Raw genomic sequence first — 57,671 nt, 5'->3', positions numbered from 1 at the left:
GGCGAGGGGGCCGCGGGCGGTCGTCCGCCCCGCCGGGAAGCGGGGGTCCTGAGGGGAGGATTCGGTGTTCGTCGTCTTCACGGGGTCCATTCTCCCAGTTCGCACGGGCGCCCGTGACCGCGCCGGTGCGGTGCTCGTGGACGCCATCCGCTAGGATGGTCGATGGTCTGACTGCGGTCCGTGGTGGTCGGGCCCCGGGGCCAGCCCCGGACCCCGGGCGGGAATCTCGCGCACCGGGCGGTCACGGTACTGACTCGAGGAGTTACCCATGGCACTGGATGCCGCGATCAAGAACCAGATCATCACCGAGTACGCGACGCACGAGGGCGACACCGGTTCGCCCGAGGTGCAGATCGCCGTTCTGTCTCGTCGGATCTCCGATCTGACCGAGCACCTGAAGATGCACAAGCACGACCACCACACCCGCCGCGGCCTGATGGCCCTGGTGGGACGCCGTCGTCGCATGCTTGACTACCTGCGTCGCACCGACATCGCCCGCTACCGCGCGCTCATCGAGCGTCTCGGCCTGCGCAAGTGATGTGAGTCCCGGAGGTTCCCCGCGCCCCGCGCGGATCGCGGGGAACCACCACACCCGGCGCTGCTCGTGACGAGCACCGCCCGGGCCCGCTCCACCGCGGGCCCACGGGGGGACGGCAGATCCGCCGCCCCGCCCGCACAGCCAGAGACAACACGCAGCTGTGCAGCCCCGCCGCATGTCGCGGTCCTCGACAGTGGCCTTCGCAACGCCCGAGCGGTGCGAGCGCCTCGATCGAAGACCGGTGTGTCGCGCGGGTTGCGCACCACCGAGAAACGGAGGTGACCCGTGGAGGGTCCCGAGATCCAGAGTGCAGAAGCCGTCATCGACAACGGCTCCTACGGAAAGCGCGTCGTGCGCTTCGAAACCGGGCGGCTCGCCCGTCAGGCCGCGGGCGCGGCCATGGTCTACATCGACGAGGAGACCTCGATGCTCTCGGCCACGGCCGTGGGCAAGCACCCCCGCGAGGGCTTCGACTTCTTCCCCCTGACGGTGGACGTCGAGGAGCGCATGTACGCCGCGGGCCGCATCCCGGGCTCGTTCTTCCGCCGCGAGGGCCGCCCCTCCACGGACGCGATCCTCACGTGCCGCCTGATCGACCGCCCGCTGCGCCCCGCGTTCGGCAAGGGCCTGCGCAACGAGGTGCAGGTGGTCGTCACCGTCATGTCCATCGCGCCGGACGAGATCTACAACACCGTGGCCATCAACGCCGCGTCCATGTCCACCACCCTGTCCGGGATGCCCTTCCAGGGCCCCGTGGGCGGCGTGCGCATGGCGCTCATGGCGCAGGAGGACGGCGGCCACCAGTGGATCGCCTTCCCCAAGCACTCCCAGCTCGAGAACGCCGTGTTCGACATGGCCGTGGCCGGGCGCGTGGTGAGCACCAAGGACGGCGGCCAGGACGTCGCCATCATGATGGTCGAGGCCGAGGCCACCGACAACGCGTGGGAGCTCATCAAGGGCCAGGGCGCCGTCGCCCCCTCCGAGGAGCTCGTGGCCGAGGGCCTCGAGGCCTCCAAGCCGTTCATCAAGGCCCTGTGCGACGCCCAGGCGGATCTCGCGGCGCGCAACCGCAAGCCCGAGCTGGAGCTGCCCCGCTTCGGCGGGTTCGGTGACGACGCCGCCCAGGCCGTCGAGGAGTTCGCGGGCGAGCGCATGGCCCAGGTCTACTCGATCGCCGGCAAGCAGGAGCGCGAGGCCGCCACGGACGAGCTGCACCAGTCCACGCTGGCCGAGCTCACCGGTGAGGGCAAGCCCTTCGAGGGCCGTGCGGACGAGGTCAACGGCGCCTACCAGGCCCTGACCAAGCAGACCGTGCGCCAGCGCATCCTCAAGGACAAGGTGCGCATCGACGGCCGCGGGCTCACGGACATCCGTCAGCTCAGCGCCGAGGTGGACGTGCTCCCGCGCGTGCACGGCTCCGCGCTGTTCGAGCGCGGCGAGACCCAGATCATGGGCGTCACCACGCTGAACATGCTCAAGCTGGAGCAGCAGATCGACTCGCTGTCCCCGGTGAAGCACAAGCGCTACATCCACCACTACAACTTCCCGCCGTACTCCACGGGTGAGACCGGCCGGGTGGGTTCGCCCAAGCGCCGCGAGATCGGCCACGGCGCCCTCGCCGAGCGTGCGATCACCCCCGTGCTGCCCTCGCGCGAGGAGTTCCCCTACGCCATCCGCCAGGTCTCCGAGGCGCTGGGCTCCAACGGCTCCACGTCCATGGGCTCCGTGTGCGCGTCCACGCTGTCGCTGTACAACGCCGGTGTGCCGCTGCGCGCGCCGGTCGCGGGCATCGCCATGGGCCTGGTCTCGGACACCGTGGACGGCGAGGTCCAGTACGCGGCCCTGACCGACATCCTCGGCGCCGAGGACGCCCTCGGCGACATGGACTTCAAGGTGGCCGGCACCTCCGAGTTCGTGACCGCCATCCAGCTGGACACCAAGCTGGACGGTATCCCCGCCTCGGTGCTCGCGTCCGCGCTGACCCAGGCCCGTGAGGCCCGGCTCTACATCCTGGACGTGCTGACCTCCGCGATCGACGCCCCGGACGAGATGAGCGAGTTCGCCCCGCGCGTGATCTCGGTGAACGTCCCCGTCTCCAAGATCGGCGAGGTCATCGGCCCCAAGGGCAAGATGATCAACCAGATCCAGGAGGACACCGGCACGGACATCTCCATCGAGGACGACGGCACCGTGTACATCGGCGCCACCGACGGCCCCTCCGCCGAGGCCGCGCGCTCCGCGATCAACGCGATCGCGAACCCGCAGGTCCCCGAGGTGGGCGAGCGCTACCTGGGCACCGTGGTGAAGACCACCACGTTCGGTGCGTTCGTGTCCCTGACCCCGGGCAAGGACGGGCTGCTCCACATCTCCGAGATGCGCAAGCTGAACGACGACAAGCGCGTCAACGAGGTGGACGACGTCCTGTCCGTGGGCCAGACGGTCCAGGTGGAGATCACCAAGGTGGACGACCGCGGCAAGCTGTCGCTCGCGCCCGTCGTGGCCGAGTCCGCCACACCGTCCCAGTCCGACGACGAGAACTGAGCAGAGGTCTTCGGTCTTCGATGACAGGTGTTCACCTTCCCCTGGAGGCGGGCGGTCCCGCGGAGCACGGCTCCGGCGCGGACGCCCGCCTTCGGGCGTATCCGGCCGCGGACACCGCCGCGGGCTTCACCCACGTGGTCCACGACGACGCCGACGGCGCCGTGGTGATGCGCACCGTCCTGCCGTGCGGCACACGGGTGCTCACGGAGAAGATGCCCGGCCAGCGCTCGGTCTCCGTGGGCTTCTGGGTCAGCCTGGGCTCGCGTGACGAGGCGCCGGGCATGCTCGGCTCCACCCACTTCCTGGAACACCTGCTGTTCAAGGGCACCGCGCGCCGCTCCTCCCTGGAGATCGCGGAGGCCTTCGACCGCGTGGGCGGGGAGTCCAATGCGTTCACCTCCCACGAGCACACGTGCTACCACGCGCGCGTGCTCTCGGAGGCGCTGCCCATGGCCGTGGACGTCCTCGCGGACATGTTCACGGGCGCCGTGCTGGACCCCGAGGAGTTCGACCGCGAGCGCGGCGTGATCCTCGAGGAGATCGCCATGGACCGGGACGACCCCACCGACTTCGCGTTCGAGCAGTTCAACGCGCAGGTGTTCCACGGGCTGGCACTCGCACGCCCGATCGCCGGGACGCCGGAGGAGATCCGCGGTGTGGAGCGTGACGCGGTGTGGCGGCACTACCGCAGCGCGTACCGTCCCGAGAACCTCGTGGTCACGGTGGCCGGCGGGCTCGACCACGAGAACGTGGTGACGCTCGTCCGCGAGTCCCTGGCCCGCGCCGGATGGGATCCGGACGCGGCGGGGGACGCCGGGGCACGGCGTCCGGCGGATCCCGCACCTCTCACGCCGCTGACCGGGACCCGCTCCTTCGACCGACCGGTCGAGCAGGCGAACGTGGTCGTGGGCGGTGCCGGGCTGCAGTCCGGTGACGACCGCCGGTTCGCCATGACGGTGCTCAACGCCGCGCTCGGCGGGGGCATGTCCTCCCGGCTCTTCCACACCATCCGGGAGCAGAAGGGTCTCGCGTACTCCACGTTCTCCTTCTCCGGCTCCTACTCGGACGCCGGCTTCTTCGGGATGTACGCCGGGTGCACCGCGGATCGCGTGGACCAGGTGAGCGGACTCATGCGGGAAGAGCTGGACCGGTTGGCGCAGGACGGCATGGCGGCCGCGGAGCTCGCCAAGGTGGAGGGCCAGCTCAGCGGCGCCACGGTGCTCGCCCTCGAGGACACGGGATCACGCATGTCCCGGCTGGGCTCCGCGGAGCTGAAGACCGGGATCTTCATGGACGTGGACGAGTCCCTGCGGCGCATCCGGGCGGTCACGTCCCGGGACGTCCAGGACCTCGCCGCGCAGCTGTCCGCGGACGCCGTGGTGCGCACGGTGGTGGGGCCGCGGGCCACGGACCTTCAGGAGTGAGGCAGGAGACGATGAGCGAGACGATCAGGGTGGCCGTGCTCGGCCGCGACGGCCGCATGGGCTCCGAGGCGGTGCGCGCCGTCACGGACGCCGCGGACATGGAACTGGTGGCCGCGCTGGGCCGGGGGGACGACCTCCGGGAGCTGGTGATGTCGGGTGCGCAGGTGGTCGTGGACCTCACCGTGCCTGCCGCCACGCGGGAGAACGTCCGCTTCGCGGTCTCGCACGGCATCCACGCCGTCGTGGGCACCACGGGCTGGGACGACGCCGCCCTGGCGCAGCTGCGGTCGCAGCTCGCCGATTCGCCGGGCACCGGGGTGCTGATCGCCCCGAACTTCGCGGTGGGCGCGGTGCTCGCCATGAAGTTCTCCGAGCTGGCGGCGGCGTTCTTCGACTCCGTCGAGATCGTGGAGCTGCACCACCCCCGGAAGCTGGACGCGCCGTCGGGAACCGCCGCCCGCACCGCCGCGCTCGTGGCCGCCGCCCGTGAGAAAGCCGGTGTGGGTGCCTCCCCGGACGCCACCGAGTCCGATCCGCTCGGGGCACGCGGTGCGGACGTGGCCGGGGTGCACGTGCACTCCGTCCGGCTGCAGGGCCTCGTGGCCCACCAGGAGACCCTGCTGGGCGGCACGGGGGAGCAGCTGAGCATCCGCCACGACTCGTTCGACCGCGCCTCGTTCATGACCGGAGTGCTGCTGGGCGTGCGCTCGGTGGCCGGGCACCCGGGGCTCACGCACGGGCTGGACGGCTACATGGACCTCGGCCTGTGAGCCGCCGGGGGACCCGCAGCACGCTGCGGTGGTGGGTTGCGGCGGCCATCGCGCTGCTCGTGCTCACCGTGGTGCTGCTGCCCATCTCGGTGGGCTCCAAGACCTGGATCATCGCGGTGCTCGTCTTCGCCGCGGTGTTCACCGTCCTGGAGGCCGGTTCCACGGGCCGGATCCTGGCGGCGCTCATGATCGCCCTGCTGACCCTGTACCTGGGGCTGTCCCTGCAGCGCGCCGTGCTGCTGCTGGGCAGCCCGGGCTGGATCGCCAAGCTGCTCGGGGCGGCCATGCTCGTGATCCCCGCGGTGGGGGCCTGGGCCATGGTGCGGGAGATCGTCTTCGGTGCGCGCACCCAGCAGCTCGGTCGCGAGCTGCTCCGGCGCGGGGAGCTGCCCGCGGACGAGCTGCCCCGGACCCCGTCCGGACGGTACGTGCGCTCCGCCGCGGACGAGCACTTCGACGTCGTCCGGCGGGAGGTGGAGGCGCGTCCGGAGGACTGGGGCGGCTGGTACCGCCTGAGTCTGGCGTACTCGGCCAGCGGCGACGGGCGCCGCGCCCGGGGTGCCATGCGCACCGCGATCGCCCTGCACCGCGGGACGGACCCCGAAACGGCCCTGACGGCCTCCGGGCGGTAACCTGTGGACATGACACACGAGAGCGCACCAGTGCAGACGGACCGGCCCGAGCCCCTGTTCGGGACCCTGCTCACCGCCATGGTCACGGCTTTCCACGACGACGGCTCCGTGGACCTGGAGGGGACCGCGCGGCTGGCCGAGGAGCTCGTGGCCGACGGCTGCGACGGCCTGGTGGTGTGCGGCACCACCGGCGAATACTCCACGATGACCGACGACGAGAACCTCTCGGTCTTCCGCGCCGTGAAGGAGGCCGTGGGCTCCCGCGTGCCGCTGCTCGCCGGGACGGGCTCCAACGACACCGAGCACTCCCGGTACCTGTGCCTGGAGGCGCAGAAGATCGGCATGGACGGGCTGCTCGTGGTGACCCCGTACTACAACAAGCCCACCCAGGCGGGTGTGGAGGCCCACTTCCGCTCCCTCGCGGACTCCGTGGACACGCCCATCATGGTCTACGACATCCCCGGCCGCTCGGGCATCCCGATCGATCCCGAGACCATGATCTCGCTGGCATCGCACCCCAACATCGTGGCCGTCAAGGACGCCAAGGCGGACTTCGTGGCGGCGTCCCGGGTGATGGCCGAGACGGACCTGCTGTTCTACTCCGGCGACGACGCCCTCACCCTCCCGTGGATGGCGCTCGGGGCCGCGGGTCTCGTGGGGGTGACCACCCACGTGGACACGCCCCGCTACCGTCGGCTCGTGGACGCGGTGCTCGCCGGGGACCTCGCGACCGCCCGGCGGGTCAACGCGGAGCTGCTCCCGCTGGTGCGTGCCACCATGATGCGCGTGCCCGGTGCCGTGGCCGCGAAAACCATTCTTCAGTGGCAGGGTCGCCTGCCGAACAACACGGTGCGCTTGCCGCACGTGACACCCACGCAGGCCGAGCTGGAGCAGATCCGTGCGGATCTGAGCACATCGGTCGTTGCGGACACACTCACACACTGACGACGAAAGGGGTCTCATGACCCAGTGGAACACCACCGACCTCGCCGAACCGCCCACGCTCGCGAAGGACACCCTGCGGATCGTCCCCCTGGGCGGACTGGGTGAGGTCGGACGGAACATGACCGTGTTCGAGATCAACGGGCAGCTGCTCGTGGTGGACTGCGGTGTGCTGTTCCCGGAGGAGACGCAGCCCGGCGTGGACCTGATCCTGCCGGACATCAACAACATCCGGGACCGGCTGGACGACATCGTGGCGATCGTGCTCACCCACGGCCACGAGGACCACATCGGAGCGGTGCCGTACCTGCTCAAGCGCCGCCCGGACATCCCCGTGATCGGCTCCCAGCTGACGCTGGCCCTGATCGAGGCCAAGCTGCAGGAGCACCGGATCAAGCCCTTCACCATGGCCGTGCGCGAGGGCCAGGTGGAGAAGCTCGGTGAGTTCGAGTGCGAGTTCGTGGCCGTGAACCACTCCATCCCGGACGCCCTGGCCGTGTTCCTGCGCACCAGGGCTGGCACCGTGCTGCACACCGGCGACTTCAAGATGGACCAGCTCCCTCTGGACGGTCGCATCACGGACCTGCGCCACTTCGCCCGTCTGGGCGAGGAGGGCGTGGACCTGTTCCTCACGGACTCCACCAACGCCGAGGTCCCCGGCTTCATCGCCTCGGAAAAGGCCATCGGCCCCGTCCTCACGGACGTGGTGGCCCGCGCCAAGCAGCGCGTGATCGTGGCGTCCTTCTCCTCGCACGTGCACCGTGTGCAGCAGGTGCTCGACGCCGCCGTGGCCAACGGCCGCAAGGTGGTGCTCATGGGCCGCTCCATGATCCGCAACATGACCATCGCGGAGAAGCTCGGCTACCTGGACGTGCCGCCGAACGTGCTCGTGGACCAGAAGAAGGTCGGGGACTACCCGGACGACAAGCTGGTCATCATGTGCACCGGCTCCCAGGGCGAGCCCATGGCCGCGCTGTCCCGCATGGCCAACGGCGACCACAAGGTCCAGGTGAACGCGGGGGACACCGTGATCCTGGCGTCGTCGCTGATCCCGGGCAACGAGAACTCCGTGTTCCGCGTGATCAACGGTCTGATGCGCCTGGGCGCCCACGTGGTGCACAAGGGCAACGCCAAGGTGCACGTCTCGGGCCACGCCGGCGCCGGTGAGCTGCTGTACTGCTACAACATCGTGGAGCCGGAGTACGTGATGCCGGTCCACGGAGAGGTCCGCCACCTGATCGCCAACGGGGAGCTGGCCCGGGAGACCGGCGTCCCGGACGACCACGTGATCCTCGCGGAGAACGGCACCGTGGTGGACATGCACGCGGGCGCCTCCAGGATCACCGGCCAGGTGGAGTGCGGGTTCATCTACGTGGACGGCTCCTCCGTGGGTGAGATCACGGAGGCCGATCTCAAGGACCGCATGACCCTCGGGGAGGAGGGCTTCATCTCCGTGGTCACCGTGGTCAACCGGGACACCGGAAAGATCGTGTCCGGCCCGGACATCCACGCCCGTGGTGTGGCCGAGGAGGACAAGGTCTTCAACGAGATCCGCCCGAAGATCGCGGCGGCGCTCGAGGACGCACTGGGTGAGAGCGGCAAGAACCACACCGCGCAGCAGCTGCAGCAGATCGTGCGGCGCACGGTGGGTTCGTGGGTCTCCCGCAGGCTGCGCCGCAAGCCCATGATCGTGCCGGTGGTCGTGGAGGCCTGAGCCACCCACCGCCCCAGCACCCAGCGGCCCGTCCGGAGTCCCCTCCGGGCGGGCCGCTGTGCGTCCGGGTACCCTGGGGGGCATGGCGTCACGAACTTCCCCCGCGCGGTCCACGAAGGCCACATCCCGGTCCTCGAGCTCCACGCGTTCCCCCAGAAGCGGCAAGAAGACCCCCGCCCGCCCGGCGTCCCAGGGTCCCTCGGCCGGCACCACCGCGCTGCACGCGGTGGTCCACGCGTGGTCCGGCGCCGGTCACGTGGTGGGGGCCGCCGTGCGCCGGGTGGGGACCGTCCGCACGGACATCGCCCCCGAGCAGCGGCGCGACGGCGGGGCCCTGGTGTGGTTCGTGCTGGCCGTCCTGATCGCCGCCGTGGAGTGGTGGAACCTGCGGGGGGTGGGCTTCGCGCCCGTGGCCGTTCCCGCGTCCTGGATGCACGCCGTGGTGGGTGGGACCTTCGGTTTCATGGCCCTCGTGCTCCCCATCTTCTGCTTCTGCTTCGCCGTCCGCGTCTTCCGGCACCCCGAGCCCACCCAGGCGAACAACCGCGTGGCCATCGCCCTGCTCGCCCTCACCGTCGCCGGTGCCGGCACCGCCCACGTCGTGGGAGGGGCACCGGATCTGGGGGACGGCTTCGAGGCCGTGTGGCGCGCCGGTGGTTTCGTGGGGTTCCTCGCCGCGGACCCGCTGTCCGCGCTGATCACCCAGTGGGGCGCCCTCGTGGTGTTCGCCGTCCTGGCGGTGCTCGCGCTGCTCGTCATGACGGCCACGCCCGTGGGCGAGATCGGGCCGCGGCTGCGCGGGCTCTACCGCCGTCTCACCGGCCAGACGGAGCCGCGCGGCACCGACCTCTCGGCCACCGAGCACGACCGCTCCTACCTCGACCCCGTCCCCGCCGGGAAGGATAAGCGGGGCACGCGGTCGGCGCGCAGGAAGCAGCGCCAGGAGCTCGACCGCTACGACGGCGACGAGGCCTTCGAACGCGCCGTCGTGGACGAGGCCAACCGGCGCGAAGCCAAGGGTGCGGGTGCCACCGCCGTCTTCGACGTGGGCTCCCGGAGCGCTCGCCCGTCCCGCGCCACCGGCTCGACGACCGCGGCCGCTTCCTCGGCCGCGGCCGGTGCCACCGCGGCCGAGGTGCAGGACACCGAGGACATCCCGCGCCCGGATCCCGGCGTGCGACCCGGCCAGAAGCGCCCCACCAGGTCCCAGCGCGAGGCCCAGAAGCTGCGGGAGGAGCAGGGAATCGCACCCGCGGCGGACACCGCGGCGGCGTCGGACTCCCCGGCCCTGGACGTCGTGGCGGAAGCCGAGCAGCCGCGCACGCACACGCCGGCCACGCCCATCCCGGCCCGTTCGGAGCAGCTGAAGCTGCAGGGCGACGTCGCGTACAGCCTTCCCCCCGTGGCGGACCTCGTGCAGGGCCCACCCGCGAAGGAGCGCTCCGAGGCCAACGACCAGGTGGTCGACGCCCTCACCAGCGTGCTGCAGCAGTTCAAGGTGGATGCCGAGGTCACGGGCTTCTCCCGCGGCCCCACGGTCACCCGCTACGAGATCGAACTGGGCTCGGGCACCAAGGTGGAGCGGGTCACCGCGCTGTCCAAGAACATCGCGTACGCCGTGGCCTCCGCGGACGTCCGGATCCTCTCGCCCATCCCCGGCAAGTCCGCGATCGGCATCGAGATCCCCAACTCGGACCGCGAGACCGTTGCCCTGGGTGACGTCCTGCGCTCGCAGAAGGCGCGTGCCTCCGAGCACCCCATGATCATGGGCGTGGGCAAGGACGTGGAGGGCGGCTTCGTGCTGGCCAACCTCGCCAAGATGCCGCACATGCTCGTGGCGGGAGCCACCGGTGCCGGCAAGTCCTCGTTCGTGAACTCCATGATCGTCTCGATCCTGATGCGCTCCACCCCGGACGAGGTGCGCCTGGTGATGGTGGACCCCAAGCGCGTGGAGCTCACCGCGTACGAGGGCGTGCCGCACCTGATCACGCCCATCATCACGAACCCCAAGAAGGCCGCCGAGGCGCTGCAGTGGGTCGTGCGGGAGATGGACGCCCGCTATGACGACCTCTCCCACTTCGGGTACAAGCACATCGACGACTTCAACAAGGCCGTGCGCAACGGCAAGGTCCAGCCCGAGCCCGGCTCCAAGCGGACCATCCGCCCGTACCCGTACCTGCTGGTGATCGTGGACGAGCTCGCGGACCTCATGATGGTGGCGCCGCGGGACGTGGAGGACGCAATCGTGCGCATCACCCAGCTCGCGCGCGCCGCGGGCATCCACCTGGTGCTCGCCACCCAGCGGCCCTCTGTGGACGTGGTGACCGGCCTGATCAAGGCGAACGTGCCGTCCCGGATGGCCTTCGCCACGTCCTCGGTCACGGACTCCCGCGTGGTCCTGGACCAGCCCGGTGCCGAGAAGCTCATCGGCCAGGGTGATGCGCTCTTCCTGCCCATGGGCGCCTCCAAGCCCATGCGCGTGCAGGGTGCCTGGGTCTCCGAGTCCGAGATCCACAAGGTCGTGGAGCACGTGAAGTCCCAGATGACGGTGCGCTACCGGGACGACGTGGTCCAGGAGGCGCCCAAGAAGGCCATCGACGAGGACATCGGTGACGACCTCGACGTCCTGCTGCAGGCCGCGGAGCTGATCATCACCACGCAGTTCGGCTCCACGTCCATGCTGCAGCGCAAGCTGCGGGTGGGCTTCGCCAAGGCCGGGCGGCTCATGGACCTGCTCGAGTCGCGCGGGGTGGTGAGCGCGTCCGAGGGGTCGAAGGCTCGCGACGTGCTGGTCAAGCCCGACGACCTCGCGGCCACACTGGCACTGATCCGCGGCGAGGAACCGCCCGCGGCGAGCTCCGGTGCCCAGCCCGCCGGGGGCTCGGTGGACTACGGCGCGGACCCGGTGGAGGCGTCCCTCGCGGACGTGGCCCACGACTACCACGACGGTTCCGAGACATCCGACGACGCATGGGAGTTGACTGGACGATGACGGCACAGCAGGCGGCGGGAGCCCCCGCGCCCAACAGCTCCAACTGGAACCTGCCGAACGCCCTGACGGCGCTGCGCATCGTGATGGTGCCGTTCTTCATCTGGTTCCTCTGGGCCGGTGGGACCCACGGTGAACAGTCCACGGGGATGCGCTGGGCCGCGGTGATCACGTTCGGCCTGGCCATGTACACGGACAAGCTGGACGGTGACCTCGCCCGGTCCCGCAACCTCATCACCAGCTTCGGCAAGATCGCGGACCCCATTGCGGACAAGCTGCTCACCGGGGCGGCTTTCGTGGTGCTGTCCCTGCTGGGGGAGCTCTGGTGGTGGGTCACCATCGTGATCCTGGTGCGCGAGTGGGGCATCACGGTCATGCGCTTCGTGGTCATCCGCTACGGCGTGATGGCCGCGTCCAAGGGCGGCAAGACCAAGACGGTGCTGCAGACCGCCGCGCTGATCGCCCTGCTGCTGCCGCTCGCGCCGCTGGTGGGGCAGTGGTGGCTGTGGTTCGCGTGGTTCCTCACCGCCCTGGCGCTGGTCGCCACGGTGGTCACCGGCATCGACTACGTGGTCAAGGCCGTGCAGCTGCGCAACAGGGCAGTGCGCGGGGAGGCCTCGTGAGCGGGTCGGCCGCGTCCCACGACGCCGCGGCGTCCGTGAGCCGCGCGGCGGACCTCGTGCGCCGTGCCACGGAACGCGGGCTCACGGTGGGCACCGCGGAGTCCCTGACGGGGGGTGCGCTCGCGGCCGAGATCGTCTCGGTGGCCGGGGCCTCGGCGTGCTTCGCGGGCGCGGTGGTGAGCTACACGCACGAGGTCAAGGAACGCATCCTGGGGGTCCCGCACGCCCTGCTGGAGGAGCGGGGTGCGGTGGACCCGGACGTCGCCACGGCCATGGCGCGTGGTGCCCGGCAGCGTCTCGGGGTGGACTGGGCGGTGTCCACCACGGGGGTGGCCGGACCCGAGCCGCACGACGGGCACGCCGTGGGAACCGTGTTCGTGGGGATCAGCGGACCCGGCGGAGAGCGCTCCGAGCGATTGGACCTCCACGGGGACCGGGCGCAGATCCGCCGTGCCACGGTGGAGCGGGCCATCGACATGTTGGCGACTCAAATCTCATTCCCAGCCAACGCCTAGTGCTTTTCGTCCCCGATCAGGGAACAATTGAAATGGCAAGCACGTTATGACTCACAGAGATTGAGCCCGTGGGGCTCATGATCCAGAGTTCGTCCCGCTGCCAGCAGTGGGCCAGAGCCCCGTTCGTTGATACGAGGAGTAGGCAATTCACATGACGAAGCAACCCGTGTCCGTCAATGGTGTCGTCCGTTGGAAGGACGTGGGTATGGCCGATGAAGTTCACACGGAAACCCGCGAGTCCAAGGTGGGCGTCCTGCGTCAGGAGATCGGGGAGGTGCTGCGCAGCGTGCGCCAGCGCCAGGGCCGTACGCTGCGCGAGGTCTCGCACAGCGCACGTGTCTCCCTGGGCTACCTCAGCGAGGTGGAGCGCGGCCAGAAGGAAGCCTCTTCCGAGCTGCTCGCCTCCATCTGCACCGCACTCGAGATCCCCATGTCGCAGATGCTCCGCGAGGTCGCGGACCGCCTCGCCTACGCCGAGGGAAACTATATCCCGGACACCGTGCCCTCGGAGCTGACGGAGGAGTTCACCCGGGAGGTCCGCCAGCTGCGCGGAGGCACCGCCGCCGGCGCCCACTGATCCCGTCACCGGCGCGCGCCCTGCGGTCCATCGCGCTGCTGCGCCGGGTACACACACAGCAGAACGGACCCGCCCTCGGGCGGGTCCGTTCTCGTGCCACCGCTACGTCGAGGAGTTCGCAGCCATGCGCGTCAGTGCGTTCTGGGACCTGATGGCCCACGAGTTCGGGTCCGGCTACTGCCGGGTCCTGGCCGGGGATCTCGTCCTCTCCGAAGTGGGTAACCGCACCGCCGTCGAGGCCCTGGACGCGGGAGTGGATCCCAGGACGGTCTGGTTCGCGGTGTGCCGTGCCCAGGAGGTCCCCGAGTCGCGGTGGTGGGGTCCGGACCAGCCACCGCGGCCGTGACGCGCGGAGGCGGACGACGACGGGCGCCTTGAATCGGGCGCCGGGCAATGTCCTCGGCGGTGCGCGTGCACCGTCCTGGATTCGAAGGTATATTCGAATCAGCTCACGCGTGCTCCACAGCGGGGTCCGCCTCTTATGGGTGTCGGACCCCCTGGATACCGTGGACCGCGAAGACATCATCAGGGCCACCCACGGCCCCCGAGATCCGAGGTGAAACATGGCAGCCAAGTCCAAGGGCGCATCCGCACCCGCTCCCTCTCAGGTGGCCGGCTCCGATCGGCAGAAGGCACTGGACACGGTGCTCTCCCAGATCGACAAGAACTACGGCAAGGGATCGGTCATGCGGCTGGGGGATCGCCCCGCCACCAAGATCGAGACCATCCCCACCGGATCCATCGCGCTGGACGTCGCGCTGGGCATCGGCGGCTTCCCGCGCGGCCGTGTCGTGGAGATCTACGGTCCCGAGTCCTCCGGCAAGACCACCGTGGCGCTGCATGCCGTGGCCAGCGTCCAGAAGGCCGGCGGGATCGCTGCCTTCATCGATGCCGAGCACGCACTGGACCCCTCCTACGCGGAGAAGCTCGGCGTGGACACCGACAACCTGCTGGTCTCCCAGCCGGACACCGGTGAACAGGCGCTCGAGATCATGGACATGCTCGTGGGCTCGGGATCCATCGACATCATCGTGATCGACTCCGTCGCGGCACTCGTGCCCAAGGCGGAGATCGAGGGCGAGATGGGAGACAGCCACGTCGGTCTGCAGGCGCGTCTCATGTCGCAGGCGCTGCGCAAGATCACCGGGCGGCTGTCCCACACCAACACCACCGCCATCTTCATCAACCAGCTGCGCGAGAAGATCGGCGTGTTCTTCGGCTCCCCGGAGACCACCACGGGTGGCAAGGCCCTGAAGTTCTACGCCTCCGTGCGTGTGGACGTGCGCCGCATCGAGACCCTCAAGGACGGCGCGAACCCCGTGGGCAACCGCACCCGGGCCAAGATCGTCAAGAACAAGATGGCCCCGCCCTTCAAGCAGGCCGAGTTCGACATCCTCTACGGGCAGGGCATCTCCATCGAGGGTGGTCTGATCGACATGGGCGTGGAGCACGGCATCGTCAAGAAGTCCGGTGCCTGGTTCACGTACGAGGGCGACCAGCTCGGACAGGGCAAGGAGAACTCCCGGCGCTTCCTGAAGGACAATCCGGAGCTCGCGCAGGAGATCGAGCGCAAGATCCTGGTGAAGCTGGGCATCTCCGAGGACCCGGACGAGGCCTCCCAGGATTCGGAGGGGCTCGACACCGGGACCGGTGAGCTGGACCCGGACGCGCCCTTCGCACCCCAGTCGGACGACACCGAGCTGCCCGCCTTCTAGGTGGTGTGACCCGGAATGAGTCAGTCCTCGCGTGACGGTTCTCGGCGCCGCCGGGCCGCGGTCTCGTACCGCGACTCGACGGTGCCGTCCGAGGACCACGGGCCCTCCCATACCGGTGACGCCGATCCGCAGGAAGTAGCCCGCGCCATCGTGCTGCGCCAGCTGACGGCCTCGGCGAAGTCCCGGGGCCAACTGGCGGACAAGCTCGCGGAGCGTCATGTCCCGGAGGACGTCGCCCGGGAGGTGCTCGACCGCTTCGAGGAGGTCGGGCTGGTGGACGACCGCGAGTTCGCGGCCATGTTCGTGCGCTCCCGCGCCGAGACCCGGAAGCTGTCCCGCTCCGCACTGCGGCGTGAGCTGTCCCGGCGCGGCATCACGGGTGAGTTCGCCGAGGCGGCCCTGGAGCAGCGCAGTGCCGAGGACGAGGCCCGGGACGCCCACGAGCTCGTCCGCAGGAAGCTTCCCGCCACGTTCGACCCGTCCGACCGCAAGGAGCACGAGAAGCTGACCCGCCGGCTCGTGAGCATGCTCGGACGCAAGGGATATCCACCGGGCGTCGCGTTCGGCGTCGTCAAGGAGGAGCTCGCGGGCCTGGGCTCCGTCCAGGACCCGGACGACTCCACGACGCAGGGCCAGGACGTCTGGGACACCCCGTGACCGCGGCGCGGCGATCCCCGTGCCACCACGGCGGATGATTTGACCCCGTCCCTAAGATGATCAGGTGACTCAGATGCCCCACGCCCTGCAGGAACCAGCACCGTCCGCGGCCACCACGGCCCCGCCCGCATACGAAGTGCGCACGCTGGGGTGTCAGATGAACGCGCACGACTCCGAGCGCATCACGGGTCTGCTGGAGAACGCCGGGTACGTCCCAGCGCTCGACCGTGACCCCGACCTCGTGGTGTTCAACACGTGCGCGGTGCGCGAGAACGCGGACAACAAGCTCTACGGCCAGCTGGGGCAGCTGGCCCCTGTCAAGTGCCGCAACGAGAACATGCAGATCGCGGTGGGTGGCTGCCTCGCCCAGAAGGACCGCGCCACCATCGTGGACAGGGCGCCGTGGGTGGACGTGGTCTTCGGCACCCACAACATCGGCTCCCTGCCCGTTCTGCTGGAACGGGCCCGCCACAACGAGGCGGCCCAGGTGGAGATCCTGGAGGCGCTCGAGACGTTCCCGTCGGCCCTGCCCACCAAGCGGGAGCAGGCGTACGCCGGCTGGGTGTCCATCTCGGTGGGCTGCAACAACACGTGCACGTTCTGCATCGTGCCGCAGCTGCGGGGCAAGGAGAAGGACCGCCGCCCCGGGGACATCCTGGCGGAGGTGCAGGCGCTCGTGGACTCGGGCGCCGTGGAGGTGACCCTGCTCGGGCAGAACGTCAACTCCTACGGCGTGGAGTTCGGCGACCGGGGGGCCTTCGCCAAGCTGCTGCGCGCGTGCGGCGAGATCGAGGGGCTCGAACGGGTCCGGTTCACGAGCCCCCACCCCGCGGCCTTCACGGACGACGTCATCGATGCGATGGCCGAGACCCCCAACGTGATGCCGCAGCTGCACATGCCGCTGCAGTCGGGTTCGGACCGCATCCTCCGGCAGATGCGGCGCTCGTACCGGTCCAAGAAGTTCCTGGGCATCCTGGAACGGGTGCGGGAACGGATCCCCCACGCCGCCATCACCACGGACATCATCGTGGGGTTCCCGGGGGAGACCGAGCAGGACTTCCAGGACACCCTGGACGTGGTTGCGGCCTCGGAGTTCTCGTCCGCGTTCACCTTCCAGTACTCGGTGCGCCCCGGCACCCCCGCGGGTGAGATGACCGACCAGGTGCCCGCGGCCGTGGTGAAGGAGCGTTTCGAGCGTCTCACCGCGCTGCAGGACCACATCAGCGCACGCCTGAACCGCGAACTCGTGGGTACGACCGCCGAGGTGCTGGTCAGTGCCCAGTCGGGGCGCAAGTCGCAAAGCACCCACCGGTTGACCGGGCGCGGTCGCGATCAGCGCCTCGTCCACTTCAGCGTGCCGGAGGGCTCACCCGCTCCGCGACCGGGTGACGTGGTCACCGTCCCCGTGACCGGCGCGGCCGCGTACCACCTGCTGGCGGACCCGAGGGACGCCGCCGAGTACACGCTGCGGCGCTCCCGCGGCGGGGACGCGTGGGAGGCGGCGCAGGCCGAGTCCTGCGGTGCGCCGTCGTCCGCGGCAGCGCCCGGCGCGGTGGGACTGGGCATGCCCACCCTCCGGAAGCCCTGATCGTGGGGGCTCTGGCGGGGTGGCGGGCGCCGTGAAGCCGCTTCTCGCCGTCGTGGGGCCCACCGGCACCGGGAAGTCCGATCTGGGGATCGCCCTGGCCCACCGCCTGGACGGGGAGATCATCAACGCGGACGCGCTGCAGCTCTACCGGGGGATGGACATCGGGACCGCGAAACTGCCCCCGGAGCAGCGCGCCGGCGTGCCCCACCACATGCTCGACGTGCTGGAGATCGCGGACGAGGCGTCGGTGGCCGCCTTCCAGCGGGACGCCCGCTCCATTGCCGCCGACATCGCCCGGCGGGGGAGGGTGCCCATCCTTGTGGGCGGCTCGGGCCTGTACGTCCGGGCGGCGCTCGACGCCATCGAGTTCCCCGGCACGGACGCCGCCGTCCGGGCACGGCGTGAGGAGCAGCTGCGCCGCGAGGGCAGGGCGCGGCTGCTGGCCGAGCTCGCGGCGGTGGACCCGGAATCGGCGGCCCGGGTCGGGGACGACCGGCGGCTCGTCCGCGCCCTGGAGGTGCACGACATCACGGGCCGCCCCTTCACCTCCTTCATGCCGGAGCGACGCTACGTACGACCCACCGTGCAGCTGGGCCTCACCATGGACCGGGACGCCCTGAACGGGCGCCTGGCCCGCCGGGTGGACGCGATGCTCGGGCGCGGGTGGCTGGACGAGGTGCGCACCCTGGAGGCCGCCGGTCTGCGGACGAGCCCCACGGCCGGCAAGGCCCTGGGCTACCCGCAGCTGCTGTCCGTCCTGGACGGATCCCTCACCCTCGCCGAGGCGCGTGACGAGACCGTGGCGGCCACGCGGAGGTTCACCAAGCGGCAGCGCACGTGGTTCCGTGCGGACCCCAGGATCCACTGGCTGGACGCGGGGACTCAGGGGGGCGTGGAGGAGCTGACGGAGCGGGCGTGGAACATTCTCCGCGCTCAGTATGATGACGCGCATGAGTGAGACCACCGAGGGGACGGAACGGGCAATGGGCTGGCAGGAACTGACGGGCACCCGGGTGACCAAGGCGCACGGGACGGGCAACGACTTCGTGGTCTACACGGACGCGGACGGCTCCCGCGACGTGTCCCCGGACACCGTGGCCGCCGTGTGCGACCGTCACATGGGTCTGGGCGGTGACGGCCTGATCCGAGCCGTGCGGTCGCGGCACCTTCCGGAGGGGCAGCGGCTGCTGGAGCGGCACCCGGACGCCGAGTGGTTCATGGACTACCGCAACGCGGACGGGTCCGTGGCGCAGATGTGCGGCAACGGGGTGCGGGTGTTCGTGGACCACCTCGTGCGCGAGGGACTCGTCACCCTGCCCCGGGGCGCTCGGCTGCGCATCGGCACGCGCGCCGGGGTGCGCACGGTGGCGCGCACCTCCAGCGGGTACGCCGTGGACATGGGTCCCTGGAGCTTCAGCCACGGGGACACCGCACGGGAGCGTGGCTCGGACTGCGTGGTGAGCGCCGCGGGGCTGACCGTCCCGCGGCCCGCGGTGTCCATCGACATAGGCAACCCGCACACGGTCGTCGCGCTGTCCGAGGGGGAGAAGCTGGACGGCCTGGACCTGCACGCCGCGCCCACGGTGGACCCGCTGCCCGCGGACGGCACGAACGTGGAGTTCGTGGTTCCCCTGGACCACGACGACAGCGATCTGGGCCGCCTCGAGATGCGCGTCCACGAACGCGGGGTGGGCGAGACCCACTCGTGCGGCACCGGGGCGTGCGCCGCGGCAGCTGCCACCCGCTTCTGGGGCGGCCCGGAATCACCGGACCGCTGGTTCGTCCAGGTCCCCGGCGGCGTCCTGTCCGTCACCTTCGTGCCCGCCCCCGACGGCACGGAGCACGTGGTCCTCGCCGGCCCCGTCCGGGTGGTGGCCACCGCCGAACTGCGCTGACCGGACCGCCGGCCGGGGTCCGGTCAGCGCCGGGTCCGGACCTCGGGACTCCTGCGGCGTTCGTGTGGGAGGACGACGTCGCTCGCGCGGTCCTCGCGGCCCTCGCCACTCCGGGGCGCACCTCGACCCGCGTCCCGTCGGGCATCCCTCGTGCGTCGTGACCCGGCGGGGTGTCTCTTGGCCCGGCGGGATGCAGCCGGACGAGGAGCGGCCCGCTCCCGACGGGGCCGGATCAGCCGCGCGTGACCGTGATGATGCGGAACCCCTTGTCCGTGGCGGCCCGCGCAACGGCGAAATCCTCCCCGAGCGTCTCGGCGAGCCAGCGCTGCAGACTGTCCCCGCCCAGGTTCTTCTGGACCACGAGCCACGCGGAACCACCGGGCGAGAGGCGGGGCAGCCACGTCGTCAGGATGTCGTGGAGGGCGTCCTTGCCCACGCGGATCGGCGGGTTGGACCAGATGGTGTCGAAGGTGCGGTCCGCCGGGACGTCCCGGGGCAGGCGGGCCTCCACGCGCTCGAGTCCGAGGGAGCGGGCGTTCATCGCGGTCAGGCGGAGGCTGCGCTCGTTGACGTCCACCGCGGTGACCATCGCCTCGGGGTCCGCGAGCGCGAGCGCGAGGCTCAGCGGCCCCCACCCGCACCCGATGTCCAGGAACGAGCGCCCCCGCGGGTCCGGGACGTGGCGCAGCAGCGCGGCGGTTCCCCGGTCCAGGTCCGTGGGGGAGAAGACCCCCGCCGCCGTCCCCACGTCCACGCGCCGGCCGCGCAGCTCCACGCTCAGCCGCCGCGGTTTCTCGGGCAGCTCGGGGTCGGAGACGAAGTAGTGCGGGGCGGGGCGCTCGGGGGTCATGGCTCCACATGCTAGTGCCCGCCGTGGGCGTGTCCGCCTCCGGCAGTAGACTGAGGACTTCCAGTCCCAGCGCAGATCAAGGAACCATGACTGATACTCCCACCCACCGGAACTCCGCCGCCGAGCACCCCGAGACCTCGGGGGAGCTGACCGGATCCGAGCTCGAGGACGTCGTCTCGCGCGTGCTTGCCCGGGCGCGCTCGCGGGCGGAACCCGTGAGCACGGCCGATGCCCCCGCCCCCGCTCCTCGCGCGGGTCACGACCACCTCGGTCGCGCCCGTGAGCTCGCGGCCGAGGAGGACGTCCTCGGTGCCGCCGACGGCGAGCAGCGCGATCTCGAGGAGCGCCGTGCGCTGCGCCGGGTGGCCGGCCTGTCCACGGAACTCGAGGACGTCACCGAGGTGGAGTACCGCCAGCTGCGGCTCGAACGAGTGGTGCTGGCGGGGCTCTACTCCAGCGGGACGCTCGCGGACGCGGAGAACTCCCTGCGCGAGCTCGCCGCGCTCGCCGAGACCGCCGGTTCCGAGGTCATGGACGGTCTGCTGCAGCGCCGCGTCACCCCGGACCCGGGGACCTACCTGGGGTCCGGCAAGGCCCTGGAGCTCAAGGACGTCGTGGCCGCCACCGGCGCGGACACCGTGATCGTGGACGCGGAGCTCGCACCGTCCCAGCGGCGCGCCCTGGAGGACGTGGTCAAGGTCAAGGTGATCGACCGTACGGGCCTGATCCTGGACATCTTCGCGCAGCACGCCAAGTCCAAGGAGGGCAAGGCCCAGGTGGAGCTCGCACAGCTGGAGTACATGCTCCCTCGGCTGCGCGGCTGGGGCGAGTCCCTGTCCCGCCAGGCCGGCGGTCGCGCCGCATCCGGTGAGGGCATCGGCAGCCGCGGTCCGGGTGAGACCAAGATCGAGCTGGACCGGCGGCGGATCCGCCAGCGCATGTCCAAGCTGCGCCGGGAGATCGCCGCGATGAAGCCGGCCCGGGAGACCAAGCGGTTGAACCGCAGGCGCAATGCCGTGCCCTCGGTGGCCATCGCGGGATACACCAACGCGGGGAAGTCCTCCCTGCTCAACCGGCTCACGGACGCTGGCGTGCTCGTGGAGAACGCGCTGTTCGCCACACTGGATCCCACGGTGCGCAAGGCGCAGACGCCGGACGGCATCGGGTACACGCTCGCGGACACCGTGGGATTCGTGCGCTCGCTGCCCACGCAGCTGGTGGAGGCCTTCCGCTCGACCCTCGAGGAGGTCGCGGACTCGGACGTGATCGTGCACGTGGTGGACGCCTCGCACCCGGACCCGGAGGGCCAGCTCAAGGCCGTCCGGGACGTCCTCACGGACGTGGGTGCGAACGACGTCCCGGAGATCGTGGCGCTGAACAAGGCCGACATCGCGGATCCCGTGGTGCTCGCGCGGCTGCGCAACCGCGAGCACCCCTCGGTGGCGGTCTCCGCGCGCACGGGCGAGGGCATCGAGGAGCTGCGGCGTCTGATCTCCGCGGCCATTCCCCGCCCCGATCACGAGCTGGACCTGCTCATCCCCTACGTCCACGGCGAGGTGGTGTCCCGGCTGCACGCCCAGGACGCCGAGATCCTGAGCACCGAGCACACGCCCGACGGCACCCGGCTGCACGTGCGGGTGCGCGAGGACCTCGTGGGGGATCTCGAGTCCTACCGGACCGGGTCCGGGACGTCGGAGACGGCGGCGGCGCAGGACCCCGCGGGAGCATGACCGCACCGTTCGTCGACGAGTCGGGGCGGGACGTCTCCGGGATCCGCCCGGAGTCGCTGCCCGGGGGTGCCGACGCGCTGGAGCTGCTCGATGCCGCCGTCACCGCGCTGGGCGGTCAGCGTCGGGAGGGGCAGCGGTTCATGGCGGCCAAGGTCGCGGAGGCCCTGGAGACCCGGCGGCACCTGCTCGTGCAGGCGGGCACCGGCACCGGCAAGTCCCTCGCGTACCTGGTCCCCGCTCTGCGGCACGCGCGTGACTCCGAGAAACCCGTGGTTGTGGCCACGGCCACCCTCGCGCTGCAGTCGCAGATCACGGGGCGGGACGTCCCGCGCCTGCTGGACGCCCTCGAGGACGAGTTGGCGGAGCGTCCCACCGTGGCCCTGCTCAAGGGCCGCTCCAACTACGCCTGCCTGCACAAGGTGGAGGGCGGGTACCCGGAGGACGACGACGCCGCCCTGTTCGCGGCCCCGTCCGGGGCGTCACCCGGCGGCACGGTCGCGGACCGGCCCGTGGGCGGACTCGCGCAGCAGGTCCTGCGGCTGCGCGAGTGGGTCGAGACCACCGAGACCGGGGACCGTGATGACATCCGGCCCGGTGTCACCGATGCCGCATGGCGACAGGTGTCCGTGACCGCCAAGGAGTGCCTGGGACGGAAGTGTCCCCTGGTGGAGCAGTGCTTCGCGGAGCGGGCCCGCACGGAGGCCGGTGAGGCGGACGTGGTGATCACCAACCACGCCCTGCTCGCCATCAACGCCTTCGAGGGACTGGCCGTCCTCCCGGAGCACGACGTCGTGATCGTGGACGAGGCCCACGAGCTGCGCGACCGCGTGACCGGTGCGGTGACGGCGTCCCTCTCGGCGGCGGCCGTGCGCGCCGCGAGCACCGCGGTGCGCAAGCACACGGCCGCCTCCAGCGACGCCCTCGAGCGGGCGGCCCAGGCCTTCGACAAGGCGTTCGACGCCGACCCTTCCGGCCTGCTGCCGCGGGGATTCACGGAGGAGCAGGTGTACGCGGTCCGAGGGGTCCAGGACGCCGCGCGCACGGGTCTGAGCGACACCAAGGGTGACGGCAAGGGCGAGGAGGCCGGGCGGCACGCCGCCCGCTCCCGGCTCTCCGAGCTGCTGGACACCGCGGAGCGGATGCTGGGCGCGGACACCGCCCACGACGTCCTATGGCTCTCACGGGTGGGACGGTGGAGCCCCGCGGAAGGGTACGTGGGGGCCTCGCCCGGGGAGCCCGCAACCCTGAACATCGCCCCGCTGAGCGTGGCGGGTCCCCTGCGGGAAGGGCTCTTCGACGGTCGCACGGTGGTCCTGACCTCGGCCACCCTGGCCGTCGGGTCCTCGTTCTCCTCCGTGGCGGGGTCCCTCGGGCTGCAGGGCCCGGGTGCTCCCGCGTGGCGCGGCGTGGACGTGGGCAGCCCGTTCGACTACCGCCGGCAGGGGATCCTGTACGTGGCCAAGCACCTCGAGAAGCCCGGCCGAGGGGTCTCGGAGGCCCAGCTGGCGGAGCTGCTGGACCTGCTGGAGGCCTCCGGGGGTGGCGCGCTCGGGCTGTTCTCCTCCCGGCGCGCCGCCGAGGACGCGGCGGAAGCCCTGCGGGAGCGGACCGAGCTCCCCATCCTGTGCCAGGGGGACGCCTCGCTGCCGTCCCTCGTGAAGGAGTTCATGGATGATCCCGCGGCGAGTCTCTTCGGGACCATGAGCCTGTGGCAGGGCGTGGACGTCCCGGGGCACTCGTGCCGACTGGTGGTCATCGACCGCATCCCGTTCCCCCGCCCGGACGATCCGCTGGGCACCGCCCGCACCCGGGCCGCGGAGCGAGCCGGCGCCAACGGGTTCATGACGGTGTCCGCGTCCCACGCGGCGGTCCGGCTTGCACAGGGCGCCGGCCGGCTCATCCGCGCGGCGGAGGACAGGGGCGTGGTGGCGGTGCTGGACTCCCGGCTGGCCACGGCGCGCTATGGGTCCTTCCTCGCGACGTCGCTGCCGCCGCTGTGGCCCACCACGGACCGTACGACCGTGCTGGGCGCGCTGGAGAGGCTCAGCACGGGCTAACCGTGCCCGGAGGAGAGACCGGTTCGCGCCGTGCCCGCGAGCGGGCCGCGCACCGCCCCGTCAGAGGGAGCGGAAGACCGAGACGACCTTGCCCATCACCGTGGCGTGATCGCCCAGGATGGGCTCGTACCGCGTGTTCTGCGGCAGCAACCACGTGTGGCCGTCCCGCTGGCGGAACGTCTTGACCGTGGCCTCGTCGTCGAGCAGTGCCGCCACCACGTCCCCGTTCTCGGCGGAGTTCTGCTGCCGGACCACCACCCAGTCGCCGTCGCAGATGGCGGCGTCGATCATGGAGTCACCGGACACCTTGAGCATGAACAGCTGCCCGTGGCCCACGAACTGGCGCGGCAGGGAGTAGACCTCCTCCACGGACTGCTCCGCGGTGATGGGACCACCCGCGGCGATCCGGCCCACCAGGGGAACGGGCACCATGGCGTCGTCACCGTCCACGGTGGGCAGATCGCCAATGGTGTGCACCGTGCGCGGGGAGGTGCCCTCCGAGGACTCCGACGCGCCCAGGTGGCGATCGAGTTCCTGCGCGGTGAGGGGCCGCAGCACCTCCATGGCCCGCGGCCGGCGGGGGTCCCGCCGGATGTAGCCCCACTTCTCCAGCTGACCGAGCTGGTGGGTCACGCTGGACAGGGAGGCGAGTCCCACGAGGTCACCGATCTCGCGCATGGACGGGGGGTAGCCCCGGTCGGAGATGGAGCGCTGGACCACGCCCAGGATCTTGGCCTGTCGGGACGTGAGTGTTCGAACGCGCGGGCCGGGCGTCTGCGGAGCCGGGGAAGTGGAGCTCACGTGCGGGGTCCTTTCGCCGTGCCGCGCACTGCGTGCCCGAGGAACGGGCTGCGAACCGGGGGTCCGCTTATGCGTGTCGGAGGCATGGGGTCAACTATCACCTGTGTGACCTCGAGCTTAACCCGCCACGGAGCACACGTTCAAATATGTGTTCGAAACGGACCTCGACACCCTTCGTACATCCGTGCTAGAACTGGACCCAGGAATTCGAAGATGTGTTCTACCCCGCGGGGGATTCGAACACCCCACCCGCGGGTGGAACCGCTCAGATCACCAGGAGGTTGCCATGACCGCTCTCATCATGCCGAGGACCGTGCGTCGCGCGGCGTCCTCCGTCGGCCGGGCTGCCACGATCGCGGGGCATCCTGCCACCGCCGAGCACGATGCCGTGGCAGCCACCGCGGCGGAATCGGGGTCCAGCTCCCTGCGCCTCACCCGGCGAGGACGGTTGTTCCTGATCGGGCTGCCCTTCGTGACCGGGGCCGCCGCGCTGCTGGTGGTGGCCGCGGTGTTCCTGCTGCCGGCCACCGTGAAGGCCTCCACGGATCACGTGTCCGAACCCGTGACCCACAGCGTGACGGTGCAGGCGCACCAGACCCTCTGGGACATCGCGGTCGCCGCGGACCCGGCACGCGACACCCGCGAGGTCATGGACGACATCGCAGAGCTCAACGGCCTCTCCTCGTCCGTGCTGTCCGCCGGCCAGGTGCTCGAGGTGCCCTCCCGCTGACAGGGTGCCCTCCCGCTGACGCGGTGCCCTCCTGCTGACGGGTGCTCCCGCTAGACTGGGGCGGTGAATTCTCCCGCCGATCCCCTGGCCGCCCTCCCGCTGCGTGACGACCTCCGCGGCATGTCGCCGTACGGCGCGCCCCAGCTGCAGGTCCGGGTGGCACTGAACACCAACGAGAACACGCACCCGGTGCCGCAGGACGTCGTCGAGGCCATTGCCCGCCGCGTGGGCGAGGCCGCCGGCGCCCTGAACCGGTATCCGGACCGCGACTTCACGGACCTGCGCGAGGCCCTGGCCGGCTACCTCGGCCACGGGCTCACCGCCGAGAACCTCTGGGCGGCCAACGGGTCCAACGAGATCCTGCAGCAGCTCCTCCAGGCGTTCGGCGGTCCCGGGCGTTCCGTCCTCAGCTTCGCCCCCACGTACTCCATGTACCCGTTGCTGGCACTGGGAACCGGCACGAAGTACATCGCGGGTGTGCGGGCGGAGGACTTCTCCCTCACGGCCGAGTCCGCCGCGCGCCAGGTCCGGGAGCACGCCCCGGACGTCGTGTTCCTGTGCTCTCCCAACAACCCCACCGGCACGGCGCTCGGGCTGGACGTGGTCGAGGCCGTCTACGCGGCGGGGGAGTTCCACGACATGGTGGTCGTGGTGGACGAGGCCTACGCCGAGTTCGCCCGGGCGGGAACGCCGTCGGCCCTGACGCTGCTGCCCGGCCGGGCCCGTCTCGTGGTCACGCGCACCATGAGCAAGGCGTTCGCCCTGGCCGGCGCCCGGCTGGGCTACTTCGCCGCGGACCCGCGCCTCGCGGATGCGATGCGACTGGTCCGGCTGCCGTACCACCTCTCGACCGTCACCCAGGCCACGGCACTGGCCGCCCTGGAGCACCACGCGTCCCTGCTCGCCACCGTGGCGGACGTCAAACGGCAGCGGGACCGGATCGTGTCCGAGCTCTCGCGCCTCGGGCTGGATCCTGCCCCCTCCGACTCCAACTTCGTGTTCTTCGCGTGCGGATCGGACGCCCACGCCATGTGGCAGGGGCTCCTGGACGAGGGCGTGCTGGTCCGGGACGTCGGGATTCCCGGCCACCTGCGGGTCACCGCGGGCACCGAGGAGGAGACCACCGCGTTCCTGGACGCGGTCTCGTGCTACCTCGGCCGGTCCTGAGAACCACGGGACGCCGCGCCGCTCGCACGCGCCTGCCGGTGCGCCGCGGGGAGGCCCCGGGTCCCGTGCTGGAATCCCGGGCACCGGCGCCCGCCCACCCACCACGGTCCGCATGCCGCCTAGAATGTAGTCGCCCCCCGAGTCTTCGAGGTGCGAGGTCCACGAGGAGTCACTGCCAGACATGAGCTCGAACGAGAAGCACCGCACCGCCACGGTGGAGCGTGCGACCAGCGAATCCACCGTGCGGGTCAGCCTGGACCTGGACGGCACGGGCGCGTCCACGATCCACACCACGGTCCCGTTCTACGACCACATGCTCACGGCGCTGTCCAAGCACTCCCTGATCGACATGGAGATCACGGCCAGTGGCGACACGGACGTCGACGTGCACCACACGGTCGAGGACACCGCCATCGTGCTGGGTGAGGCCTTGCGCGAGGCGCTCGGCGACAAGCGCGGCATCCGGCGCTTCGGGCAGGCCACCGTGCCGCTGGACGAGGCACTGGCCTCTGCCGTGGTGGACGTCTCCGGGCGGCCGTACACCGTGCACACGGGTGAGCCGGAGGGGCAGCAGTACCACCTGATCGGCGGACACTTCACGGGCTCGATGACCCGCCACGTGCTCGAGTCGCTCGCCCACCACGCGCAGCTGTGCCTGCACGTCGACGTGGTCCGGGGCCGCGATCCGCACCACATCGTCGAGGCCCAGTTCAAGGCGCTGGCGCGCGCACTGCGCGAGGCCGTGGAGCACGACCCCCGGATGGCCGGTGCCATCCCGTCCACCAAGGGCGCGCTGTGAGCGCGGGGACGACCGCGTCGTCGGACGCCCCGAGCGTGGTGGTGCTGGACTACGGCGCCGGCAACGTGCGCTCGGCGGTGCGGGCGCTCGAAGCGGCCGGAGCCCGGGTGCGCCTGAGTGCGGACCCCCGCGACGTGCTGGACGCGGACGGGCTCGTGGTTCCGGGCGTGGGCGCCTTCGAGGCCGTGATGGCGGGACTGCGCTCGGTGGACGCCCCGCGGCTCATCGACCGCAGGCTCAGCGGCGGCCGTCCCGTGCTGGGCATCTGCGTGGGCCTGCAGGTGATGTTCGACCGCGGCGTGGAGCACGGCCGGCAGACCGAGGGTCTCGGGCAGTGGCCGGGCACGGTGGAGCGGCTGGCGGCCCCCGTGATCCCGCACATGGGGTGGAACACGGTGCGCCCGCCGCAGGACTCCGTGCTGTTCCGGGGCCTCGAGACGGAGCGGTTCTACTTCGTGCACTCCTACGGTGTGCAGGACTGGGAGTTCGACCAGAGCATCGAGCGGATGCGCCCGCCGGCGGTGACGTGGTCCGAGCACGGGACCCCGTTCGTGGCCGCCGTGGAGAACGGCGCGCTGAGCGCCACCCAGTTCCATCCGGAGAAGTCCTCGCACGCAGGCATCGCACTGCTGCGCAACTGGCTTTCCACGCTGCCCCGCACCGGTCGCATGGACGACCGGGTGTCCACCCGCGCAACGGAGGCCCCGGCATGACCGCATCGGTGCTCGTGCTCGTCCTGGGCGCGTTCTTCGTGGGCGGCGCCATCTCGTTCGCCCAGCAGCGCAAACCCCTGTGGTCGGTGGTCCTGCTGGCCGCCGTCGCGGCCGCGCTGATCGGCTACGGCGCGTACTCGTGGTTCGTGAGCCTGTGACCGGGCCCGGCGCCCTGCCGGGGTGCGCCGGAGCCCCGGGCGCCGCCGCGGGTCCCGCGGGCTCCGGGGCCGTGCAGGGCACGGGCCCGGCGCCCAGCCGCGACTGAGCGCGGCATCGAACCGACGGTGGGCTCCCGGAGTCCGGGCCGTCACCACAACATGCGCCCCCGGGCGCCCACGTGAGGAGAGACATGAGCGAGACCACCGACCAGCGGCTGGAGCTGCTGCCCGCCGTGGACGTCCAGGGTGGCCAGGCCGTGCGCCTGGTGCAGGGCGAGGCCGGCTCCGAGACCGGGTACGGAGATCCCCTGGACGCGGCCCGCGCGTGGCAGGACGCGGGCGCGGAGTGGCTGCACCTCGTGGACCTGGACGCCGCCTTCGGCCGCGGGGACAACATCGAGGTGTTGCGCCGGGTGGCCCGGAACCTGGACCTGAGGATCGAGATGTCCGGTGGCATCCGCGACGACGAGTCGCTCGAGCGGGTCCTCTCGCTGGATCCCGCACGCATCAACCTCGGCACCGCGGCCCTGGAGAACCCCGAGTGGACCCACCGTGTGATCGCCGAGCACGGTGACCGGATCGCCGTGGGCCTGGACGTCCGCGGCACCACGCTCGCGGCACGCGGCTGGACCGAGGAGGGTGGCGACCTCTGGGAGGTCCTGGACCGCCTCGAGGCGGACGGCTGCGCCCGCTACGTGGTCACGGACGTCACCAAGGACGGCACGCTGCGGGGGCCGAACACGGAGCTGCTCGCGGAGGTGGCGCGACGCACCGACAAGCCCGTGGTCGCCTCGGGCGGCATCTCGTCCCTCGAGGACATCGCGGCGCTGCGCGCGCTCGTACCCGCGGGTGTGGAGGGCGCCATCGTGGGCAAGGCGCTCTACGCCGGCAGGTTCACGCTCGCCGAGGCCCTCGACGTCGCCGGTCGCCCCGGTGCCTGACGACGCCGCCCGCCCCCTCCCGCCGCACATCGCCGCCCAGCTGCGCTCGGCCGGGGGTGCCACGGACACCGGCGGTCAGGCCTGGGAGGGGCGCAACCTGGGCGAAGGCACGAGCCACACCCACCAGTTCCCCGACGATCCCGGTACCGCGGACCCCGCCGTCGCGGCGGCCCTCGGTCGGTGGCGCGCCGGTGAGACCGGGGAGCAGCAGGTGGTGGCCGCACTGGCGGGGATCCGGGTGTTCGTGCCCGTCGTCGCGCAGGTCTCGAAGTCCCACGTCACCGCGGACGGCCTGGTCTCCGACAAGGAGGCGGACATGGCGCTCGTGAGCCTGCGCGCCTCCGACGGCCGCCAGGCGCTGCCCGTGTTCACCTCCACCGAGGCACTGAGCACGTGGAACGGGCAGGCGCGTCCCGTGGCCGCGGACATCCGTCGAGCCGCGCTGTCGGCGGTCCAGGACGGGTCCTCCCTGCTCGTGGTGGATCCCGGCTCGGACCCGGCCTTCGTGGTGCGCCGCCCCGCGCTGTGGGCCGTGGCGCAGGACCGCGCGTGGACGCCGTCGTACCGGGACTTCACGGTGGACGACGCCGTGACGCGCGCGGCGCTGCGCATCCCCGGCATCGTCTCCGCGCTCGCCGGCCCCGGCCGTGGCGTCGACTCGCTCCGGGGGGACGGGACCCGGCTCCACGGCGGGGGAGAGGGGCCGGAGCTCACGGTCTCCCTGCAGCTGGACCGGGCGCTCACCGAGGCGCAGGTGCACACCACAGTGGAGAGGTTCCAGAAGGCGCTGGGCGCGCAGGAGGTCGTGGCGCAGAGCGTGGACTCGGTGCAGCTGCGCCTGACCACCTGAGGCGTCGAACCCGCACAGCTCCCCCCCGCACGGAAGCGGCCCCCGACCACGATGGCCGGGGGCCGCTCGTCGGGCAGGGGTGGCGGTCAGCCGTAGACCGGTCCGGTGAACTTCTCACCGGGGCCGGCACCCGGGGCGTCGGGGAAGGGTGAGGCCTCGCGGAAGGCCAGCTGCAGCGACTTGAGACCGTCGCGCAGGGGCCCGGCGTGCTGGGAGCCGATCTCGGGGGCGGCGGCCGTGACGAAGCCGGCCAGGGCGATGATGAGCTTGCGGGCCTCGTCCAGGTCCTTCAAATCCTCGGCGTTCTCCTCGGCGGCCAGCCCGCACTTCACGGCCGCGGCACTCATGAGGTGCACCGCTGCCGTGGTGATGACCTCCACGGCAGGCACCTCGGCGATGTCCCGCATCTGCGCGGTGACGCCGTCCAGGGCGTCGTCGGGGGACTCCCCGGCCGCGGCATGGGGGGTGTCTGCACGTCCCTCGGACGTGGTGGCGGCGAATTCGAAGCGCTCTGGGCGCGGCTGCTCGGACATGCTCCCACTGTAGAACAGCGGGTGCGGGCGCCGGTGCCGGCCCGTGCACTGGCAGGACGGGGCCGTCATGCGCTACCATGGGAAACAGTGTGCAAGCGGAGGAGACTCCCACCCGTCACCGCCCGTTCCGCCAGCAGCTTCTGCGGGACACCCAGGTGCTCGGGTCAGAGACCGAACGGTCGCGCCGCGGTTCGTCCGCGGCCCCGAGTCATCGGTCCCAGTGTGGTTCCCACCTCCGCTCGCGCGTGCCGCAGCGGAGGTTTTTTGTTGCGGTCATGGACCCGGCAGCGGGAAAACCCACGAACCTAGGAGCTTGGCATTAGCGATCCACGTATCAATGACAGAATCCGTGTCCCGGAAGTCCGTCTCGTCGGACCTGGCGGCGAGCAGGTCGGCATCGTGCGCGTTCAGGACGCGCTGCGGCTGGCCCGTGAATCGGATCTCGATCTGGTCGAGGTCGCACCGAACGCCAAGCCGCCCGTGGCCAAGCTCATGGACTTCGGCAAGTACAAGTACGAGGCCGCGGTCAAGGCCCGTGAGTCCCGCAAGAACCAGGCCAACACGGTGCTCAAGGAAGTGCGTTTCCGTCTCAAGATCGACACGCACGACTACGAGACCAAGGTGGGCCACGCCAAGCGCTTCCTCTCGGCCGGCGACAAGGTCAAGGCCATGATCCAGTTCCGCGGCCGTGAGCAGCAGCGCCCCGAGATGGGCGTGCGGCTGCTGCAGCGGCTCGCGGCCGACGTCGGCGAGGTCGGCGCGGTGGAGACCAACCCCCGCGTGGACGGACGCAACATGGTCATGGTCATCGGCCCGCTCAAGAACAAGGCCGAGGCCCGCGCCGAGGCGCGCAAGCAGCAGCAGCGCGAGAAGTCGCAGGCCGAGAACCAGCGCAAGCAGCGCGTGGACACCTCGTCCGCCGAGTCCGTGACCCAGTCCATCGGGGACGCGTTCCCGGCGGAACTGCGCCAGGCGGCGTCGGCGCCCCCCGAGCCGGAGGCTCCCGCCGAAAGCACGCCGCTGACGGCCGAGGACGAGGTCACGGCCACGGTGGCCCCGGCCAGCGAGCCCGCGGAGACCACGGTCGAGGAGACCGCTCCCGCCGCGCAGGAACCGGCCGTGGCCGAGGGCACCGATGAGGCCGCGGTGGAGTCGTCGGACACCAAGGCGGCTGCCGCGGAACCCGCGGTGACCGAGACCGCCCCGAAGCCCGCGGCGGCCAAGCCGGCAGGCGCACCCGCGAAGCCGAGCGCCGCCGCGAAGCCCGCTGCGCCCAAGCCGGGTGCTCCCAGGCCCGGGGCCGGCAAGCCCGGCCCGGCCAAGAAGTAGCGGCACCAGGAATTGACAGCGTCGGGCGTGCGATCGCCCGGCACCAGCGTGGTCGCGGCCCCGAGCCGCGACCCACCGGTGTGCCCCACACCGGTCGATGGAGAAGGAGACGGCCACCATGCCGAAGATGAAGACCCACAGCGGAGCCAAGAAGCGCTTCAAGCTCACCGGCTCGGGCAAGGTCAAGCGCCAGCAGGCCAACCGCCGCCACTACCTGGAGCACAAGTCCTCCCGCCTGACCCGCCGTCTCGCGAGCGACCAGATCGTCGCCACCCCGGGCGAGGCCAAGGCCATCAAGCGGATGCTGGGCAAGTAGACCCGCTCGCAGACCAGTCAGAAGTTCGCCGCGTGAGCGGCGGGTAGTCATGTTCCGGTGAGCACCGGGACCGAATCGTTAGGAGTACACACGTGGCACGTGTGAAGCGGGCAGTCAACGCCCACAAGAAGCGTCGGGAAGTCCTGGAGAAGGCATCGGGTTACCGCGGTCAGCGTTCGCGCCTGTACCGCAAGGCCAAGGAGCAGATGCTCCACTCGTACACCTACTCCTACAACGACCGCCGCAAGAAGAAGGGCGATTTCCGTCGCCTGTGGATCCAGCGCATCAACGCCGCGTCCCGCGCCAACGGCCTGACCTACAACCGCTTCATCCAGGGCCTGAAGGCCGCTGAGGTCGAGGTGGACCGTCGCATGCTGGCCGAGCTGGCCGTGAGCGACGAGACCGCGTTCGCGGCCCTGGTCCAGGTGGCCAAGGACGCCCTGCCGGAGGACACCTCCGCGCCCCGCGCCGCGGCCTGAGCGCTGCCGTGACGTTCGTCGAGCGCCTGGAAGACCGGTTGCTGTCCAACCCCCGAGCCGATCGGGTCAGGGACGTGGCCGCGTTGACCGGGCGCTCGATGCGTTCCAAGCGCGGTCTGTTCCGTGCCGAGGGGCCGCAGAACGTCCGGGAGGCGGTGCGCCTGGCCGTGGCCGGGTCGTCGGTTCGTGACGCGTCCCTCCCCGCGGTGGACGCCGTGTACGTCACCCGAGAGGAGCTCGAGCGCCACCCGGACATCGCGGCGGATCTCGAGACCCTCGAATCCCACCGGGGTGTCTTCCTGCGCATGGTCACCCCGGAGGTGCTCGGGGCCATGACGGACGCGGTGACGCCGCAGGGCATGCTGGCCGTGTGCCGCCTGCCGGAGGTCACCGCCGAGGCCGCGCTCTTGGACGCCCGCCTGGTGTGCGTCCTGGCCCGGGTCCAGGATCCCGGCAACGCGGGCACCGTAGTGCGCGCCGCGGACGCCGCCGGCGCCGCCGCCGTGGTGTTCACCCGGGGCAGCGTGGATCCCTTCAACCCCAAGGCCGTGCGCTCGAGCGCCGGCTCCCTGTTCCACCTTCCCGTGCTCACGGGCGTGGACCTCCCCTCCTTCGCCGCGGCCGCGCGGGAGGGCTCCCTGCAGCTGCTCGCCGCGGACGGCTACGCGGACACCACCGTGGACGCCCTCGCCGACGCCGCCGTGCTGCGCGGTCTCGGTGCCGACGACGCCGCGTCGCCCGGGCGCGAGCGCGCGCTGCTCGAAGCACCCACCGCGTGGCTGTTCGGCAACGAGGCGCAGGGTCTCACCCCCGAGGAGCGGAAGCTGGCCGATCTGCCCGTGGCCGTTCCGCTGTACGGGCGCGCCGAGTCGTTGAACGTGGGAATCGCGGCCGCCGTGTGCCTGTACGCCTCGGCCCGGGCGCAGCGGCGGGGCCCGGGCGGCGTCGTCAGCACAGTGCAGGGCGGGGCCTGATGCCCGGCGGGACCCGCACCCGCGTGGTGGGCGCGGCGATCCTGGACTCCGCCTCGGCGCCCACGCGCGTGCTGGCCGCCCAGCGCGCCTACCCGGAGTCTTTGCGGGGACTGTGGGAGTTCCCCGGTGGCAAGCAGGAGCCGGGGGAGACGCCCCGCGACGCACTGGTGCGCGAGTGCCGCGAGGAGCTCGGGGTGGACCTCGCCCTCCTCGACGAGGTGGAGGCCGCGGACCCGGAGGGCTGGCCCCTGTCCGGAACCGCCGTGATGCGCGTCTTCACCGCGGTGCTGTCGTCGGGCTCCCAGGGCGAGCCGTCGACGGATCCCGGACCGGCCCTCGAGGCGCGCGTGCGTGCGGGCGACGACCACCTCGCCGCGCGGTGGCTCCCGCTGGCGGATCCCGGGGCCGTTCTGGCGCTACCGTGGATACCAGCGGACCTCCCCATCGTGGCCGCGCTGCTGGAGCTGCTGCGAACGGAGTGAGCATGACCGAGTCCACCGCCCCCGAGGCCCGGACCGAGACGGATCCGCGGGCGTGGCGCGCGCTGTGGGCCATGGTGCTCGGCTTCTTCATGATCCTCGTGGACGCGACGATCGTGTCCACCGCCATCCCGGCGATCACCGCGGGTCTGCACACGGACATCTCCGGAGTGCTGTGGGTGACCAGCGGCTACCTGCTCGCGTACGCCGTGCCGCTGCTGATCACGGGCCGGCTGGGGGACCGCTTCGGCCCCCGCACGGTGTACCTGTGGGGCCTGGTGGTCTTCACGGCCGCGTCCCTGTGGTGCGGTTTCGCCCAGGACGTCACCGGGCTGGTGACCGCCCGCGTGGTCCAGGGCCTGGGTGCCGCGCTGATGTCCCCGCAGACCATGACGGTGATCACCCGGATGTTCCCCGCCCGCACCCGCGGCTCGGCACTGGGGATCTGGGGTGCCACGGCCGGGGTGGCCACCCTCGTGGGCCCGCTGCTCGGCGGGATCCTGGTGGACCTCGCGGGGTGGCGGTGGATCTTCTGGGTCAACGTGCCCGTGGGGGTCTTCGCGCTGTGGCGGGCGGCACGCCACCTGCCCAGGCTCCCGGTGCGCAGCCACTCCCTGGACGTGCTGGGGGTGGTGCTCTCCGGTGTGGGCCTGTTCCTCGTGGTGTTCGGGATCCAGGAGGGCCAGGCGTTCCACTGGTCCACCGTGGCGGGACCCGTCACCATTCCCGTGGTCATCGGTGCCGGCGCCGTGGTCTTCGTCGGCTTCCTTGTGTGGCAGGCGTTCACCCCCGCGGAGCCGCTGGTGCCGCTGGGTCTGCTGCGGCAGCGCAACTTCACCCTCGCGAACACCGCCATGGCCGCGGTGAGTCTCACCGTGAACTCCATGATCATCCCGGCCATGCTCTACCTGCAGGTGGTCCGGGGACTGGATCCGACCGTCGCGGCGCTGAGCTACGCCCCCATGTCCTTGCTCTCGGCCGTCCTGGCGCCGGTGGTGGGCAGGGCCCTGACCCGCGTCACACCGCGCTGCCTCGCCCTGCCGGGCATGATCGTTATGGCCGCGGGGCTGGCCGGCTACGCCTTGAGCATGCGCCCCGGTGCGTCCGTGGGGCTGCTCGCCGCGCTGACGCTGGTGATCGGGCTGGGCAGCGCACTGATCTGGTCCCCGGTGTCCCTGACCGCCACCTCGGACCTCGCCCCGGACGTGGTGGGCGCCGGCTCGGGGGTCTTCAACGCCACGCGCCAGGTGGCCGCCGCGGTGGGCAGCGCCATGATGGCCGTGCTCATGCAGGCGCGGCTGGCCGCCACCCTCCCCCCGGGGGCCGACGCCGCCGGGGCCGCCTCGGGCGGTTCCGCCCAGCCCCTGCCCGAGCAGCTGCAGGCGGGGTTCGCGCTGGCGATGACGCAGTCGCTCATGCTCCCCGTGGCGGTGCTGGTCCTGGGGGCCGTGGCCACCGCGTTCTTCCGCGCTCCCCGGTGGTCCCGCGGCGACACCGCCGGGGCCTGAACACCGGGCGCGGCGGGCGCATCCACTAGACTGACCGTTGCCCGTTCGCCTCCGGCGGCGGGCTCTGCACGGGGACCGCGGTGGTGCGACCACCAGGACCCGTGACATCCCGTCCGCGAGCAGGAACGCGAGAAACCATGTCCGAGACCACACCGTCCGCCGCGGTGGACCCCGCCGACGAGGCTGCGGTCAGCGCCGCCGTCGACGCGGCACTGAGCGCCGTCCAGGCCGCCACCGACCTGGCCGAGCTGAAAACCGTCCGCCTCGCGCACACCGGGGAGAAGTCCCCCCTCGCGCTCGCGAACCGCGCCATCGGCGGGTTGGACAAGACCGCCAAGGCCACCGCGGGCAAGCTCGTGGGGCAGGCGCGCGGACGCGTGAACAAGGCCGTCGCCGCACGCACCACCGAGCTCGAGGAGGAGCGCGACGCCCGGATCCTCGTGGAGGAGGCAGTGGACGTCACGGCGGCCACGCGGCGTCGTCGGCTGGGCGGGCGCCACCCGCTGAACACCCTGATGGACCGCATCGGGGACATCTTCGTGGGCATGGGCTGGGAGGTCGCCGAGGGCCCCGAGCTCGAGCACGAGTGGTTCAACTTCGACTCCCTGAACTTCAAGCCGGACCACCCGGCCCGCCAGCTGCAGGACACGTTCTTCGTGGACCCGCCGTCCTCGCACCTGGTGCTGCGCACCCACACCTCGCCCGTGCAGATGCGCTCGCTGCTGGAGCGGGAGCTGCCCGTGTACGTGGTGTGCCCGGGCAAGACGTACCGAACGGACGAGCTGGATGCCACACACACCCCTGTGTTCCACCAGGTGGAGGGCATCGCGGTGGACGAGGGGCTGTCCATGGCGGACCTCAAGGGCACGCTCACGCACTTCGCGCGCACCATGTTCGGCCCCGAGGCCGCCATCCGGCTGCGCCCCAACTACTTCCCGTTCACGGAGCCGTCCGCCGAGCTGGACGTGTGGCACCCCACGGCCAAGGGCGGGCCCCGGTGGATCGAGTGGGGCGGCTGCGGGATGATGCACCCCAACGTCCTGCGGGCCGCGGGCATCGACCCCGAGCGCTACTCCGGTTTCGCGTTCGGCATGGGCATCGAGCGGACCCTGATGTTCCGCAACAACGTCCCGGACATGCGCGACATGATCGAGGGCGACGTCCGCTTCAGCGAGCACTTCGGGATGGAGATCTAGAGCATGCGTATTCCCCTGTCATGGCTGCGCGAGTACGCGCCCGTTCCCGAGGACGCTACCGCCGAGGACGTCCTGGCCACCCTGGTCCGGGTCGGTCTCGAGGAGGAGGGCGTCCACCGTCCCACCGACTCCCTGTCCGGGCCTATCGTGGTGGGCCAGGTGCTCACCATGGAGCCCGAGACCCACTCCAACGGCAAGACCGTGAACTGGTGCTCCGTGCGCGTGGTCCCCGAGGGGCAGGAGCAGACGCTCACGGGACCGGGCATCGACCCCTCCGGCGTGCAGGGCATCATCTGCGGTGCCCACAACTTCTCGGTGGGGGACAAGGTGGTGGTCACCCTGCCGGGCGCCGTGCTGCCCGGTGACTTCCGGATCTCGGCACGCAAGACCTACGGACACACCTCGGCCGGCATGATCGCCTCGGTGCGCGAGCTCGGCATTGGCGAGGACCACGACGGCATCCTCGTGCTCTCGCGGCTCGGGCTGGATCCGGAGATCGGCTCCGACGCCATGGCGCTGCTGGGACTGTACGACTCCGCAGCGGAGGTCAACGTGACCCCGGACCGCGGCTACGCCTTCTCGCTGCGCGGCATCGCCCGCGAATACTGCCACGCGGTGCGCGCCCCCTTCACGGATCCCGTGGCGGAACTGGCGCCCACCGTGCCCGCGGCCACCGGGGACGGCTTCCCGGTCAGGATCGACGACGCCGCTCCCATCCGCGGCCGCGCCGGCAGCAACCGGTTCGCGGTGCGCGTGGTGGAGGGCGTGGACCCGTCCCGACCCACCCCGCCGTGGCTGGCGTCCCGGCTGCGGCTGGCGGGCATCCGCTCCGTGAGCCTGCCCGTGGACATCTCCAACTACGTGATGCTCGAGTACGGCCAACCCATCCACACCTACGACGCGGACACCCTGCGGGGTGGGATCACCGTGCGGCGTGCGAACGCGGGCGAGACGCTCACCACGCTGGACGGCAGGGACCGCACGCTGGACGCCGAGGACCTCGTGATCGCGGACGAGTCCGGCGCCGTCGGGCTCGCGGGCGTCATGGGAGGCGCCGCCACCGAGGTGGGGGAGTCCACCACGCGCATCCTCGTGGAGGCCGCACGCTTCGACGAGGTCTCGATCGCGCGCACCGCCCGGCGCCACAAGCTGCCGTCGGAGGCGTCCAAGCGCTACGAGCGCGGCGTGGACCCGCAGCTCGCACCGGTCGCCGCGCAGCGCGTGGTGGACCTGCTCGTTGCGCTGGCCGGGGGCACGGACACCGGTCGGGTCACGGACGTGGACCACACGGACCGTCCCGCGGCGATCGACCTGCCCGCCGGGTACCCCACCGCCCGCGTGGGCGTGGACTACTCCCCGGAGGCCGTGGAGCGCGCGCTGACGGCGATCGGCGCCGAGGTCTCGGAGACCGTCGACGGGTGGACGGTCGTCCCCCCGTCGTGGCGCCCGGACCTGCTGGACAAGGAGGACCTCGTCGAGGAGATCGCCCGCCTGGACGGCTACGACAGGATCCCGGACCGGCTGCCCGTGGCCCCGCCCGGACGCGGTTTCACGCGCTCGCAGACCGCCCGGCGCCGCGTGGCCGACACCCTGGCGTCCGCGGGGCTCACCGAGGTGCTGAGCTACCCGTTCGTGTCCCAGGCGGACAACGACCTCTGGGGCAGTGCGGACGGCTCGCACGTGCCCTCCGTCAAGCTGGCCAACCCCATCAGCGAGGCGCAGCCCATGCTGCGGGTCAGCATCCTCCCGGGTCTGCTGGAGGTGCTCAGGCGAAACCACTCGCGCGGCTTCCGTGACCTCGTGCTGTACGAGATCGGCCACGTGTTCCTGGCCGAGGGCTACACCGCGGACACCCGGCCGATCCCCCCGTTGGGCGTGCGTCCCACGGCACCGGAGCTCGAGCGGCTCGACGCCGCCGTGCCCCGCCAGCCGCGCAAGCTCGCCGCGGTGCTCACGGGGCGCGACGCCGCCGCGGGTCCGTGGGTGGCACCGCGCGAGCACGACTGGCAGGACGCCCTGGACGTCGCGGTGCTCGCGGCGAGCAGCGTGGGAGTGGAGCTGACGGTCGTGCAGGGCCGCCACGGCGCGTTCCACCCGGGTCGCACCGCGGAGGTTCGCACGCCGGACGGGACCGCGATCGGCGTCGCCGGGGAGCTGCACCCCAAGCTCGTGGCGGCCCAGGGACTGCCGGAGCGCACGTGCGCCGTGGAGATCGACCTCTCGGCGCTGCTGGACCACGAGCCCGCAGCGGTGACCGCGCAGCCGATCTCGGGCTACCCGCCCGCCACACAGGACGTGGCGCTGGTGGTGGACCGGGATGTGCCCGCCGCCCGGCTGCTGGACACGGTGCGCCGCGGAGCCGGTGAGCTGCTCGAGGCCGCGGAGGTCTTCGACGTGTACACGGGCACGGGCATCCCCGAGGGCAAGAAGTCCGTGGCCGTGGCCCTGCGCTTCCGCGCCGAGGACCGCACGCTCACCGCGGACGAGGCCTCGCAGGCGCGGCAGAACGCCGTGGCGGCAGCGCACCGGGAGCACGGCGCCGAGATCCGCAGCTAGAACCCGACCCCTCGTCAAGGAGCACCGTGAGCAACGACCCCCGGGAACTGATCGACTTCCACGAGCAGCAGGAGGACCGCCCGGCCGGTTCCCGGGGCTGGCTGATCGTGCTCATGGTGCTGCTGGGGGCGGTCCTCACGCTCGTGCTCGGTCTGCTGTCCGCGCTCGCGTTCGGCACGGCCGCGCACCTGCAGGACTGGGCGGGGGAGTCGATGGTGGTGTCCGGGAAGTACCAGACCCTCACCAAGGACCTGGTCACCCAGGACTACAACGGCATCTACGCCGGGGTCATGCCCCGCAACCACCTGGTGGCCGAGCACCCGTTCGACAACCGGCTCAACGATCCCGTGAAGAAGGCCGAGGGCGATCAGATCACGTTCCGCGGCACGCAGACCGGGGCCCAGGACGGCGACTTCCCGCACGAGGTGGACGCCCTGGTGGCCGTGCAGGACGGGAAGCTGACGGTCGTGGAGACCGACGTGCCCGGCAGCTACGGCGCGGAGGGAGTCACCGATTCCACGGTGACCGGCCAGCGCACCAAGGCCGTGGCCCTGGGGGTGGGCGCGCTGGCCTGCATCGCCCTCACCGCATGGGGTGTGCGCCGGGTGCACCGCGGGGTGCGCGCGGGCGTCTGACCCCGCGCACACCGTTTCCCCGGGGCCCAGAAGCGACCCGGGGGAGTCACTGCACGAGCAGCAGCTTCCCCTGGGTGCTGCGGGACTCGAGATCGCGGTGCGCCGCGGCGGCGTCGTCGAGGGGATAGGTGCCGCCCACCCGCACCGTGAGGTCCCCGGCGGCCACGGCGTCGGTCAGCTCCGTCCAGCGCCACGAGCGCTCGCGGGCATCGCGCACGTAGTGCGCGAGGGACGGCCGGGTGACGTAGAGCGAGCCGGCGCCGTTGAGGCGCTGCAGGTCGAACAGGGGGACCTGCCCGGACGCGCCGCCGAAGAGCACGGTGGTGCCGCGGACGCGGGTGGCCCGCAGGGACTCGTCGAAGGTGGCCCGGCCCACGGAGTCGTAGACCACGTCCGCACCGGCGCCGCCCGTGAGCTCGCGGACCCGCTCGGCGAAGTCCTCGTAGGGCAGCACGTGGTCCGCACCCAGCTCACGCGCGGTCTCCGCCTTCTCCGGAGTGGAGGTCAGGGCAATCACCGTGGCGCCGATGCGCTTCATGAGCTGGACGGCCAGCCCGCCCACGCCACCGGAGGCCGCGGTGACCACGGCCGTGTGGTGCGGCGCGAGCTCGAACGTGGAGCGCACCAGGTAGTGCGCCGTGAGCCCCTGCAGGGGAAGTGCGGCCGCCGTGTGGGCGGACATCCCCGCGGGAACGGGCAGGGCCCTGGCGGCTTCCACCGTGAAGAATTGGGCGTAGGTGCGCGCGGCCTCCGCGGTGGCCACGCGCTGCCCCACGGACACCTCGGTGACCTCCGATCCCACGGCCACGACCTCGCCGCAGCCCTCGGCACCGGGGGTGAACGGGAAGGACACCGGGTACACGCCCGAGCGCTGGTACGTCTCGATGAAGTTGACCCCGGTGGCCTCCGCTCGTACGAGCACCTCACGGGCCCCGGGCTCGGGAACGGACAGGTCTCGGACGCGCAGCGCCTCGGGTCCGCCCGCCTGCTCGACGACGACCGCCTGCATCGTGTTGTGGGTCATGGCTGCTGCTCCTTGCTCGTGTGCGACGGCGTGGGCGTCGCCCTCCCGGCCAGTCTCACGCGCCGGGGGCGGGCGCGGCAAGGCGGGGGAGCCCGCCCCCGGACCGCTGCATGAATAAATATTGAGTGGTATGCATATCCATGCGCTATGCTGGTGGCATGACCTACACCGCCGCCGTTTCAGGAGCCACCGGATACGCGGGTGGCGAGGTGCTGCGCCTGCTGTGCGGGCACCCGGAGATCGAGATCGCCACGGTGACCGCGCACTCCTCCGCCGGGCAGCGCCTGGGAGCGCTGCAGCCGCACCTGCACGAGCTCGCGGGCCGGGAGGTCGTGGACACCACTGCGGAGAACCTCGCGGGGCACGACGTCGTGTTCCTGGCCCTGCCCCACGGGCAGTCCGCGGGTGTGGCCGCCCAGCTGCCCCCGGAGACCGTGGTGGTCGACGCCGGCGCGGACCACCGCCTCGAGTCCGCCCGCGCGTGGGAGGCGTTCTACGGCTCCGAGCACGCGGGTGCCTGGCCGTACGGGCTGCCCGAGCTGATCGTGGACCCGAGCGGGCGCACGCAGCGCGAAACCCTGCCGGGTGCCACCCGGATCGCGGTACCGGGGTGCTATCCCACGGGTTCGCTGCTGGCGCTGGCCCCCGCGCTCGCGGCCGGTCTCGTGGAACCGCGGGACATCGTGATCGTCTCGGCCTCCGGGACCTCCGGTGCGGGCAAGGCCGTGAAACCGCACCTGCTCGGCGCGGAGACAATGGGGTCCATGTCCCCCTACGGCGTGGGCGGCGGGCACCGGCACACCCCTGAGATCGAACAGGGCCTGGCGTGGGCGGGGGGCCGGGACGTGTCCCTCTCCTTCACACCCACGCTGGCACCCATGCCGCGGGGCATCCTCACCACGGCCACCGCCGTGCTGCGTCCCGGCGTGGACGAGCGGCGGGTCCGGGAGGCGTACCACGCGGCCTACGGTGACGAACCCTTCGTGCACCTGCTCCCCGAGGGGCAGTGGCCCACCACCCAGTCCGTGCTGGGCTCGAACCACGCCGCCCTGCAGCTCGCGGTGGACCCGCACGCGGGGCGGCTGGTGGTGAGCTCGGTGATCGACAACCTCACCAAGGGCACCGCCGGGGGCGCGGTGCAGTCCCTCAACCTGGCCCTGGGTCTGCCGGAGACCATGGGACTGGGCGGCCAGGGCATCGCCCCGTGAGCCGGCGCGCAGCGGCCCCCGCACCCGGCCCGGACGACGTCCCGCGGGGCGCCGGACCCCCAGCGCGCAGAGCACCGAGACCCTCCGGCTGACCCGCCCCGCCCACCACTCGACCCAGGAGAACGGACACAGATGACCTCCCACGACCCCGTCCCCGAGATCCCCGTGACCACCGCCGCCGGGGTGTGCGCCGCCGCGGGCTTCACCGCCGCCGGCGTGGAGGCGGGGTTCAAGAAGTCCGGCGGCGCTGACCTCGCCCTGGTGGTCAACACCGGGCCGGAGTTCGCCGCCGCCGCCCAGTTCACCTCCAACCGCGTGGCCGCCGCCCCCGTGCACTGGTCCCGCGAGGTGGTCCGGCAGGGCACCGCCCGGGCCGTGGTCCTCAACTCGGGCGGCGCCAACGCGTGCACGGGCCCGGAGGGCTTCCAGAACGCCCACGCCACCGCGGAGCTCGTGGCGCAGGGTCTGGACATCGGAGCCGGGGACGTGCTCGTGTGCTCCACGGGACTGATCGGGGAGCAGCTGCCCATGGACGTGGTGCGCCGCGGCGTGCCGGACGCGGTGGCGGCGCTCGCCGGGGGACAGGCGGCAGGACGCGCCGCGGCCGAGGCGATCATGACCACGGACACGGTGCCCAAGCAGGCGTGCGTCCGTGCCGGCGGCTGGAGCGTGGGCGGCATGGCCAAGGGTGCGGGGATGCTCGCCCCGGGGCTCGCCACGATGCTCGTGGTGCTCACCACGGACGCCGTGCTGGCTCCGGACGCGCTCGACGCCGCTCTGCGGGAGGCCTGCCGCGTGACCTTCAACCGCACGGACTCGGACGGCTGCATGTCCACCAACGACACCGTGGTGCTGATGTCCTCCGGTGCCTCGGGACGGACACCCGGGCAGGGGGAGTTCACCCGCGCCCTGACCGCGGTGTGCCACAGCCTCGCGCAGCAGCTGATCACGGACGCGGAGGGTGCCTCCCACGACATCGCGATCACCACGGTGGGCGCGGCCACGGAGACCGAGGCGGAGGACGTCTCCCGCACCGTCGCCCGCTCCAACCTGCTCAAGACCGCGGTGTTCGGCAACGACCCCAACTGGGGCCGCGTGCTCTCCGCGGTGGGCACCACGCAGGCCCGGTTCGACCCGGACCGGATCGACGTCACCATCAACGGCGTCACCGTGTGCCGCAACGGCTGCATCGGGGACCCGCGCGAGAACGTGGACCTCGCGGCGTCGCGCGCGGTGGACATCGAGATCGACCTGAAGACCGGCGAGCAGCGGGCCACCGTGTGGACCAACGACCTCACCCACGACTACGTCGAGGAGAACAGCGCCTACTCGAGCTAGCGCGCCCACCATGACACGACTCAGCGACAGCACCCGGTACCAGACCGCCCGCTCCAAGGCGGAGACCCTGATGGAGGCCCTGCCCTGGATCCAGCGCTACGCGGGCTCCACCATGGTCTTCAAGTACGGCGGCAACGCCATGATCAACGACCGGCTGCGCCGTGCGTTCGCGGAGGACATCGTGTTCCTGCGCCACGTGGGCATCCGCCCGGTGGTGGTCCACGGCGGCGGCCCGCAGATCAGCACGATGCTCGACTCCCTGGGCATCCACTCCGAGTTCCGGGACGGGCTGCGCGTCACCTCGGAGGAGGCCATGAGCGTGATCCGCATGGTGCTCACGGGCCAGGTGGGCCGCGAGCTCGTGGGTCTGATCAACGCCCACGGCCCCTACGCGGTGGGGATGTCCGGGGAGGACGCGGGGCTGCTGCAGGCGCGGCGCGTGCGCACGGGCTCCGACGGCGCCCCGCTGGACCTCGGCCTCGTGGGCACGGTCACGCGGGTCAACACGCTCGCGGTGGAGCAGCTGCTGGACATCGGCAAGATTCCCGTCATCGCGTCGATCGCGCCCGAGCTCGCGGACACGGACGACGCCGCCGCGGGCCTCGGCGCGCTCACGGGTCAGGTCCTCAACGTCAACGCGGACACGGCCGCCGCGGAGGTCGCGGTGGCCCTGGGCGCGGAGAAGTTCGTGGCACTCACGGACGTCGAGGGGCTCTACGCGGACTGGCCGGACCGCTCCTCCCTGATCTCCTCGCTCTGCGCGACGGAGCTGCGGGAGATGCTGCCCTCCCTGGAGTCGGGGATGATCCCCAAGATGCGGGCCGCCCTGCGCGCCGTGGAGGGCGGGGTGCCGCGCGCGAGCATCGTGGACGGGCGCTGCGAGCACTCGTCCCTGCTGGAGATCTTCACGGACACCGGCATCGGAACAGAGGTCACACCGGACGGAGACGATCAGACATGAGCCACACCGCAGAACTGCTGGACGACTACAGGAACAACCTCCTGGGGGTGTTCGGGGACCCCGCCCTCGTGCTCGTCTCGGGGCAGGGGTGCCACGTCACGGACGCGGATGGCACCCGCTACCTGGACCTGCTCGCGGGCATCGCGGTCAACGCACTGGGCTACGCGCACCCGGCGTGGGTGGAGGCGGTGGCCGAGCAGGCGGGAACGCTCGCGCACATCTCCAACCTGTTCACCTCCCCGCAGAGCATCGCGCTGGCGCACAGGATGCTGGCGGTCACGGGCGCGCCCGAGGGCTCCCACGTCTTCTTCGCGAACTCCGGCTCGGAGGCGAACGAGGCCGCCTTCAAGCTCGCCCGCCGTCACGGCCGTGCCCACCCCGATGCGCAGGGCCGCCCGCGGGAGCGGGTGCTCGCCCTGGAGCACGCGTTCCACGGCCGCACCATGGGCTCGCTCGCGCTCACCGCCAAGGAGGCCTACCGGGCCCCGTTCGAGCCGCTGCCCGGCGGCGTCACGCACCTCCCGGCCACCGTGGGGGCTCTCGAGACGGAGCTGGACGACACCGTCTCCGCGGTCGTCGTGGAGCCGGTGCAGGGAGAGGCCGGGGTCCGGGGCCTGCCGGAGGGTTTCCTCGCCCGCGCCCGGGAACTCACCAGGGAGTGCGGCGCGCTGCTGGTCGTGGACGAGGTGCAGTCCGGCATGGGGCGCACCGGTGCGTGGCTCGCGAGCACGGCCCAGCTGCCCGCCGGCGAGTTCCCGGACGCGGTGACGTTCGCCAAGGGGCTCGGCGGCGGCTTCCCGATCGGGGCCATGCTCACCGCGGGCCCGGAGGTCTCCGGGCTGCTCGGCACGGGCCAGCACGGGACCACGTTCGGCGGCAACCCGCTGGCCGCGGCCGCGGGTCTCGCCACCGTGACGACCATCGAGAACGAGAACCTGCTCGCGAACGCGCGCACCGTGGGCGAGCACCTCGCCGCCCGGCTGCGCACGGCCCCGGGCGTCGTCGAGGTGCGTCAGCACGGCTTGCTCCTCGGCATGGACCTCGCCCAGCAGGATCCCGACGACGCCGTGGCCCAGCGGCTCGTCGCCGCCGCCCGGTCCGCCGGGTTCATCATCAACGCCACGGGCCCGGCCACGGTGCGGCTGGCACCGCCGCTGGTCATCACCACAGCGGAGGTCGACACGTTCGCGGACGCGCTGCCCGGCCTGCTGTCCCGGGTCCGCCGCGCCTGAAACCCCGGTCCCGCACCGGGACCCCGTCCCGCACCCGAAGGAGAACCCCTCGTGCCGCGTCACTTCCTGGTCGACACCGACCTCACCCCCGAGGAGCAGGCGAGCGTCCTGGACCTCGCCGCCGCCCTGAAGGCGGACCGCTTCTCCCGTCGCCCGCTCGCGGGTCCCCAGACCGTGGGCGTGCTCTTCGACAAGACCTCCACCCGCACCCGCGTCTCGTTCGCGACCGGTGTGAGCGATCTGGGCGGCACCCCGCTGATCATCAACCCCGGCGAGTCGCAGCTGGGGCACAAGGAGACCGTGGCGGACAGCGCACGCGTGTTCTCCCGCATGCTCGCGGCAGTGGTGTGGCGCACCTACGCACAGTCCGGGCTGGTGGAGATGGCACGGTACAGCGACGTCCCCGTGGTCAACGCGCTGTCCGACGACTACCACCCGTGCCAGATCCTCGCGGACCTGCTGACCCTGCGCGAACACGTCGGGGAGGTCTCCGGGCGCACGCTCGTGTACCTCGGGGACGCCGCCAACAACATGGCGAACTCCTACCTGCTCGGCTGCGCGACCGCCGGGATGCACGTGCGGATCGCCGGCCCCGAGGGGTACCTGCCGCGCGCGGACGTCGTGGCCGCCGCGCGCGAGCGCGCCGGGAGCACGGGCGGGTCGGTGCTGGTCACCACGGACGCGCGCGAGGCGCTCGCGGGCGCGGACGCCGTCGTCACAGACACCTGGGTGTCCATGGGGCAGGAGAGCGAGAAGGCCGAGCGCACGGAGATCTTCCGGCCGTACGCCGTGACCTCCGAGGCCATGGCACTCGCCGCGGACGACGCCGTGTTCCTGCACTGCCTCCCGGCCCACCGCGGTCTGGAGGTCGCCGCGGAGGTCATCGACGGACCGGCGTCGCTCGTGTGGGACGAGGCCGAGAACCGGCTGCACGTCCAGAAGGCGCTGCTGACCTTCCTGCTGGACTCCTCGGGGCTGTCCGCGGACCTCCCGGCGGCCCTGCGGCGGGAGGGGACCCGATGAGCATCCCCACAACCAAGACGGCGCGGCAGGCACGCATCCTGGACCTCGTGACCGGCGGGGACGTCCACTCCCAGGCGGAGCTCGCGGAGCTGCTCGCCGCGGACGGCATCCAGGTCACCCAGGCCACGCTGTCCCGGGACCTCGTGGAGCTCGAGGCGGTCCGGGTGCGCTCCGCGAACGGCGGGATGGTCTACGCGATGCCCCGTGCCGGCGTGGACAGGTCCCCGGCCAGCGGCATCACCCGCGAGAGCACGGAGGCCCGGCTGGGGGCGCTGTGCCGGGAACTGCTCGTGACCGCCGAGGGCAGCGCGAACCTGGTGATCCTGCGGACACCGCCGGGTGCGGCGCAGTACTTCGCCTCGGCGATCGACCACTCCGTCACGCCGGAGATCCTCGGCAGCATCGCCGGGGACGACACCATCATGGTGGTCAGCCGCGATCCGCAGGGCGGCGAGGCCCTGGCCCGGAAATTCCTGGACCTGGCGCGCTGAGCGGCCAGGGCGATGCCGGGCCTCAGGCGCCGGGCCGCTCGAACTCCTCGAGCAGCGGAAGCAGGTGCTGCTGCCCGAAGACGCGCGCGACCTCCTGCGCGTGCTGGTGGCCCGTGGCCTGGCCGGCACCGGCCTCGAGCAGCGCGCGGGTGATCGCCTCGTTGCCCCGGAACACACCGCACACCAGGGCGGTGAAGCCCATGTCGCTCACGCGCTCGGTGTCCGCGCCGTGCGCGAGCAGCATGGCCACGGTCTCCTCACGCTCCTGGTACGCGGCCAGGTTCAGCAGGGTGTCGCCCTTGTCGTTGGTGAGGTTGACGGGGACCCCGGCCGCGACGGCGGACGCGAGCAGCTGCGTGTCGCCGTTGCGCGCGGCGTCGAACAGGGAGGCCACGTAGGCGAGCTCCTCGTCGGTGAACTGGGGGGTCTGGGATTCGTGGTGCGGGTTGGTCACGGGACATCCTTCGGCACGGGTGGCCCACCCCTCGGTGGGCCGGCTGCTGGGTGTTCGGGCGGCGCTCGTCACGCTCCGGGGGCGACGACGGGCCGGTCCCGTCCAGTGTCCCACGACGGGTGCGCGCTCACGGCGAGGTTTGACTCGGATACCCGATACGGGCAGTATCATGTGTTAGAACTCACACCTGATCCTGGAGGATCCATGACCAATCTGGCCACACTGCTCACCACCTCGGCCACCCAGTACGGGTCCGCACCCGCGGTCATCCTCGATGACCTGCACATGACCTACGGGCAGCTGGACGACCTCTCCGCGCGAGGTGCCGCCCTGCTCAAGTCGAACGGCATCCGCCCGGGGGACCGGGTGGCGCTCGTGCTGCCCAACGTGCCCCACATGGCCGTCCTCTACTACGCGATCCTGCGCGCCGGCGGCATCGTGGTGCCGCTGAACCCGCTGCTGACCCCGCGGGAGCTCAGCTACCACTTCCAGGACTCCGGGGCCACGTTCGTGCTGGCCTGGGAGGACATGGCCGAGGCGAGCCAGAAGGCCGCCGAGGAGGTCGAGGGTCTGCGCGTCCTGCCCATCAGTGCTCGCGGGACCGTGGGCCACCTGCAGTCCGTGGAGCCGGACACCGAGGTGGTGGCGCGCGAGGACTCCGACACCGCCGTGCTGCTCTACACCTCCGGCACCACCGGCCGCCCCAAGGGCGCCGAGCTGACCCACAGCAACCTGCGCACGAACGCCGAGGTCTCCGGCGAGCTGTTCGACCTGCACCACGGGGACGTGATGTTCGGGGGGCTCCCGTTCTTCCACGTCTTCGGCCAGACCGTGGCGCTCAACGGTGTGATCCACAGCGGTGCGGCCGTGACGCTGCTGCCGCGCTTCCACCCGGCCAAGGCGCTCGAGATCCTGCGCCGGGACCGGGTCACGATCTTCGCCGGGGTGCCCACCATGTACGTGGCACTGCTGCACCAGGCGGGTCAGGATGCCCGGGTCGTCGAGGGGATCGACCTGCGCGCGGGTGTCTCCGGCGGTTCCTCGATGCCCGTGGAGGTCATGACCAAGTTCGAGAAGGTCTTCGGCACCACGGTGTTCGAGGGCTACGGCCTGTCCGAGACCTCCCCGGTGGTGTGCTTCAACCAGCCGGGCGACGTCCGCAAGCCGGGGTCGATCGGCACCGCGGTGCGCGGGGCGCAGCTGCGCGTGGTGGACGGGGACGACAACGAGGTCCCCACCAACGAGGTGGGGGAGCTCGTGGTGCGCGGCCAGTACATCATGAAGGGCTACTGGAACAAGCCCGATGCCACCGAGCAGGCCATGCGCGGCGGCTGGTTCCACACGGGTGACATGGCCCGCGAGGACGAGGACGGCGCGTTCTTCATCGTGGACCGCAAGAAGGACATGATCCTGCGCGGGGGCTACAATGTATACCCCCGCGAGATCGAGGAGGTCATCTACCAGTTCCCAGGGGTGGTCGAGGCCGCCGTGGTGGGCGTCCCGAGCGAGAAGCACGGCGAGGAGGTGGGCGCCGTGGTGGTGTTCGAGTCCGGTGTCCTGGAGTCCAAGGACCGCGAGGCGCTCACGCAGGAGCTGGATGCGTTCGTGCAGGAGCGGGTGGCGAAGTACAAGTACCCCCGCATCTACCGCCTCACGGACGAGCTGCCCAAGGGGCCCACGGGCAAGATCCTCAAGCGCGAACTCACGCTCGATGCATAAATACTGATTGGCGTGTATAGTCATGCATGAGATGCGGGCACGACCCGTGCGATCAGTGTTGTCGTAGAGCAGTGTGAGGAGAACCCCCGTGAGCGATCGGGTTGTATTGGCCTACTCGGGCGGACTGGACACGTCCGTGGCCATCGGATGGATCGGTGAGGCCACCGGCGCCGAGGTCATCGCGGTGGCGGTGGACGTGGGACAGGGCGGTGAGGACCTCGAGACGATCCGTCGCCGCGCCCTGGACTGCGGCGCCGTGGAGGCGTACGTCGCGGACGCCCGCGACGAGTTCGCGAGCGAGTACTGCATGCCGGCGCTGAAGGCCAACGGCCTGTACATGGACTCCTACCCGCTGGTCTCCGCGGTGTCCCGCCCGGTGATCGTCAAGCACCTGGTCGCGGCCGCCCAGCAGTTCGGCGCCACCACGGTGGCGCACGGCTGCACGGGCAAGGGCAACGACCAGGTCCGCTTCGAGGTGGGCATCCAGACGCTCGGGCCGCACCTCAAGTGCATCGCCCCGGTGCGGGACCTCGCGCTGACCCGTGAGAAGGCCATCTCCTACGCGGAGAAGAACGACCTCCCCATCGCCACCACCAAGAAGAACCCGTTCTCGATCGACCAGAACGTGTGGGGTCGTGCCGTGGAGACCGGCTTCCTGGAGGACATCTGGAACGGTCCCACCAAGGACGTGTACGACTACACGGACGATCCCACCTTCCCGCCCGGCGCGGACGAGGTGGTCATCACGTTCGAGAAGGGCGCGCCGGTGGCGCTCGACGGCAAGCCCGTCTCCCCGCTGCAGGCCATCCAGGAGATGAACCGGCGCGCCGGTGCGCAGGGCGTCGGCCGGATCGACATCGTGGAGGACCGCCTCGTGGGCATCAAGTCCCGCGAGATCTACGAGGCCCCCGGTGCCATGGCGCTGATCGCCGCGCACCGGGAGCTCGAGAACGTGACGGTCGAGCGCGAGCAGGCCCGCTTCAAGAAGACCGTGGGTCAGCGCTGGACCGAGCTCGTGTACGACGGCCAGTGGTTCTCCCCGCTGAAGAAGTCCCTGGACGTCTTCATCGAGGACACGCAGAAGTACGTCAACGGCGACATCCGCATGGAGCTGCACGGGGGCCGCGCCACCGTGACCGGGCGGCGCTCGGACACCGGGCTGTACGACTTCAACCTGGCCACCTACGACGAGGGCGACTCCTTCGACCAGTCCAATGCCCGTGGCTTCATCGAGCTTTTCGGCATGTCCTCCAAGGTCGCGTCCCGCCGCGAGCAGGGACTCGCCGGGAACTGATCCCCAGGGCCGCAGGGCACTGCGGCCAACCCGCCACCACGGCGGACCGTGACGGCCGGGCACCTGGACTGGAGCCCGGCCGTTCACCACGCCGGGCGGCGTCGTCCCCGGGCCCCACAGGGCCCGCGCGCGAACGACCCGCCCACGCACCACCTAGCACACGTCAGCGAGGAGCACCATGGCCCAGCACGAGCAGCACGGAACCAACGAGGGCGCCCTGTGGGGTGGCCGCTTCGCCGGGGGACCGGCGGACGCGCTCGCCGAGCTGAGCCGCTCCACCCAGTTCGACTGGCGTTTGGCGCCGTACGACATCGCGGGCTCCCGCGCCCACGCGAGGGTGCTGCACACCGCGGGGCTGCTGGACGCGGACGAGCTGACCGCGATGATCGACGCCCTGGACCGGCTCGAGGCGGACGTGCGCAGCGGCGCGTACGCCCCCGCGCCGTCGGACGAGGACGTCCACGGCTGCCTCGAGCGCGGGCTCATCGAGCGCGCCGGTGCCCGGCTGGGCGGCAAGCTGCGCGCCGGGCGCTCCCGCAACGACCAGATCGCCACGCTCGGGCGGATGTACCTGCGGGACCACGCCTCGATCGTCGCCCGCAACCTGCTGGACGTGGTGCGCGCTTTGATCGCCCAGGCGCGGCGTCACCCGAACGCGCCCATGCCGGGGCGCACCCACCTGCAGCACGCCCAGCCCGTGCTGCTGTCCCACCACCTGCTGGCCCACGCGTGGGCGGTGCTGCGGGACGTGCAGCGGCTCGTGGACTGGGACCGCCGCGCGGCCGTCTCGCCCTACGGCTCCGGAGCGCTCGCGGGCTCCTCGCTGGGCCTGGACCCGAACGCGGTCGCCTCCGAACTGGGATTCGACTCCGCGGTGTACAACTCGATCGACGGCACCGCCTCGCGGGACGTCTACGCCGAGTTCGCGTGGGTGTGCGCCATGGCCGCGGTGGACGTCTCCCGCATGAGCGAGGAGGTCACCACGTGGGCCACCAAGGAGTTCTCGTTCGTCACGCTGGACGACGCCTTCTCCACGGGCTCCTCGATCATGCCCCAGAAGAAGAACCCGGACGTCGCCGAGCTGGCGCGCGGCAAGGCCGGTCGGCTGATCGGGGACCTCACGGGTCTGCTGGCCGCGCTCAAGGGCCTGCCGCTCGCCTACAACCGCGACCTGCAGGAGGACAAGGAGCCGGTCTTCGACGCGATCGACCAGCTCGAGGTGCTGCTGCCCGCGGTCGCCGGGATGATGGCTACTCTCGAGTTCCACACGGAGCGCCTGGCCGAGCTCGCTCCGCAGGGTTTCGCGCTCGCCACGGACGTGGCCGAGTGGCTCGTGCGCCAGGGGGTCCCGTTCCGTGAGGCCCACGAGATCTCGGGTGCGGCCGTGCGGTTCTGCGAGGAGCACGGCAGCGAGCTGTGGGACCTCACGGACGAGCAGTTCGCCGCGATCTCCGAAAACCTCACCCCCGGGGTCCGGGAGGTCCTCACGGTCCAGGGTTCGCTGGCCTCCCGCAGCTCCCAGGGCGGCACCGCCCCGGATGCCGTGGCCCGGCAGCTCGCGGAACTCGAGCGGCAGCTCGCGCAGCTCTCCGCCTTCGAGACCCGCGAACCCGTCGTCTCGTGACCGCACCGCTGCGCGAACTGCTGCTGGCACCCGCGCCCGACGTCGCCCCCCGCCTCCTGGGCTCGGTGCTCGTGTGCGCCCGACCGGGCGGCACCGTGGCCCTGCGCCTCACGGAGCTCGAGGCCTACGGGGGTCAGCGCGGTTCCGACCTGCCGGACCCCGGGGCCCACACCTACCGGGGACGCACCGCCCGCAACGCGTCCATGTTCGGCCCTCCGGGCCACATCTACGTCTACTTCACGTACGGGCTGCACCACGCCGTGAACTTCGTGTGCCGCCCCGAGGGCACGGGCGGGGGGATCCTGATCCGCTCGGGTGAAGTGGTCCTGGGTGCGGACGCGGCCCTGCGGCGTCGGCTCGCGAACCGCAGCTCGCAACCCGCGGCGGCGGCGCTCGCGCGCGGACCGGGCAACGTGGCGCAGGCCCTGGGACTGGACCGGGACGAGGACGGCGCCGACCTCCTCGACCTCGGCCGCGCGGTCGATCCCGCGGCCCGGGCGCGGGAGGCGCTCGCTGAGGGGACCGGTGACGCGTGGACGGGACTCGTCCGCCCCGAGCAGGCCCCGGGCGGCGTCGTGGTGACCGCCCGGACGGGCGTCTCCGGGGAGGGCGGCACGAACGCGTTCCCGTGGCGCTTCGCACTGGCGTCGGATCCCACGGTCTCCCCCTACCGCAGGGCCACGGTGAAGAAGCGCCGGACGCGGTAGCGCGCACGCGGGAAGCGCCCGCGCCCGGCGGATACCATGAGCGGGTGAGTGAATCCGTTGAACAGATGATCGACCGGTTGTGCGCCAAGATCCCGGACCACCCGGAACCGGGGGTGCTCTTCCGCGACCTCACACCGCTGTTCGCGGACGGTCCCGGGTTCCACCGCACCGTGGACGCACTCGCGGACGCCTTCTCGGGCCAGTACGACTGCGTGGCCGGCGTGGAGGCCCGCGGCTTCATGATCGCTGCGGCCGTGGCCTACGCCTCCGGCGCGGGCATCATTCCCGTGCGCAAGGCCGGCAAGCTGCCCCGCGAGACCATCTCCCAGTCCTACAACCTGGAGTACGGCACGGGCACCCTGGAGATCCACACCGACGACGCCCCGCGGGGCTCGCGGGTGCTGGTGCTCGACGACGTCCTGGCCACCGGGGGCACGCTGGGTGCCGCGGCGTCCCTGCTCACCCGCGGCGGCTACAACGTGGCCGGTTTCGGCGTGATCATGGAGCTCACGGCACTGCGCGGTCGCGCGCAGCTCGGCGGGCACCGCGTGCGCGCCCTGCTGCGCGTGTGAGCGGCGTCCCCGGTCCGCGCGCGCGGTAGGATTGTCGATCGCCGGTTGCGCAACCGGCTTCGTCGGCAGTGTGCGTGAGGTGAAGTGCGTGGAGGAGTCCGCATCCGTGGGAGAGGCCCGGCAGCTGGATCTGGAGCAGCAGTACGTCTCCCGGGCGTACCACCGGCTGGACGAGCTGCGGGCATCCAGTGACCGGGAGCTGCGCAGGGTCCGGACCACCCAGTTCGGGGGAGGTCACCAGGCCCGCTCCGAACGGGACGCCTTCGCCACCTACTACGAGGACCGGCTGGCGCAACTGAACTCGGTGGACGAACGGCTCGTTTTCGGCCGCCTGGACACCACGGACGGGGACCGGCACTACGTGGGGCGCCTGGGGCTGGCCACCGAGGACCACGAGCGTCTCGTCCTGGACTGGCGCGCCCGCGAGGCCGGCGCGTTCTACCAGGCCACCGCGGCGAGCCCCATGGATCTGGTGCGCCGCCGCCACCTCATCATGGACAGCCGCGACGTCACGGCCCTCGAGGACGACGTCTTCGACCCGTCGGGCGTCGCGGACACCGACGTGGTGCACGGCGAGGGGGCCCTGATCGCCGCCCTGAACTCGGAGCGCACGGGCCGCATGACGGACATCGTGGCCACCATCCAGGCTGAACAGGACCGGATCATCCGGGCGCCGCTGTCGGGTGTGCGCGTGGTCCAGGGCGGGCCCGGCACCGGCAAGACCGCCGTGGCCCTGCACCGCGCGGCGTTCCTGCTGTACGAGCACCGCGAACGGCTGGCCAAGTCCGGTGTGCTGATCGTGGGCCCGTCCGCCTCCTTCCTCTGGTACATCGAACGCGTCCTGCCGGCCCTGGGGGAGACCGGCGTGGTGATGTCCTCGCTCGCGGACCTGTACCCGGGTGTCCACGGCACGGTGGAGACCGATCCGTGGGTGGCGCGCTGGAAGTCCGGGCTGCACATGGTGGATGTCATCGCCCGCGCGGTCGCGGACCGTCAGAAGGTGCCCGAGAAGGGTCAGTGGCTCGATGTGGACGGTCACCGCGTGAAGCTCTCGCGCTCGCTGGTCAGCCGGGCCCGGGAGCGGGCGCGCGCCACGGGCAAGCCGCACAACGAGGCGCGCGAGACCTTCGTGAAGGTCGTCGTCAAGGAGCTCGCGCAGACACTGGGGGAGGAGCTCAACGAGAAGTCCGGCTCCAGCATGGACCGCTCGTACCTCAGGGAGGATCTGCGGCAGTCCCGGGAGGTCCGTGTGGCGCTCAACCTGCTGTGGCTGCCGCTGACGCCCCAGCAGCTCGTGTCCCAGCTGTTCGCCAAGGAGCACTACCTGCGCTCGGCCGCCCCGGACCTCACGGACGAGCAGGTCTCCCGACTGCTGCGGCCCGCGGATGCGCCCCTCACGGTCGCGGACGTCGCCCTGCTGGACGAGGCCGCGGAGTTGCTCGGTGACTTCGAGTCCGCGGGCATCAAGGTGCGCGGTGACCGCTCCCTCGAGGATCGCAAGGCCCAGGAGTCGGCGCAGAAGGCCCTGGAGGCCATGGCCGAGGGCTTCGAGGACATCGGTGCGCAGGGCGTGGTCACGGTGGAGCAGCTCACGGCGTTCAACGCCGAGGCGCCGCACCGTGTGACGGCGGCCGAGGCGGCGTCGTCCGACCGCACGTGGGCGTACGGGCACGTGGTGGTGGACGAGGCGCAGGAGCTCTCGCCCATGCAGTGGCGCGTGCTCATGCGCCGCTGCCCCCTGAAGTCCTTCACGGTGGTCGGAGACATCGCCCAGGCCGGCAGCGCCGCGGCGTCGGCCACGTGGCAGGAGGCGCTGGAACCGTTCGTCGGGGAGCGCTTCGCGCTCGAGGAGCTCACGGTCAACTACCGCACGCCCCAGCCGATCGCCGACGCCGCGGCACGGGTCGCGCGCGCGGCGGGCCTCACCGTGTCCGACCCCACGGCCGTGCGCGACGGCGAGCCGCCGGTGGTCGTGGAGGTGGCCTCCGGGGTGGGGCTCACCGACGCCGTGGTGGCGCGCGTGGGGGAGGAGCTCGAACGCCTCGCGGGTGGGCTCGTGGGAGTCGTGTGCCCGGGCGACCTGCTGGCATCCGTGGCACCGGCCCTGGACCGTGCGCACCCGGGCATGGTGGCCGCGGGCATGCGGAGCCTGGACCGGCGGATCATGATCCTCACGCCGTGGGACGCCAAGGGCCTGGAGTTCGACTCCGTGGTGGTCGTGGAACCCCGCAGGATCGCGGCGGATCCCGCCGGCGGACCGGGAAACCTCTACGTGGCCATGACCCGCCCCACCCAGCGGCTCTACCTCGTGGGAGCCCACGGCATGCCGGCCGGTCTCGACGCCGCCGCCGAGCAGCCCGGTGCACCCGGGCTGATAAGTTGATCCCCGTGGCAACCACCGATCTCAGCACGCAGCACAACGATCCCTCGTTCGCCTCCCTGTGGGAGGAGCTGACCTGGCGCGGCCTCGTCCAGGTGTCCACGGACCCCGAGGCCCTACGGGAGGCGCTGGACGGTGAGCCCATCACCTACTACTGCGGCTTCGATCCCACCGCGTCCTCCCTGCATCTGGGCCACCTGGTGCAGCTGCTGCTGCTGCGGCGGCTGCAGCTCGCGGGCCACCACCCCATTGGTCTGGTGGGTGGTTCCACCGGGCTGATCGGTGATCCCCGGCAGACCTCGGAGCGCGTGCTCAACTCCCGCGAGACCGTGGCGCAGTGGGTGGACCTGCTGCGTGAACAGGTCCAGCGGTTCCTCTCCTTCGACGGGGAGAACCCGGCGCGCATGGTGAACAACCTGGACTGGACGTCCAGGCTGTCGGCCATCGACTTCCTGCGGGACATCGGCAAGAACTTCCGCGTGGGCACCATGATCAAGAAGGAGATCGTGGCCAAGCGGCTGAACTCGGAGGAGGGCATCTCCTACACCGAGTTCAGCTACCAGATCCTGCAGGGGCTGGACTACCTGAACCTGTACCGGGAGTACGGCTGCACCCTGCAGACGGGTGGCTCGGACCAGTGGGGCAACCTGACCTCCGGCACGGACCTGGTGCGCAAGACCGAGGGCGCGGCGGTGCACGCCATCGGCACGCCGCTGATCACCAACTCGGACGGCACCAAGTTCGGCAAGTCCGAGGGCAATGCGATCTGGCTGAACCCGGAACTCACCTCGCCGTACGTCTTCTACCAGTTCTGGCTCAACACCGCGGACGCGGACGTGGTGGACCGACTCAAGGTGTTCACCTTCCGCACCAGGGAGGAGATCGCTGAGCTCGAACGGCTCACCCGCGAGCAGCCGCACCGCCGTGAGGCGCAGCGCGTGCTCGCGGCGGACGTCAACACCCTGGTGCACGGGGCCGAGTCCACCTGGCAGGCCGCCGACGCCTCCGCGGCCGTGTTCGGCAAGGGCTCCTTCGCGGACCTCGACGAAGCCACCCTGGCCGCGGTGGCGGATGCGCTGCCGGGCGTCACGGTGGACCGGGCGTCCGAGTACACCGTGGTGGACCTCCTGGTGGCCACGGGACTCTGCGACTCCAAGTCCGCCGCGCGCCGCACGCTCAAGGAGGGCGGGGTGTCCGTCAACGACAGCAAGCTCTCGGGGGAGGACACCGTGGTGGGTCCCGAGGCCCGGCTCCACGGCCGGTTCACCCTGCTGCGCCGGGGCAAGAAGAACCTCGCGGCGGTGACCTTCACCCGCTGACCAGTCGCAACACCTCCGTCGCGGGCCGGCGGGTACGGTACGGACCGGACAGCCTCGAGCCGGGATCAGCGTTTTGCGCGGGTCCCGGCTCGTGTGTATTGTGTTCCGAGTCGCCGCGGCAGGACGCCGAAGGGCAGCCCGACCGCGGTGGTGACCAGCAAAGATCAGCCCGAGTCGTTCGGACCTCGTTCATGCTACGGTTACCTGGTTCCCGCTGGAACGGATGATCGGCTTGCAGAGTCAAGTTGACACGCCGAACGAAGCGGAACTAAGCTGAAGAAGTTGCTCCACGGCAGGACCGAGAAGGTCTCCGGAGCGAGCGACACGAACTTCCGATCTGGGGCCCGGTGAGGGTTCTGATGTGGTGTGTTGTTTGTCAACTCAATAGTGTGTCTAGTTTGTTG

At 71.5% G+C, this 57,671-nt stretch carries 53 protein-coding genes; 48 read left to right on the top strand and 5 right to left on the bottom strand.

What is annotated here, in order from left to right; translation table 11 throughout:
* Positions 1–268: 268 nt before the first annotated feature.
* From rpsO to dapF, 17 genes are all read left to right on the top strand, one after another.
* Positions 269–538 (top strand): 30S ribosomal protein S15, encoded by a 270-nt coding sequence (gene rpsO / locus C1C97_RS11470; RefSeq protein WP_012398664.1) that lies wholly within the window; start codon positions 269–271, stop codon positions 536–538.
* 285 nt (positions 539–823) lie between these two features.
* Positions 824–3,079 carry a polyribonucleotide nucleotidyltransferase gene (locus C1C97_RS11465; protein WP_121031956.1) on the top strand — a complete coding sequence of 752 codons (2,256 nt, stop codon included), beginning with the start codon at positions 824–826 and terminating at the stop codon, positions 3,077–3,079.
* Between the two features lie 20 nt (positions 3,080–3,099).
* Positions 3,100–4,503, top strand: a complete 1,404-nt coding sequence (locus C1C97_RS11460; RefSeq protein ID WP_121031954.1) for a M16 family metallopeptidase — start codon at positions 3,100–3,102, stop codon at positions 4,501–4,503.
* 11 nt (positions 4,504–4,514) lie between these two features.
* Complete coding sequence (dapB, locus tag C1C97_RS11455; RefSeq protein WP_110920063.1) at positions 4,515–5,273, top strand: 4-hydroxy-tetrahydrodipicolinate reductase; 759 nt, start codon at positions 4,515–4,517, stop codon at positions 5,271–5,273.
* On the top strand, positions 5,270–5,905 hold the full coding sequence (locus tag C1C97_RS11450; protein WP_110920062.1) for a tetratricopeptide repeat protein: 636 nt from the start codon (positions 5,270–5,272) through the stop codon (positions 5,903–5,905). Before dapB ends, C1C97_RS11450 begins: the two co-directional genes overlap by 4 nt.
* 9 nt (positions 5,906–5,914) lie before the next feature.
* Positions 5,915–6,850 (top strand): 4-hydroxy-tetrahydrodipicolinate synthase, encoded by a 936-nt coding sequence (gene dapA, locus C1C97_RS11445; RefSeq protein ID WP_110920076.1) that lies wholly within the window; start codon positions 5,915–5,917, stop codon positions 6,848–6,850.
* A gap of 16 nt (positions 6,851–6,866) precedes the next feature.
* The gene (locus C1C97_RS11440) at positions 6,867–8,561 is read left to right on the top strand and encodes a ribonuclease J (protein WP_110920061.1); all 1,695 of its coding nucleotides are present in this window, start codon (positions 6,867–6,869) and stop codon (positions 8,559–8,561) included.
* 82 nt (positions 8,562–8,643) lie between these two features.
* Positions 8,644–11,553, top strand: coding sequence for an FtsK/SpoIIIE family DNA translocase (locus C1C97_RS11435; RefSeq protein WP_121031952.1), 2,910 nt, complete (start codon positions 8,644–8,646; stop codon positions 11,551–11,553).
* Positions 11,550–12,173: a CDP-diacylglycerol--glycerol-3-phosphate 3-phosphatidyltransferase gene (pgsA, locus tag C1C97_RS11430; RefSeq protein ID WP_110919686.1), complete on the top strand. Its 624-nt coding sequence runs from the start codon at positions 11,550–11,552 to the stop codon at positions 12,171–12,173. The genes C1C97_RS11435 and pgsA overlap by 4 nt, the downstream gene beginning before the upstream one ends.
* The gene (locus tag C1C97_RS11425; protein ID WP_199712258.1) at positions 12,170–12,688 is read left to right on the top strand and encodes a CinA family protein; all 519 of its coding nucleotides are present in this window, start codon (positions 12,170–12,172) and stop codon (positions 12,686–12,688) included. The genes pgsA and C1C97_RS11425 overlap by 4 nt, the downstream gene beginning before the upstream one ends.
* Positions 12,689–12,839: 151 nt before the next feature.
* Positions 12,840–13,265 (top strand): helix-turn-helix domain-containing protein, encoded by a 426-nt coding sequence (locus C1C97_RS11420; RefSeq protein ID WP_121031950.1) that lies wholly within the window; start codon positions 12,840–12,842, stop codon positions 13,263–13,265.
* Between the two features lie 124 nt (positions 13,266–13,389).
* The gene (locus C1C97_RS11415) at positions 13,390–13,611 is read left to right on the top strand and encodes a DUF3046 domain-containing protein (RefSeq protein ID WP_110919683.1); all 222 of its coding nucleotides are present in this window, start codon (positions 13,390–13,392) and stop codon (positions 13,609–13,611) included.
* Between the two features lie 217 nt (positions 13,612–13,828).
* Positions 13,829–14,980: a recombinase RecA gene (gene recA / locus C1C97_RS11410; RefSeq protein ID WP_110919682.1), complete on the top strand. Its 1,152-nt coding sequence runs from the start codon at positions 13,829–13,831 to the stop codon at positions 14,978–14,980.
* A gap of 15 nt (positions 14,981–14,995) precedes the next feature.
* Positions 14,996–15,637, top strand: a complete 642-nt coding sequence (locus C1C97_RS11405; protein WP_110919681.1) for a regulatory protein RecX — start codon at positions 14,996–14,998, stop codon at positions 15,635–15,637.
* A gap of 73 nt (positions 15,638–15,710) precedes the next feature.
* Positions 15,711–17,225, top strand: a complete 1,515-nt coding sequence (gene miaB, locus C1C97_RS11400) for a tRNA (N6-isopentenyl adenosine(37)-C2)-methylthiotransferase MiaB (RefSeq protein WP_121031948.1) — start codon at positions 15,711–15,713, stop codon at positions 17,223–17,225.
* 31 nt (positions 17,226–17,256) lie between these two features.
* Positions 17,257–18,183: a tRNA (adenosine(37)-N6)-dimethylallyltransferase MiaA gene (gene miaA / locus C1C97_RS11395; RefSeq protein ID WP_121032025.1), complete on the top strand. Its 927-nt coding sequence runs from the start codon at positions 17,257–17,259 to the stop codon at positions 18,181–18,183.
* The gene (gene dapF, locus C1C97_RS11390; RefSeq protein ID WP_407657287.1) at positions 18,176–19,120 is read left to right on the top strand and encodes a diaminopimelate epimerase; all 945 of its coding nucleotides are present in this window, start codon (positions 18,176–18,178) and stop codon (positions 19,118–19,120) included. The genes miaA and dapF overlap by 8 nt, the downstream gene beginning before the upstream one ends.
* Positions 19,121–19,352: 232 nt before the next feature.
* On the opposite strand, the gene C1C97_RS11385 is transcribed toward dapF, so the two are convergent.
* Positions 19,353–19,970 (bottom strand): class I SAM-dependent methyltransferase, encoded by a 618-nt coding sequence (locus C1C97_RS11385; protein ID WP_121031944.1) that lies wholly within the window; start codon positions 19,968–19,970, stop codon positions 19,353–19,355.
* Between the two features lie 86 nt (positions 19,971–20,056).
* Here C1C97_RS11385 and hflX point away from each other — a divergent pair, with 86 nt between their 5' ends.
* Together hflX and C1C97_RS11375 are read left to right on the top strand one after the other, a co-directional pair.
* Positions 20,057–21,700 (top strand): GTPase HflX, encoded by a 1,644-nt coding sequence (hflX, locus tag C1C97_RS11380; protein ID WP_121031942.1) that lies wholly within the window; start codon positions 20,057–20,059, stop codon positions 21,698–21,700.
* Positions 21,697–23,757: an ATP-dependent DNA helicase gene (locus C1C97_RS11375; protein WP_121031941.1), complete on the top strand. Its 2,061-nt coding sequence runs from the start codon at positions 21,697–21,699 to the stop codon at positions 23,755–23,757. The genes hflX and C1C97_RS11375 overlap by 4 nt, the downstream gene beginning before the upstream one ends.
* Positions 23,758–23,817: 60 nt before the next feature.
* Here the strand turns inward: C1C97_RS11375 and lexA are convergent, their stop codons facing one another.
* Entirely contained in the window at positions 23,818–24,558 is a 741-nt protein-coding gene (gene lexA / locus C1C97_RS11370; protein WP_110919675.1) for a transcriptional repressor LexA, read from the bottom strand.
* 286 nt (positions 24,559–24,844) lie between these two features.
* Here lexA and C1C97_RS11365 point away from each other — a divergent pair, with 286 nt between their 5' ends.
* The 7 genes from C1C97_RS11365 to C1C97_RS11340 all read left to right on the top strand — a co-directional run bounded on the left by C1C97_RS11365 (position 24,845) and on the right by C1C97_RS11340 (position 29,916).
* The gene (locus C1C97_RS11365) at positions 24,845–25,288 is read left to right on the top strand and encodes a LysM peptidoglycan-binding domain-containing protein (RefSeq protein WP_110919674.1); all 444 of its coding nucleotides are present in this window, start codon (positions 24,845–24,847) and stop codon (positions 25,286–25,288) included.
* Positions 25,289–25,351: 63 nt separating this feature from the next.
* Positions 25,352–26,455 carry a histidinol-phosphate transaminase gene (locus C1C97_RS11360; RefSeq protein ID WP_121031939.1) on the top strand — a complete coding sequence of 368 codons (1,104 nt, stop codon included), beginning with the start codon at positions 25,352–25,354 and terminating at the stop codon, positions 26,453–26,455.
* Between the two features lie 181 nt (positions 26,456–26,636).
* Entirely contained in the window at positions 26,637–27,254 is a 618-nt protein-coding gene (hisB, locus tag C1C97_RS11355; protein WP_110919672.1) for an imidazoleglycerol-phosphate dehydratase HisB, read from the top strand.
* A complete protein-coding gene (gene hisH, locus C1C97_RS11350; RefSeq protein WP_110919671.1) occupies positions 27,251–27,967 on the top strand; it encodes an imidazole glycerol phosphate synthase subunit HisH in 717 nt (238 codons plus the stop codon). The genes hisB and hisH overlap by 4 nt, the downstream gene beginning before the upstream one ends.
* On the top strand, positions 27,964–28,125 hold the full coding sequence (locus C1C97_RS12450) for a hypothetical protein (RefSeq protein ID WP_199712257.1): 162 nt from the start codon (positions 27,964–27,966) through the stop codon (positions 28,123–28,125). The genes hisH and C1C97_RS12450 overlap by 4 nt, the downstream gene beginning before the upstream one ends.
* Positions 28,126–28,316: 191 nt before the next feature.
* Positions 28,317–29,066: a bifunctional 1-(5-phosphoribosyl)-5-((5-phosphoribosylamino)methylideneamino)imidazole-4-carboxamide isomerase/phosphoribosylanthranilate isomerase PriA gene (gene priA, locus C1C97_RS11345; protein WP_110919670.1), complete on the top strand. Its 750-nt coding sequence runs from the start codon at positions 28,317–28,319 to the stop codon at positions 29,064–29,066.
* Positions 29,059–29,916 (top strand): SseB family protein, encoded by an 858-nt coding sequence (locus tag C1C97_RS11340; protein ID WP_121031937.1) that lies wholly within the window; start codon positions 29,059–29,061, stop codon positions 29,914–29,916. The genes priA and C1C97_RS11340 overlap by 8 nt, the downstream gene beginning before the upstream one ends.
* Positions 29,917–30,002: 86 nt before the next feature.
* On the opposite strand, the gene C1C97_RS11335 is transcribed toward C1C97_RS11340, so the two are convergent.
* Positions 30,003–30,449: a DUF1844 domain-containing protein gene (locus C1C97_RS11335; RefSeq protein ID WP_110919668.1), complete on the bottom strand. Its 447-nt coding sequence runs from the start codon at positions 30,447–30,449 to the stop codon at positions 30,003–30,005.
* Positions 30,450–30,767: 318 nt separating this feature from the next.
* Here C1C97_RS11335 and infC point away from each other — a divergent pair, with 318 nt between their 5' ends.
* From infC to C1C97_RS11290, 9 genes are all read left to right on the top strand, one after another.
* The gene (infC, locus tag C1C97_RS11330; protein ID WP_121031935.1) at positions 30,768–31,778 is read left to right on the top strand and encodes a translation initiation factor IF-3; all 1,011 of its coding nucleotides are present in this window, start codon (positions 30,768–30,770) and stop codon (positions 31,776–31,778) included.
* Between the two features lie 118 nt (positions 31,779–31,896).
* Complete coding sequence (gene rpmI / locus C1C97_RS11325; protein ID WP_110919687.1) at positions 31,897–32,094, top strand: 50S ribosomal protein L35; 198 nt, start codon at positions 31,897–31,899, stop codon at positions 32,092–32,094.
* A 92-nt stretch (positions 32,095–32,186) separates the two neighbouring features.
* Positions 32,187–32,573 carry a 50S ribosomal protein L20 gene (gene rplT, locus C1C97_RS11320; protein ID WP_110919666.1) on the top strand — a complete coding sequence of 129 codons (387 nt, stop codon included), beginning with the start codon at positions 32,187–32,189 and terminating at the stop codon, positions 32,571–32,573.
* Between the two features lie 8 nt (positions 32,574–32,581).
* Complete coding sequence (locus C1C97_RS11315) at positions 32,582–33,547, top strand: TrmH family RNA methyltransferase (protein ID WP_121031933.1); 966 nt, start codon at positions 32,582–32,584, stop codon at positions 33,545–33,547.
* Positions 33,547–34,029, top strand: coding sequence for a (deoxy)nucleoside triphosphate pyrophosphohydrolase (locus C1C97_RS11310; RefSeq protein WP_110919664.1), 483 nt, complete (start codon positions 33,547–33,549; stop codon positions 34,027–34,029). The genes C1C97_RS11315 and C1C97_RS11310 overlap by 1 nt, the downstream gene beginning before the upstream one ends.
* A 2-nt stretch (positions 34,030–34,031) precedes the next feature.
* Complete coding sequence (locus C1C97_RS11305) at positions 34,032–35,534, top strand: DHA2 family efflux MFS transporter permease subunit (RefSeq protein ID WP_121031931.1); 1,503 nt, start codon at positions 34,032–34,034, stop codon at positions 35,532–35,534.
* Between the two features lie 137 nt (positions 35,535–35,671).
* A complete protein-coding gene (pheS, locus tag C1C97_RS11300) occupies positions 35,672–36,730 on the top strand; it encodes a phenylalanine--tRNA ligase subunit alpha (RefSeq protein ID WP_110919662.1) in 1,059 nt (352 codons plus the stop codon).
* A gap of 3 nt (positions 36,731–36,733) precedes the next feature.
* Positions 36,734–39,286 carry a phenylalanine--tRNA ligase subunit beta gene (gene pheT / locus C1C97_RS11295; protein ID WP_121031929.1) on the top strand — a complete coding sequence of 851 codons (2,553 nt, stop codon included), beginning with the start codon at positions 36,734–36,736 and terminating at the stop codon, positions 39,284–39,286.
* A 26-nt stretch (positions 39,287–39,312) separates the two neighbouring features.
* Positions 39,313–39,921, top strand: coding sequence for a hypothetical protein (locus tag C1C97_RS11290; RefSeq protein ID WP_121031927.1), 609 nt, complete (start codon positions 39,313–39,315; stop codon positions 39,919–39,921).
* 46 nt (positions 39,922–39,967) lie between these two features.
* Here C1C97_RS11290 and C1C97_RS11285 read toward each other — a convergent pair whose 3' ends face one another.
* Positions 39,968–40,945 (bottom strand): quinone oxidoreductase family protein, encoded by a 978-nt coding sequence (locus C1C97_RS11285; RefSeq protein ID WP_121031925.1) that lies wholly within the window; start codon positions 40,943–40,945, stop codon positions 39,968–39,970.
* A 158-nt stretch (positions 40,946–41,103) separates the two neighbouring features.
* Between C1C97_RS11285 and argC the strand changes: the two genes are divergently transcribed.
* The 6 genes from argC to C1C97_RS11255 all read left to right on the top strand — a co-directional run bounded on the left by argC (position 41,104) and on the right by C1C97_RS11255 (position 47,198).
* A complete protein-coding gene (argC, locus tag C1C97_RS11280; RefSeq protein WP_121031923.1) occupies positions 41,104–42,153 on the top strand; it encodes an N-acetyl-gamma-glutamyl-phosphate reductase in 1,050 nt (349 codons plus the stop codon).
* A gap of 132 nt (positions 42,154–42,285) precedes the next feature.
* Positions 42,286–43,491, top strand: a complete 1,206-nt coding sequence (gene argJ / locus C1C97_RS11275) for a bifunctional glutamate N-acetyltransferase/amino-acid acetyltransferase ArgJ (protein ID WP_110920012.1) — start codon at positions 42,286–42,288, stop codon at positions 43,489–43,491.
* Between the two features lie 10 nt (positions 43,492–43,501).
* Positions 43,502–44,452 carry an acetylglutamate kinase gene (gene argB, locus C1C97_RS11270; protein WP_110920011.1) on the top strand — a complete coding sequence of 317 codons (951 nt, stop codon included), beginning with the start codon at positions 43,502–43,504 and terminating at the stop codon, positions 44,450–44,452.
* Positions 44,449–45,684, top strand: coding sequence for an acetylornithine transaminase (locus C1C97_RS11265; RefSeq protein WP_110920010.1), 1,236 nt, complete (start codon positions 44,449–44,451; stop codon positions 45,682–45,684). The genes argB and C1C97_RS11265 overlap by 4 nt, the downstream gene beginning before the upstream one ends.
* Positions 45,685–45,735: 51 nt before the next feature.
* The gene (gene argF / locus C1C97_RS11260) at positions 45,736–46,707 is read left to right on the top strand and encodes an ornithine carbamoyltransferase (protein WP_121031921.1); all 972 of its coding nucleotides are present in this window, start codon (positions 45,736–45,738) and stop codon (positions 46,705–46,707) included.
* A complete protein-coding gene (locus C1C97_RS11255; RefSeq protein WP_121031920.1) occupies positions 46,704–47,198 on the top strand; it encodes an arginine repressor in 495 nt (164 codons plus the stop codon). Before argF ends, C1C97_RS11255 begins: the two co-directional genes overlap by 4 nt.
* A 22-nt stretch (positions 47,199–47,220) precedes the next feature.
* On the opposite strand, the gene C1C97_RS11250 is transcribed toward C1C97_RS11255, so the two are convergent.
* Positions 47,221–47,652 carry an ankyrin repeat domain-containing protein gene (locus C1C97_RS11250; RefSeq protein ID WP_110920007.1) on the bottom strand — a complete coding sequence of 144 codons (432 nt, stop codon included), beginning with the start codon at positions 47,650–47,652 and terminating at the stop codon, positions 47,221–47,223.
* 204 nt (positions 47,653–47,856) lie between these two features.
* Here C1C97_RS11250 and C1C97_RS11245 point away from each other — a divergent pair, with 204 nt between their 5' ends.
* The 7 genes from C1C97_RS11245 to tyrS all read left to right on the top strand — a co-directional run bounded on the left by C1C97_RS11245 (position 47,857) and on the right by tyrS (position 57,267).
* On the top strand, positions 47,857–49,371 hold the full coding sequence (locus C1C97_RS11245; RefSeq protein ID WP_110920006.1) for a long-chain-fatty-acid--CoA ligase: 1,515 nt from the start codon (positions 47,857–47,859) through the stop codon (positions 49,369–49,371).
* Positions 49,372–49,459: 88 nt separating this feature from the next.
* A complete protein-coding gene (locus C1C97_RS11240; protein WP_110920005.1) occupies positions 49,460–50,665 on the top strand; it encodes an argininosuccinate synthase in 1,206 nt (401 codons plus the stop codon).
* A 178-nt stretch (positions 50,666–50,843) separates the two neighbouring features.
* Complete coding sequence (gene argH / locus C1C97_RS11235; protein WP_121031918.1) at positions 50,844–52,289, top strand: argininosuccinate lyase; 1,446 nt, start codon at positions 50,844–50,846, stop codon at positions 52,287–52,289.
* A complete protein-coding gene (locus tag C1C97_RS11230; RefSeq protein ID WP_121031916.1) occupies positions 52,286–52,996 on the top strand; it encodes a DNA-3-methyladenine glycosylase in 711 nt (236 codons plus the stop codon). The genes argH and C1C97_RS11230 overlap by 4 nt, the downstream gene beginning before the upstream one ends.
* A 44-nt stretch (positions 52,997–53,040) precedes the next feature.
* On the top strand, positions 53,041–53,568 hold the full coding sequence (locus C1C97_RS11225; protein ID WP_110920002.1) for an adenine phosphoribosyltransferase: 528 nt from the start codon (positions 53,041–53,043) through the stop codon (positions 53,566–53,568).
* 70 nt (positions 53,569–53,638) lie between these two features.
* Entirely contained in the window at positions 53,639–55,951 is a 2,313-nt protein-coding gene (locus C1C97_RS11220) for a HelD family protein (protein WP_121031914.1), read from the top strand.
* 5 nt (positions 55,952–55,956) lie between these two features.
* A complete protein-coding gene (gene tyrS / locus C1C97_RS11215) occupies positions 55,957–57,267 on the top strand; it encodes a tyrosine--tRNA ligase (protein ID WP_121031912.1) in 1,311 nt (436 codons plus the stop codon).
* Positions 57,268–57,671 lie beyond the last annotated feature (404 nt).

Origin of the sequence: Kocuria tytonis, assembly GCF_003226895.2 — a bacterium.
Lineage (GTDB): Bacteria > Actinomycetota > Actinomycetes > Actinomycetales > Micrococcaceae > Kocuria > Kocuria tytonis.
This window is presented reverse-complemented; position numbering and strand designations above follow the sequence as displayed.

Excerpts from the sequence above, each read along its gene's own strand:
- C1C97_RS11255 (WP_121031920.1), top strand. The coding sequence starts at position 46,704 with ATGAGCATCCCCACAACCAAGACGGCGCGGCAGGCACGCATCCTGGAC.
- pheS (WP_110919662.1), top strand. The coding sequence starts at position 35,672 with ATGTCCGAGACCACACCGTCCGCCGCGGTGGACCCCGCCGACGAGGCT.
- C1C97_RS12450 (WP_199712257.1), top strand. The coding sequence starts at position 27,964 with ATGACCGCATCGGTGCTCGTGCTCGTCCTGGGCGCGTTCTTCGTGGGC.
- C1C97_RS11435 (WP_121031952.1), top strand. The coding sequence starts at position 8,644 with ATGGCGTCACGAACTTCCCCCGCGCGGTCCACGAAGGCCACATCCCGG.
- argJ (WP_110920012.1), top strand. The coding sequence starts at position 42,286 with ATGACCTCCCACGACCCCGTCCCCGAGATCCCCGTGACCACCGCCGCC.
- dapF (WP_407657287.1), top strand. The coding sequence starts at position 18,176 with ATGAGTGAGACCACCGAGGGGACGGAACGGGCAATGGGCTGGCAGGAA.
- C1C97_RS11405 (WP_110919681.1), top strand. The coding sequence starts at position 14,996 with ATGAGTCAGTCCTCGCGTGACGGTTCTCGGCGCCGCCGGGCCGCGGTC.
- argC (WP_121031923.1), top strand. The coding sequence starts at position 41,104 with ATGACCTACACCGCCGCCGTTTCAGGAGCCACCGGATACGCGGGTGGC.
- argB (WP_110920011.1), top strand. The coding sequence starts at position 43,502 with ATGACACGACTCAGCGACAGCACCCGGTACCAGACCGCCCGCTCCAAG.
- C1C97_RS11365 (WP_110919674.1), top strand. The coding sequence starts at position 24,845 with ATGACCGCTCTCATCATGCCGAGGACCGTGCGTCGCGCGGCGTCCTCC.
- C1C97_RS11265 (WP_110920010.1), top strand. The coding sequence starts at position 44,449 with ATGAGCCACACCGCAGAACTGCTGGACGACTACAGGAACAACCTCCTG.
- hisB (WP_110919672.1), top strand. The coding sequence starts at position 26,637 with ATGAGCTCGAACGAGAAGCACCGCACCGCCACGGTGGAGCGTGCGACC.
- recA (WP_110919682.1), top strand. The coding sequence starts at position 13,829 with ATGGCAGCCAAGTCCAAGGGCGCATCCGCACCCGCTCCCTCTCAGGTG.
- C1C97_RS11415 (WP_110919683.1), top strand. The coding sequence starts at position 13,390 with ATGCGCGTCAGTGCGTTCTGGGACCTGATGGCCCACGAGTTCGGGTCC.
- dapB (WP_110920063.1), top strand. The coding sequence starts at position 4,515 with ATGAGCGAGACGATCAGGGTGGCCGTGCTCGGCCGCGACGGCCGCATG.
- rpsO (WP_012398664.1), top strand. The coding sequence starts at position 269 with ATGGCACTGGATGCCGCGATCAAGAACCAGATCATCACCGAGTACGCG.
- argH (WP_121031918.1), top strand. The coding sequence starts at position 50,844 with ATGGCCCAGCACGAGCAGCACGGAACCAACGAGGGCGCCCTGTGGGGT.
- C1C97_RS11335 (WP_110919668.1), bottom strand. The coding sequence starts at position 30,449 with ATGTCCGAGCAGCCGCGCCCAGAGCGCTTCGAATTCGCCGCCACCACG.
- C1C97_RS11310 (WP_110919664.1), top strand. The coding sequence starts at position 33,547 with ATGCCCGGCGGGACCCGCACCCGCGTGGTGGGCGCGGCGATCCTGGAC.
- dapA (WP_110920076.1), top strand. The coding sequence starts at position 5,915 with ATGACACACGAGAGCGCACCAGTGCAGACGGACCGGCCCGAGCCCCTG.
- hflX (WP_121031942.1), top strand. The coding sequence starts at position 20,057 with ATGACTGATACTCCCACCCACCGGAACTCCGCCGCCGAGCACCCCGAG.
- C1C97_RS11385 (WP_121031944.1), bottom strand. The coding sequence starts at position 19,970 with ATGACCCCCGAGCGCCCCGCCCCGCACTACTTCGTCTCCGACCCCGAG.
- C1C97_RS11420 (WP_121031950.1), top strand. The coding sequence starts at position 12,840 with ATGACGAAGCAACCCGTGTCCGTCAATGGTGTCGTCCGTTGGAAGGAC.
- C1C97_RS11245 (WP_110920006.1), top strand. The coding sequence starts at position 47,857 with ATGACCAATCTGGCCACACTGCTCACCACCTCGGCCACCCAGTACGGG.
- priA (WP_110919670.1), top strand. The coding sequence starts at position 28,317 with ATGAGCGAGACCACCGACCAGCGGCTGGAGCTGCTGCCCGCCGTGGAC.
- pgsA (WP_110919686.1), top strand. The coding sequence starts at position 11,550 with ATGACGGCACAGCAGGCGGCGGGAGCCCCCGCGCCCAACAGCTCCAAC.
- pheT (WP_121031929.1), top strand. The coding sequence starts at position 36,734 with ATGCGTATTCCCCTGTCATGGCTGCGCGAGTACGCGCCCGTTCCCGAG.
- C1C97_RS11305 (WP_121031931.1), top strand. The coding sequence starts at position 34,032 with ATGACCGAGTCCACCGCCCCCGAGGCCCGGACCGAGACGGATCCGCGG.
- rpmI (WP_110919687.1), top strand. The coding sequence starts at position 31,897 with ATGCCGAAGATGAAGACCCACAGCGGAGCCAAGAAGCGCTTCAAGCTC.
- C1C97_RS11375 (WP_121031941.1), top strand. The coding sequence starts at position 21,697 with ATGACCGCACCGTTCGTCGACGAGTCGGGGCGGGACGTCTCCGGGATC.
- C1C97_RS11285 (WP_121031925.1), bottom strand. The coding sequence starts at position 40,945 with ATGACCCACAACACGATGCAGGCGGTCGTCGTCGAGCAGGCGGGCGGA.
- miaB (WP_121031948.1), top strand. The coding sequence starts at position 15,711 with ATGCCCCACGCCCTGCAGGAACCAGCACCGTCCGCGGCCACCACGGCC.
- C1C97_RS11460 (WP_121031954.1), top strand. The coding sequence starts at position 3,100 with ATGACAGGTGTTCACCTTCCCCTGGAGGCGGGCGGTCCCGCGGAGCAC.
- C1C97_RS11440 (WP_110920061.1), top strand. The coding sequence starts at position 6,867 with ATGACCCAGTGGAACACCACCGACCTCGCCGAACCGCCCACGCTCGCG.